This is a genomic window from Citreicella sp. C3M06 (assembly GCF_018860705.1).
GTDB lineage: Bacteria > Pseudomonadota > Alphaproteobacteria > Rhodobacterales > Rhodobacteraceae > Salipiger.
Genome location: NZ_JAHKQA010000053.1, coordinates 1 through 46,247, shown reverse-complemented (window position 1 = coordinate 46,247; position 46,247 = coordinate 1). Strand labels below are relative to the sequence as shown.

The window sequence follows — 46,247 nt, the reverse complement described above, 5'->3', positions numbered from 1 at the left end:
GGTCTATGTGACCGAATACGCGACCTTCGAAGACGTCGCAGCGGATTTGCCAAACTTCATCGACAACGTCTACAACTCCACCAGGCTGCATTCTGCGCTCGGCTACTTGAGCCCCAACCAGTTCGAAGAAAGAAACGCCGCGCCCCGGTCAAAACGAGCCGCCTGACTGGTCCAGCCCAAAGGGCGCACTCCACCACGGGGTCAATTTTGCATGCTTGTTCACAATGACCATTGATCCGCGCATAAACAGGCCCTCGACCCGGAATTCCGGGAACGACCTCAACCGGCTCCAGACGGCGCTGCAGGTCGTGGTCTGTTTGCTGATAGACGATCCGGTCTATGCGCCTCTTTTCGAACGGCTCGAAGAAGAGATCCGACAGGAAGAAGATGCCCTTGCCAACGGGGCGCAGGCGCGTGCGCTACTTGCTAGCACCAGAACGGGCCTCAAAACGAAATCGCCGCGCGGACAGATGCCACATCGGTCAGCGAACCACCTTGACCATAGCGTACTCCGTCAAGCGCGTGTCCCATGAGGATCACGACGGATCCACTGGTCAATACGGGCCTCCAGCATGCGATCTTCAAACACGTGGCGCAGCCCTACATGGTGTGACCATCGGTTTCTTTGAGGCCGTTTTCCTTCAAGAACTTGTTGACAGTTGCACTCAGGGAAGCGGAATTCGTGCGGTACCGATCAAAGCCTTCCGGGAATCCTCGAAGCGCATTGAGGGAAACGCCCAGCACCGGAATCTTTCGCTCTTGAGCTGACGATTCTCCCCGATGATCTCAATGAAGGGGGCGGCAGACCTGTGCCGCAGGAAAGGACCACTCGATCTTGATGCATACCGATTGTCAATGCTTTGGGTAAATGGACTTTACGCATTTGCTTGTTCGTTCAGAGGTAGAGCAGTCTCGGCATTGCGGTAGGCGGTTTCGGGGGCAGGTCGTGGGATCAAACCAATGTGATGTCGTCCAGCAAGCCAGCATTTGAACTAAGACCCTCGAACAAAATTGTGTTACCACCACCGAAATCAAGCATCAAATTGCCGTCGGCGACGCTCGACAGAGCATCAAGATGTGCTTCGTCTAGCGCTCCGCCCCAGAGTCCAGCGTCAATCTCCAGCCGGTCTGCATCGGTGCCAAAATCCGCGATCGTGTCGGCATTAATCTGCGCTGCGACGATGAAGACGTCCGCCCCTGCGCCGCCCGTCGCTGTGTCGTTGCCGCCGCCGAGGTGGATCGTGTCGTTGCCCCCAGCGCCAAAGATCAGATCGTCGCCAAACGTTACCTCATCGCTGTCAAACCAGACGTCATTGCCATTTCCGAGGAAAGCGCGATCCGTCCCATTTCCGCCGATCACGGTGTCGTTGCCATCGCCGCCAAACAGCGTATCTGCGTTGTCGCCGCCGAATAGCTGGTCGTTACCAAGTCGTCCCTGGATGCGATCAAAACCCCCGTCACCAAAGAACGTGTCGTCGCCATTGCCGCCTTCGATCGTGTCATTGCCGCCGCCAGCGCGCACTGTGTCGCTACCGTGAGCGCCACCTTGTGAGTTGTCGAAGAAGATATCGTTGCCATTGCCGAGGAATGCGAGGTCCCTCCCATTGCCGCCGAAGAGCGTGTCCGCCCCTAGGCCGCCGAAGAGGGTGTCGTAGCCATTGCCGCCGAAGAGCGTGTCATTGCCATAGTCGCCTGACAGCACATCCGCGCCGGCATTGCCCGACAGCTGGTCGGCCTGCGCTCCGCCGGCGATCCAGTCATCGCCTGCGCCGCCGCTCAGTGTGTCACTGCCCAGCCCGCCCAGCAGGATATCATCGCCGGCCTGACCGGCATAGAGGTCGTCTTGAGCGCCAAAGCTAACTCGGTTCGAATGGCTGTCGCCGGATGACAGGGTGGTGGAGTCGAAAGTCATCTCGTAGCTCACGTCGGAATGGCGCGAGCTTATGGTCAGATCTTTGAAGACAGCACCAAGACTGGGGAAGTTCTCGTCAAGATACTCGGCCACCCGGTCACGAAGAGACTCGTTCTTCTGTTCCATCTCCTCCAGCGTGTCGATATTGCGCATTTCGCCGTCGACGATCTCGAAATTGTCGAGCATCGGCAGGGTCTCGTCCATCAGATCCTGATTGAAATCATGCAACTCTTTGGCCTCGCCCGCGTTATCGAACAGATCCGCCAGATTGGCGTATCCGGCGTCGCGGATCTTGTCCTTGAGCAGGTTCATCAGGCCGGAGGCGCCGCTATCGGTGACCGTCTCGTAGTAGGATTCGAGTCCGCTGCCCTCGGTCTCTTCGGTCGCGGTTGGGTCCGTGTTAGCCCAGTCGCTGTCCTCATAAAGATCGGGAATATCTTCCCACTGATATTCGGGGGAATCAAACCGTGTAACGATGCTATCGACGGTGCCTTCGACTGTTTCTTCGATGAAGGCCCAGCCGCGTTCCAGCAGGCTGGGTTGATGGATGACGACGGTATCAATGTAGTCGGCCACCACTTCCTTGTCGATCAGCAGGTCCAGCTCATCCTTGGGCAAGCTTCCCAGATCGACTGGGTTCTCGGTCAGATCGGTGCAATGGGAAACGATTTCCGCTCCGCCGATCATCATGCCGACTTGTTCGGGTTCGAGCCACATCGCTTGCCAGCCACTCTCGACGCGGTCAAAATATGGAGAATTCAGATAACCGTCGTTCTCGATCCAATCGACATAAGCGTCGGGCGCGCTCAGGAAAATTTGTCTGATCGAGGCCATGTAATAATCATCGCCATACCAGTCGCCGTCCGGGCTGCCATCAACCCAATCGGAGTCCTCGTCGGGATCGCGTACCGAGCCGTATTTGGGGACTGTGGTTTCGAAACTGACCTCGTCGGTATACCCACCAAGCCGCAGGTAGTCGGAGTATTCGAGTATTGGGAAGTTTGGGCCCAGGATGGTGTCGGGCGTGATCATTTCGGGGTAAGGGGCTTCGCTGTAGTGATAGGTCAGCTGTATATAGATCCAGCTGCCCTCGTTATAATCGTCGCGACAGGTAGAGACCGTGTAGCCCATGAAAAACGCTCCTCCCGAAATAACCTTGGCCGTGCATAAGTAAAAGTCGACACCACCTAGGTGGTATGCCGTTCGACGCCATAATCGGTTGATTTCGTTTGCTGATCAAGCGTTTTGGAACCCGAGCGGCGCTTGCGTAGGCAGAACGCTCGAACGCGGACGGGTCGGGCCGCAACCTCGCATCAGCCCGATCCTGCGTCGCCTTTCTTCAGCGCGGTGGGCAGACCTGCTGTTTGGTGCTGTCTCTGTCAGGATCGCACTCACGCGACGTCGATGCTCCTTGCAGGTGCCGTCACGTTGGCGACCCCACAAGAGCAGGTGGGTAGCTCCCGCCGATGATCAGTCAGATTTTCGCACCACGTCCGTGCACGTCACCACAATCTGGGTCGCGACTTCGCGGCCTTGGCTGCGAACCAGAAGTAGCTCGCGGATTTCATCTGCGTCTGGACCGCAGAGGGCTGGCTCTACGTGGCAGTGCTGCTGGATTTCTTCGCGCTTCGCGTCGCGAGCAAAACGCCGCTTAAGACAAGCGCAAACCCAAATGCATGAAATAGCCTTAACTGCTCGTCTAGGACCAGCATGGACAGAAGGCTACCGAAGACCGGCATCAAGTGCAGGAACACCCCCGCACGACCCGCACCTATCAGGGCGATGCCGCGGTTGAAGAACAGGAGCGCCAGGAGCGACGCACACAGGGCCAAGTAGCCGATCCCGGCGAGCTGTACCGCCCCCTGCGGCACTGCCGCACCGCTTTGGATCCAGAAAGGCAGCAACAGAAAAGTCCCCAGCCCGAAGATCGCCACGAGAAAAGTCATCGGATGCAGGTCGGGACGGCTGCGGAGCGTCGAAAAGTATATCGCATTGGCGGCAACTCCGGCGAGGACAAGTCCGCCACCCCTACCTAACTCCAGAGCGCCGAGCCCGGCGGTGTCGCCCTCGGACAGGATCAGCAGGACCCCTGCGAGAGAGAGCACCACGCCTCCCGCGCGTGAAAGATCAATGCGGTCTCGGTAGATCGCTGCGCCGCAGACCAGGATCATGACCGGCATCGTCGATTGCAAGAGAAGCGCGTTGATCGTCGTCGTCGACTTCAGCCCGGCGTAGACCAATGTATTGTAGAGCGTAACCGACAGGAGCGCGTATGCCGTCAGCAGCGGGAGCGACCGTGCAATAGCCGCGCGTTCGCGCCATGCACGCGCGCCCCCGAGCAACAGCACCAGCACAAAAGCCGCCGCCCACCGCCAGAATGCCAACGCCACCGGGCTGAGCGTGCCCTCGCCGCCAAATGCCCGGCCAACGACGAAATTCCCCGCCCAGAAAAGACTGGCCAGCGACAGCAGAAGCGGCGCCGCTGACCAGAACCGCTCGATTAGCGGAATCCGCATCATTGCAGGACGGCCGTCGGGATGATCTCGACCAGAATGCGTGGATCAGCCATCTCCACGACACCGCAAGCCCGCGCCGGGGCTGCGTCACGGTTGACCCAGCCGTCCCAGACTGCATTCATGGCTTTGTAATCGTCCATGGACTTGAGCCAGATCGTCGCCGAAACGACGGCGCTGCGGTCGCCCCCGGCTTCGGCCAGCAACGCATCGATACGCGCCAAGGCCTGCCGGGTCTGCTCCGCCGCATCCGCAGACCAATCGTCTGCAACCTGCCCGCCCATGTAAAGCACGCCATTGGCCAGAACTGCCCGCGAACGACGCCCGTTGTTGTCGAAATGTTTCATGTTTTTCCTCTTATTGGCAGGGATTGCGCGGGTTCAGCCGCGCGGAACAATGTGCTGCGGATCGAAGGCCTCTACAGGCAGCTGTGGCCCGGAGAATGCCTCGACGTCCACAAGGCAGGATTGAGCCGAAGGCGCTTGCGAAAGGCTGGAGGCGCCCTTGTCCTGGCTCAGGACATTCGGGTTTCCCTGTCGCTCCAGTGGCGGGCCGCCATCACTTGGCATCGCCGGAGACGGATCGAACCATGCCCCTGTGGACAGCTGCACTACACCAGGCAGAAGCGCGTCACAGGTTTCCAAGGCCGCGAGGCAGGCGCCTCGATCGTTGAACACGCGCACGATGTCGCCAGAGGCCAGACCGCGAGCAGCTGCATCATCCGGATGCATCCGCATCGGCTCTCGGCCTGAGTGCTTTGCAGCGCGGGAAATGCCCGCGAAGTCGTACTGGCTGTGCAGCCGGGTCTTGGGCTGGTTCGAAATCAGATGCAGCGGATGACGCCCTGCCGCCTCCGCACCGAGCCATTCGTCGGGTGGCAGCCAAGCCGGGTGTGGCGGACAGTCGGCATAGCCATAGGTTGCGATCTGTTGCGAGAAGAGCTCGATGCGCCCCGATGGCGTTCCCAGAGCTGCAGCATCCGGATTTGCGCAAAACGCGGCCAGCAGGTCGCTTTCGCCATCATCATGCACGGGCAGGTCTTGCATACCGGCCTGCCAGAATGCTTCGAAGTCCGGCAGGCTGTATCCTGCGGCTGCAGCGGCATCGCGGCCTCCCTCATAAATGTGTCGCAGCCAGCTCTCGACATCGCGCCCGGCGGTAAAGGTATCTTCCGCGCTGAGGCGCTTCGACAGCGCGGAAAACACCTCGTAATCATCCCGGGCTTCACCTGCCGGCACTGCCACGGCGTGCGACGGTGTCACGAAATGATCGCGCGAGGAGAAGGCTATGTCGTTCCGTTCGAGCTGAGACGTGACCGGGAAGACGATGTCCGCATGCCGCGCAAGCGGGTTCCACCAACTGTCATGAACAATCACCGCCTCGGGTCGTTGCCAGGCTCTGCGCAGGCGATTGAGGTCCTGATGATGGTGAAACGGATTGCCTCCAGCCCAGTAGACGAGACGCAGGTCCGGATAGGTCCGGTTCTCGCCATTGAAGGGATAGGTTTCCCCCGGGTTTAGCAGCGCATCAGCGATGCGCGCCACCGGGATGTATTCCTCTACGCCATTCGACAGTTGCGGCAGCGACGGGAAGGAAAACGCCGCACGGCTATTGCCGATGCCGTTCACCGATCCGTAGCCGAAACCGAAGCCGCCGCCGGGCTGGCCGACCTGGCCAAGGATTGATGCCAGCGCCACTGCCATCCAATAGGGTTGTTCGCCTCCTTCGGCACGTTGCAGGGACCACGCCACCATGACGAAACACCGGGTTTCCGCCATCCGCTCGGCAAGCCCCCGGATCTCCTCCGCACCGATTCCGGTGATCTCCGCCGCCCAGTCAGGTGTCTTTGCGACGCCATCGCTGTGGCCGGTGATGTAGGCTTCGAGCGCCGCAAACCCCTCCGTGTGGCTTGCAAGGAAGCTGCGGTCGGCGCGATCCGTAGCAAGAAGATGCGACGCGAGCCCCAGCATCAGCGCCGTGTCGGTCCCGGGCCGGATCGGCATCCAGCTGCTGATGCCTGGATCGGTATCATCGCGTATCGGCGACACCGAGATGACCTTGCCACCGCGTGCAGAGAGCCGGGATAGGCTCCCCGGTAGAATATGGCGGGAAATGCCGCCTGAAGAGACCTGGGAATTTCGCGCCGGCAAGCCGCCGAAAGCAACCAGTATCTCGGTATGCTCGGCGATCCGGTCCCATGGCGTGTGGCCACTGACCAGGCCACTCTTGTCGCCGAGAATGTAGGGTACGATCGTGTCGGCTGCGGCGTAGCTGTAGTTCTGAACCGACCGTGTGTAACCGCCTATGGAATTGAGGAAGCGATGGATCTGGCTCTGGGCATGGTGGAACCGTCCGGCCGACGCCCAGCCGTAGGATCCCCCGTAGACAGAACTGTTTCCATGCGCGCTGCGTACGCGGTCGATTTCAGCCGCGGCAAGATCGAGCGCTTCGTCCCAAGGCAGCTCGACGAAGGGCTCGTAGCCGCGGCCAGCGCCCTCGGTGATGATCTTCCCCGCTTCACGTGCGGCCAGGAATGACTTCCGTATGGCTGGTCGCCGAATTCGGACTGGAGCATCGAGCGCCTCGATCATACCGGCGGCGAGCGGCGACGGCGCTGGATCCTCCGCGATCGGGTCCAACCTCAATAGGCGACCGTTTTCCATAACCCCGCGATAGGTGCCCCAATGCGTGGCAACCATAGGACAATCTGGCAGAACTAACATGCTGGGTCTTCTTGTTGGGGGTGCGATACGCCCGGCCTCAGGACGCGGCGGACCGGCACCAGTCGTCGATGAGCCGCCAAGCCACGGCGAAGTGTTCCTTCTGGAGTATGGCCAGCTCTTCTTGGTCCCGCGCCCTGAGGGCGTTCAGCATGGCTCGGTGTTCGTCCTCGCGCGTTGTCCAGATTTCCTGCGACAGGATCGCCAGGTAGCGCACGCGGTAGAGCCTGAGGTTCAGCGTCATGTGCATTTCTGCCAAGGTCTGGTTGCGGGCTGCGGAGACGATGGCGAAATGGAAATTCTGGTTGGCGCGGAAATATTCGCTGCGATTGCGCTCTACCTGAGCCTTCCGCATCTCTTCGATATGCCGCTCGATACGAAGGAAATCGGTCTCGCTTGCCATCCGGCAGGCCGTGGTGGCAGCCATCTTGTCGAGCTCGACATAGACCGACAGCATGTCGGTAATGTCCTCCAGACTGTTGTCCACCACCACTGCGCTGCGGTTCGGATAGAGTTTTACGAGCCGCTCCACCGACAGGATTTTGAGCGCGTCACGCATCGGCGTGCGTGACACATTCAGTGTATCGGCAATGAAGCGTTCGCGAACCGACTCTCCGGGCTTGAGAATGTCGTGGATGATCAGGTTGCGGATATAGCCCGCGATCTGCGCCGGAAGCGGCTGATCTGACGACATTTCGGGGACTTCAGCCGGATCTTTCAGGGCAGCTATAAAATTATCCATGATCAAATCTCCGTTGCCGCGTCCGCTGCGGCTATATCACCGAGCGTGACGGGCTTCACTGGCATACGCAGGCGCAGGTACCCAATTTCGGCAGGCTCGCGCCCGGACAGGTCCGCCATCACAGCTTGAACAGTGCCGCCGCAGAACCGGCCCTGGCAGGGCCCCATGCCCGCCCGACTGAAGCTCTTGAACTGGTTCGGGCCGGGGCATCCTTCGGCCACTGCGGCTGCCAGCGTGCCGCGTGTCACTTCCTCGCAGCGGCAGAGCTTCACTGAATTGTCCTGCGGCACCCGAACGGATACGGCGGGCCGGTAAAGCTTGTCCAGGAATGGCCTCGGAGCCAACGCCCGCTCCTTTTCCCGTGCATGCGGCATGGCACGGCGCGTGGCCTCTTCGCTGGATAGCAGTTTCAGATCCGAGGCGACGGCAAGCGCTGCGAGGCGCCCGGCCGGCCCGGCCGCCGCGGCACCGCCGATGCCGCCCGCATCGCCAGCCACCAAAAGCCAGGGAAGATCGGTGCGCCCGAACTCATCCAGCACCGGCGCCCACGCAAGCCGATCGGAGTCCCAAGTCTGTGCCGCCCGGGCGGACATGGACGCGTTCATGTTGGGCACGACACCCTGATGAAGAAAGGCGTGCGCCGTCTCGATCCGGTGGCTGCCGCGACGGTCACGCCAGCGCACCTCGGCGAGCGCGCCGTCAGGCCCGTCGCCGTCCAGCACAATGTCCTGAACACTGCGGTGATGTCGAACCCCGGCGGCACGCAGCCGCGCCAGCATCTTCGCACCTTTCCATAGCAGCCCCGGATTGCACAGCGCCGCTCCCAGATGTGGAAGCGCGCCGCGCATCGCGCCCGGCTCGGAAGCTTCCAGGACAGCACCGATCCGAACACCGGCCTGCAGGTACTGACATGCCACAAGCAGAAGCAGAGGCCCGTTGCCGATGAAGACCGCACCGTCGGCAACGGCCCCTTCGGTCTTGAGCAGGATCTGTGCCGCGCCGGCTGTCATGACCCCGGGCCTGGTCCAGCCCTGCACGGGCACCGGCCGCTCCATGGCCCCGCTGGCCAGAAGCACCCGCCGCGCGGTGATGCGTCCGCCACCGCCCGGGGCCGTCCAGCTTAGCCCGGTCTCGTCATACTGCCAGACCGTCGCGCGGAACTCGCGCCGGATTGGCGCGGCCATGAAAGGCTCGGCCAGATCACGCCCGGCAAGATAGTCGCTGCCCAGCACCTTGCCTCCGGCGGCGGTGCGCTCGGCCAAGACGTTACGGTAGATCTGGCCCCCGGGACCGGGTTGCTCGTCGAAGACGGCAACCGACAGACCGCACGTGGCCGCTTCGAGTGCCGCGCTCATGCCCGCAGGACCGGCGCCGATAATTGCGAGATCGCAAGATGGTGTCATCCCCGCCCCTCCACAATCTGCGCTGCACCGGTCTGGCGGCGTACCGTCATGCCGCCGCGCACGGTGGTAAGGCAGGTCTGCCGGTTGGGCTCACCGTCGATTTCCGCAAGGCAGTCGAAACAGACCCCCATCATGCAGAAAGGCGCGCGCGAGACGCCCCCTGCCGGCGTGCGACGCGCGGGGTAGGCATTGGCTCCCAGCAATGCGGCAGCAAGGTTGGCGCCCTCCGGAAGGCTTACCCGGCGGCCGTCGACGCTAATTTCGACCAGCTGGCGGGGGGGCTGCATCTCAATTGTTCTGAACATCGAAGCGCTCCGGTTGGAAGGAGGAAAATTCAGGCCCGTCAAAGCTTCCGGCCTGAATGTGTGTGATCAGCCCGTCGGTGTGAAAAGGACAGAGGGTGACACCACTATGGACACTGACCGCAAAGGCCCCATCGCGGGAGTGGTAAACCGGCACACCGTCCGGCGTCATGATCCGGAGCGCTCCCCAGCTGCGCACCACGCGTGCGTTTGCCAGCACAGGAAAGGCGGCCACGGCTTTCTTCACCGTATCGGTCAGCACCGGGAGTGTGGTCCCGTCGTCGTTGCCGACCTCCTCGGAGCTTTCACCGAAGAGGCAGCTGCCCTCTACCGTTTGCCGAATGAAGTTCGTGCCACAGCCCAGGAAGGGGGCTAACCGCTCGGTCACCAAGATCTGCCCCCGGACCGGGCGCACCGGCGCGCGCAGCCCCAGCATCGGCGCGAGCTGGGCATTTGCAAGGCCCGCAGCCAGTACGATCCGCCCTGCCATCAGGGTTCCTGCGGCAGTTTGCGCAGAGAACCCCGTGCCGTCGCGGTTGACCTTCTCGACCTTGCGGTGCGGCAGGTAGCGGCCGCCATGCGACTGCAGCGAGGCGATCAGCGCCCGCAGCAGATGGAGCGGGTTGGCGGTGCCGTCGTCCGGACAGTATGTTCCGCCCGCCACCGACGGGCCAATATCCGGCAGTCGTTCGGCCAGCGCGGCGCGGTCCAGCCTTTCATAACGGGACTGAATCGCGGCCCCCTCGTTGGAGCGGGCCAACACCGCTGCGCGGGTGTCGAGCTGCTCCTCCGAGAAGCAGATGTAGGCGGCCCCAGGCTGCCTGAACTGAAGGTCAATGCCGGTGTCGCTGCCAAGCCGATCAGCCAGGTCAGCCCAGTCATGTGCGGCTTGCCGGGTCAGGTTGGCGTAGGGGGGCGCTCCCGCCCCCTTGCCCTGGACCCAGACATTGCCGAAATTGCCGCGGGCGGCGCGAAGTGCGATGTCACCCTCGTCAAGCAACACCACGTCCTCGCCCACACGCGCCAGCCCCTCGGCAATGGCTGCGCCGACGATTCCGCCGCCGACGACCAGATAGTCGCTGATCATCCGATCACCACATCGGATAGGCGCGAGGCCTGAGGCTTGCTTGGAAGGCATTGACCATGGTCACCGTATCATAGACCGGCAGCCCCGTCGCCTCGGCGATCCAGTGAGAGAACGGCGCAAGGTTGGTGCATTCGAGAACCAGCGCGCCGATGTCCGGATTGGCGGCGACGAAGTCCTTCGCGGTGCCCACAACCTCGGATTTCAGCGTTTCGTAGGAAACCGAAGTGTCACCTTCCTTGATCCAGCGGACGAAGTTGCTGTCCTGGGGGATGCCCGCAACCGGCGTGGCGCGGTCAACCTCCACGGCATCCAGGTAGGGCCCGTTCAGGACATCACCGTTGTAGGTCATGATGCCTACGGTCTTGCCGGTCGGCAGCATGCGCTCGACCATGGGCACCTGAAGCAGCGACGAGGTCGCCACCGGCACGGAGCAGTAGTCTGCCAGTTCTTTCTGATAGATTGACAAGAAGCCGCAGGTCGTCGTGATCCCGTCGACCCCCGCTTCGATCAGCTCGTCGGCGGCGCGCTTGAAAGGGTCCAGCAGGCTTGCTTCGTGCAGCTCGGTCATCCGCGACGGCACGGCATCGTGCACGATCTTGTACTGCACCGGGAAGTTCCAGGTGGAGGCATTGCCGATATCGCCAACGTAACGCTGGAATGTGGAGTTCACCATCAGGATGCCAATGGAGACACCATAGTAGGTTCTGATTCTGGAAGTCGTCATGCCAGTCTTTCCAATTGTGAAGGGAGTTTCATTCTGCCGTACTGAGGCGACGTTCCTGCACCTTGGGCAGGTAAAGGGTGCCAAGGAAAACCGCGTAGCCGATGGCGCCGCGAAGCAGCTCGGGCTGGGTGTGCCAGAGCGCCGAGGCGGCTCCCCCGGCAAACAGCGCGAGCCGCCACCAAAGAGGGATCGGCCCGTGGCCAAAACCTACATACGCAAGAGAGATGAGCATGATCCCGGCCGAAACGGCGAAGGTGGCGGAGAGGGTCTCGAACAGAGTGCCGCTGAGCGTCAGCGCGGGCTCGAAGATGAAGCTGATGCCCACGATGAACCCGCCCACCGCCATTCGGAATGCATGGACACCGGTCAGAAGGGGGTTCGCCCTCGCGATTGCAGCCGCTGCGTAGGAGGCCGCCGCCACCGGCGGCGTCGCGTCAGCGAGCACCGCGAAATAGAGAATGAAGAGGTGAATCGCGAGCAGCGGCGCAGCTCCATGCTCGGCAATCAACGGAGCACCGATGGCTGCAGTCACGATATAAGCCGGTGTGGTCGGCACGCCCATGCCCAGGAAAAGGCAGCACACCGCGACAAGAAGCACCAGCACAAGCAGTGAATCCCCCGCCAGAGACTTGATGATCCCGGTGAATGCAAGCAGCAGTCCAGTGTTTGTGAGCGCCGCAGTGATGATCCCTGCCGCAGCCACGGCCACCGCAACAGTGGAGATCGTCGCGCCGGCTTCGGTCAGGGCCTCAAGCAACTTGCGCGGCCCCATCCGCGTATGGGATCGCAGCCAGGTCGTGGCGATAAGAGCCGCAGTCGCCCAGAAGCAGGCGAAATAGGGCGAGAAGCGTAGGGCCATCAATCCGATGAGTACCACGAGAGGTATCACGAAGTGGATGTCGCGCAGGATGTCCCGCACGGTTGCGATCTCATTCTTGGGCAGCGCCTCAATGCCAAGCTTGCGCGATTGGAAGTGAACCGAGACAAAGATCCCCAGATAATAGAGAGCGGCGCCGACGATCGAGGCCGACACGATCGACAGATAGGGAACCGACAGCATCTCAGCCATGACGAAGGCGGCAGCCCCCATCAGCGGCGGCATGATCAGCCCGCCGACGCTCGAGGCCGCCTCGATTCCGCCGGCCAGTGCCGGTGGAAACCCCATACGCTTCATTTCGGGAATGGTGACGTTGCCGGTCACCACCACATTTGCCACGGAGGATCCGCTGGTCATTCCAAAGAGGCCGGACTCGACCACGACGACCTTGGCTGGTCCGCCGGTATAGCGGCCCGCCAAGAAAGTTCCCAGGTTCATGAACAGCCGGCCCATACCGCTGGCCTGCAGAAACGCTCCGAAAACGAGGAAAGCAGCAACGATTGTCGCTGAAATGCCAGTCAGGCTGCCGTAGAGGCCAGAACCGTTCATCAGGTAGAGAATGTCGACGATCTCGCCAACGGACAGGTCTCGGTAGTACCAGAGGCCGCCCAGCTGGTCGCAGATTGCCATGTAGATGATAACGGCCAGCACCAGCGCCGAGAGCATGATGGAAAGAGCCCGACGTACCGCCTCGAGGATCAGGACGGTCATCAGGACACCAAGCCCGGTTTCCAGCGGGCTGAGGGCGTCCAAGAAAGCACTCCTAGAATAGACGTAGGAAGTGTTGAAGTAGATGTATGCGCTAGGCAGGAGGGCGAGGGCCGCTAGGGCCATGTCGTCAATGGTCGGCCTGTGATGCGGAGCGCCTTGATGTGAGGGATACAGCAGGAATACGGGCGGAACCGCAAGGAAGAGGTGCAAAGCGGCCAGCCTGAGAGGTTCTGGATAGCCCGCGAAGGTGAAGTAGAAATGGATGGCTGCCGAAATGGCGAGCCAGAGGCCGATGACGGCTTGGGAGATTCCGGTTAACTTGCGCATGGCAGACTCTTGGCTGTGGTTTGGGAAACGTCGCCGTATAGGTTCGGGCGGCGTTGGGACGCCGCCCGTCCTGAGGATCAGTCCATGTAGCCCAGCTCGCGGTAAGCCCGCTCCGCTCCGGGGTTCAGCGGCACGGGTTGGTTCTGCCAAGCCCGCTCCGCGTCGAATCCACCCAGAACCTGGTAGATGTTGCCGAAGCCTTCCTGGTTCTCGAGCAACGTCTTGGTCATCGCATAGACGGTGTCTTCCGGAACCTCGGTGGACACGAGGATCACTGCCTCTAGCGTGGTAACTGGCACTGCGCCGCTTTCCTCGGACTGAAGGCTTTCATAGCTGCCCGCTGCGATCGAGCCCTTGCCATAGCCGTATTCGGTGTTGAGGTAGTCCATCAGAGCTTCCGGGAAGGCCAGAAGCTTGGCGTCGCGACGGCCGGTCTCGACCTCCAGTGCGATGCCGGTCGGCACGCTGCCGGCGCCGAATAGCACGTCGATCTGGTCGTCTTGGAAGGCTGCCGTCAGCTGGCTATAGGTGCCTGTGATCACGGTGCCACCGCCATCGGCAATGGCATCCGCGGAATTATCGTAAAAGGCCAGCGACCGCTGCAGGGTCAGTTCCTCGGACGTCGCCCTTGGCGAGGTGCCGATGCGCGACTCGGGATCGGACAAGATTTCCTCGAGGCTGCGAGTTTCTTCGGCATCGACGATGACGTGGAATTCTGCAGGCGCCCAGGTCCCTCCCATCGAGGTCAGCTTCTCTTGCGGCTGATCATAAGGATCCATCCCCTTCATCGCCGCGGCAGCGAGGAAATCGATACCCATGCCCATCTGACTGATGCCGCCTTCGATCTTGGTCGGGTTGTCGCGACCACCGCCGGGGACCACGCGGATAGCAATATCCGGATTGTGCTCCATGATGATATTGGACAAGCCGGTGACGATGCTGAACCAGCTGCCGCCCGGAGAGCCGGAGGTCCATTCTAGGTTCTCCGCGCTGAGCGGCGATGCGGCCAGCGTGCCGGCGGCAAGCACCGGGGCGATAAGGCGTTTGAAAGTTCTGGACATGGATATCTCCTGTTGGGTCCGTAGGGGCGGCCGGCTTCTTGCGTGCCGGTCCTGAAAAGGAATTAGGCAGCCACGGTTTCGCCGAGCCCCGCTGAGGCCAGCGCCTGATCGAGATCACCGATCAGGTCGGCGACGGCTTCAAGCCCGATATGGAACCGGCACAGCGTGCCTGTCTCGGTCCAGCGCGTCGCCGTGCGGGCGCCGGACGGATCGCCGAGCAAGGTCAGACTCTCGAAACCACCCCAAGAGAACCCGAGGCCGAAATGGCGCAGCGCCTCGACGAACCGCACGGCCTGTGCGCGGTCGGTGATATCGAGCACGGCCGCAAACAGGCCGGTTGATCCGGTAAAGTCGCGTTTCCAGAGCGCGTGGCCGGAATGCGATGAGAGCCCGGGATGGATAACACGGCGGATACCCGGCCTGGATTCCATCCACGACGCGACTTCGAGCGCGCCGGTGCGGTGAAGCTCCAGCCGCGCGGGCAATGTCCTCAGTCCCCGAGCCGCAAGGAATACGTCGTCGGGCGATACGTGATAGCCCAGCCAGTTGGCCGCCTGACGCAGCGGCGTCAGGAGTTCGGTGTCGGCCACCGAAAGGGTACCGAGCATGGCGTCGGAATGGCCAACAATGTATTTCGTTGCCGCCTGTACAGAAATGTCGGCGCCAAGCGCTAGCGGGCGGCAGAAATACCCGGTGGCCCAGGTGTTGTCGCAAACTGTCATCACACCGCGAGCGCGGGCGGCCGCAGCAATCGCCGGAATGTCCTGCACCTCGAATGTCATGGAGCCGGGGCTCTCGAGGTAGATCAGCCGGGTTTCCGGCCGGATCAACTCCGAGATTTCCGCTCCGATGGTCGGATCGTAAAACTCTACCTCGACGTTGTTGCGCGCAATGTATTGCACGAAGCTGGTTCGGGCGGGCTCGTAAGCCGTATCCGCGATCAGCACGTGATCGCCAGGCTTTACGAATGCGACGAATGGCAGAACGCAAGCTGCAAGACCCGAAGGTACGGCAAGTGACGCCTCGGCGCCTTCCAGCACACTAACCGCCTCCTCGAAGGCGAAGACATCGCGGGTTCCGAACCGACCGTAGAACTCGGTACCTTTGTCAAACCTGGCCGCCTTGGCCCTGTCGAGATCGGCGACGGTATCAAACAGGAGAGTCGATGCACGCCGTATCGGCTGTGCGACGGTATTCCCGCTTCTGCCCGCCCCAAGCAAGGCGGTTGAAGGTGCCGCTCTTTCAGAGATCTGGCGTGTCATTGGCATTCCGATCAATACTTATGCATACCTTAAAGTTAGATTGCATACCAAAATTCGATTCAGAATGGAGAAAGGTCAATCTCGCGTTGGAAAACCTGGTGCGCTCGTTTTTTTTGCGAAAAATTCGCCTTGATGCCCATTTTCCAGAATAAATGCTCCTGATCTTTGACAGGTCGCAGCTTGTCATCTCTCCACGGATGAACGTCGATTGTGGATAGGACGGCTTCTGGGAGGGCTTCTCTGAGACGTCCACAGTTCGAAATCCCGCCTTCCAGATGAAGAGACAGATGACAGGGGCCCCAGCTTCAGCCTCTTGATGAAGGGGCCTTCATCAAGCTGAATGCCGCCCTGTTTCCCAATGGCAGCGCCTGAATTAAAGAGGGAGCCAAGGCATCGCCAGCGCTGTCACATGGCAGCCTGGGTGGTGTCCCGGGAAATGGTGTAGGAACTGGCGCCGCCGCGCCGCCTGCCCACACGGCGCGCCCGCGCCGGTGAGGTAGGCCCGAAAGCCAGGGCAGAGGCCCGCGATTCGTGCGCGGGATGACGCGGTGCCAGGGTGCGTGACCCCTGCCATCGGACCCTTGGGAAACGTCACACGGCCGGTTTTCATGATTGATTCGCATCATTTTCGATTAATAATGACAAATATATTGCACTTATGATCGAAATACGTCACGAATGCGCACAATACCTCGATGTCGGGCCCGATCCGCCATCAAGACGCTCGGACCTGGGGAGGATACATGAGCGATCTTTCACGCCAGCAAGCCATCGTGGCCCTGCTTGACGAGCAGGCGTTCGTGTCGGTCAACGACCTTGTGTCGATCATCGGCGTGTCGCCCGCCACCGTGCGCCGCGACATCGATAAGCTGGCCGAGGCTGGCCTTGGTCAGAAGGTGCACGGCGGCATCGCTGCGTCCGCCACCCCGGGCCAGCGCCGGACCGTCAACCTGCCGTTCTTCGAAAACCGCGACATCGCCGTGACGCAAAAACGCGCTATTGCCGAAACGGCCTCTGAACTGGTGCGCGACGGCTCTTCCATCATCGTGCACGCCGGGTCGACCTGCTTTCACCTGGCCTCGCGCATCGCCAACCGGAACCTGCGGGTGTTCACCAACTCGATCCCGCTGGCCAGCTACCTGGCGGAACACGGCACCTGTCAGCTGACCGTCGGCGCCGGAGACCTGCACCGCGAGCCGGGCATTCTGTATGACCCAGCGCTCAAGAGCTATGATTTTTTCGCCGATCAGTTCTTTGTCGGCGCCCTGGGGATCTCGGCCGCGGGGCTGCTGGAAAGCCACCCGCTGCTGGTACGCCTGTGCAACGAGATGTCGCGACAGGCCAACGAGACGATCGTGATGGTCGACAGCCGCAAGTTCGCCGTGCGCGCGCCCACCGTCGCCCTGCCTTTGTCGCGGGCGCATCGGCTTATCACCGACGACGGGCTGTCGGACGCCGATGCCCGGATGCTTGAGGACGAGGGCGTCGACGTCGTCATCGCCCCGACCGGCGAAGGAGGCCAACCATGACCACGCTTCTGGACATGCGCGACATTTCCAAGACCTTCGGCCCGGTTAAGGCCCTGTCGAAGGTTTCGCTGCGGGTAAACGCCGGTCAGGTCCACGCGCTGATGGGCGAAAACGGCGCGGGCAAATCCACGCTGATGAAGATCCTGTCGGGGGCCTACACCCCCGATGCGGGCGGCGAGATCCTGATCGACGGCGCGCCGCTTCAGACCGGCAACCCCAAGCTGTCGAAGGCGGCGGGCATCGCCGTCATCTATCAGGAACTGTCGCTGGCGCCCAACCTGACCGTCGCCGAGAACGTCTTTCTGGGCAACGAACGCGCGCGGCGCGGCATCGTCGACCGGGCTGCCATGCACCGCGAAACCGCGCCGATCCTCGAAAGGCTCGGGGTCGGCTTTACCCCGGGCACGAAGGTGGCGGGCCTGTCGCTTGGCGAACGTCAGCTGGTCGAGATTGCCCGCGCCCTTTCGACCAGGGCCCGCATCATCGTCATGGACGAGCCCACCACGTCGCTGTCGATGCGCGAGACCGAGAAGCTGTTCGAGGTGATCGCCGCGCTCAAGGCCGAGGGCATCGCGATCATCTACATCAGCCACCGCATGGACGAGATCTATCGCCTGTCCGATTTCTGTTCGGTGCTGCGCGACGGCAGCTATGTGGGCACGCTTGAGCGCGAGAACCTCAGCGCCGAGACGCTGGTGCGCATGATGGTCGGGCGCGACGTGTCCAGCTTTTACAAGAAAGCGCATTCCGACGGGGCGGCATCGGGCGAAATCGTGCTGCAAGTCGAAGGCATGAGCGATGGGAGGCTGGTAAAGGATTGCACCTTCGATGTGCGCCGGGGCGAGGTGCTGGGCATCGCCGGGCTGGTGGGCTCGGGGCGCACCGAACTGGCGCGGCTGATCTACGGCGCCGATCCCGCCACCGCCGGAAAGGTGCTGCTGGAAGGGCGCGACGTCACGCCCAAAAGCCCGCGCGCGGCGCTGGATGCGGGAATTGTCTACCTGACCGAAGACCGCAAGGGGCTTGGCCTTTTCCTTGACATGACCATCGATGACAACATCAACATCTGCGTGATGGAACGCGACGCGGGGCCGATGGGGCTGCGCCGCTTTGCCAGCGCGGCGAAACGCTCGGCCGGCGCCTTCAAGTCTCTGGCGATCAAGGCGCCCACGCCGCAGATCAGCGTCGGCAGCCTGTCGGGGGGCAACCAGCAGAAGGTTCTGCTTGCCCGTCTGCTGGAAGCGCAGCCCAAGGTCATCATCCTGGACGAGCCGACGCGCGGCGTCGACGTTGGCGCGAAATCCGAAATCTACCGCCTTATCGACAGCCTCGCGCAAGTGGGGCTTGCCATGGTGATGATCTCAAGCGAGCTGCCCGAGGTCATCGGCGTGTCGGACCGGGTGCTGGTGATGCGCGAAGGCACCATCGCCGGATGCCTCAGCCCCACCGCCGATGCCCCCGTCACCCAGGAAGCGATCATGCAGCTGTCCACCGGCAGCCATGCAACGACACAGGCCGCCTGACCGCAGGCAGGCCGCCGCACGCGCGGCAAGGAGGAGAGACCAATGAGCGACATCACCGAAGCGTCCGCCCCCGGCGGCGCGCAGCAGATCCGCAGCTTCGTCACCGCGCTTGGCATGTTGCCGGTGCTGATCCTGCTGGCGGTGGGCTTCCACCTGATGACCGGCAAGTTCCTAAGCGTGAACAACCTTTCGATCGTGATGCAGCAGGCGTCGATCAACATCGTGCTGGCGGCGGGCATGACCTTTGTCATCCTTACGGGGGGGATCGACCTGTCGGTCGGCGCGACCCTGGCGGCGGCGGCGATGGGGGCGGTCATCATGTCGCTGGTGCCGGGGCTTGGCTGGCTTGGCATCCTTGTGGGGCTGGGCATCGGGGCGGTGTTCGGGCTGGCGAACGGGGCGCTTATCGCCTTTCTCGCGCTGCCGCCCTTCATCGTGACGCTGGGCTCGCTTACGGCGGTGCGCGGCGTGGCGCGGCTGATGGGGCACGACACCACGGTGTTCAACGCCAACCTGCCCTTTGCGGTGCTTGGCAACGGGTCGGTCCTTGGCATCCCGATCCTTGCGCTGATCGCGCTTCTTGTGATCGTGCTGTCCTGGTTCATCCTGCGCCGCACGGTGCTTGGCACCTGGATCTATGCGGTGGGCGGCAACCAGGAGGCCGCGCGCCTGACCGGCATCAAGGTGTCGCTGGTGCTGCTGTTCGTCTACGGCATGTCCGGGCTGCTGTCCGGGCTTGGCGGGGTGATGTCCGCCGCGCGCCTTTACGCCGCCAACGGGCTGCAACTGGGCCAGGCCTACGAACTTGACGCCATCGCGGCGGTCATCCTTGGCGGCACCAGCTTTGTCGGCGGGGTTGGGTCGATCTGGGGCACGCTGATCGGGGCGCTGATCATCGCGGTGCTGTCCAACGGGCTGATCCTGACCGGAGTGTCGGACATCTGGCAATTCATCATCAAGGGCCTTGTGATTATCGCCGCCGTGGCGCTGGACCGCTACCGGCTCAAGGGCAACGCCCGCACCTGAACCATTCGACGCAGCAGACTTTCAAGGAGGAGAAGACATGCGTATCACCAAGGGACTTGCCACGCTTGCCCTGTCCACGGCCATCGGCCTTGGCGCTGGCGCTGCGATGGCGCAGGACAAGAAGCTGGAAAGCATCGGCATTTCGGTCGGCCTGCTGGGCAACCCGTTCTTCGTCGCCACCATCGAAGGGATCGAGGACCGCGCCCGCGACATCAACCCCGATGTCAAGATCACGTCCGTTTCGGCGGATTACGACCTGAACAAGCAGGTCAGCCAGATTGAAAACTTCATCGCGGCAGGCGTCGACATCATCATGTTGAACGCCGTCGATGACGAAGCCATCGCCCCCGCCGTGATGCGCGCCAAGCAGGCGGGCATCGTGGTCGCCGCCTTTGACGTTTCGGCCCCCGGGGCGGACGTGACGGTGATGACCGACAACATCGCCGCCGGTCGCAAGGCCTGCGAATACATCGTCGATCAGCTGGGCGGGACCGGCAACGTGGCGATCATCAAGGGGCCGTCGTCGTCCTCGCTTAACGATCGTTTCGACGGCTGCTCCGAGGTCTTCGCGGCGGCGGACGGCATCACCGTGCTGTCCGACGACCAGAACGGCCAGGGCTCGCGCGATGGCGGCCTGCAGGTGATGCAGGGCCTGCTGACCCGCTTCGATGACATCGACGCCGTCTTCGGTGCCAACGATCCGATGGCGCTTGGCGCGCAGCTTGCCGCAAAGCAGCTGGGCCGGGATGGCATCATCATCACCGGCGTCGACGGCGCCCCCGATACCGAAGACAGCCTTGCCACCGAAGGGTCGATGATGAAGGCCTCGGCCTCGCAGGACCCTTACACCATGGCGGGCCAGGCGCTTGACCTTGGCTACAAGCTGTTCAAGGGCGAGACGCTGGAAGAAACCACCGTGCTGATCGAACCCAAGCTGATCACCGCCGACAACCTCGATGACTACCAGGGCTGGACCGCCAAGCGCTAAGCCACTTCACCGCGCGGCGTTCCCGGCGCCGCGCGGTTCCCTGCCCCATCCCGACCGAAAGACCGCCATGCCTCTCGATGCCCTCAAAGCCCAGGTCCTGAAAGCGAACCTTGCCACCGTACGCCACGGGCTGGTGACGGCGACCTTCGGCAATGCCAGCGGCATTGACGGGGATTCGGGGCTGATCGCCATCAAGGCCAGCGGCGTGCCCTATGACCAGATGACCACCGAACACATGGTGCTGTGCGATCTGGACGGGCGGCCCCATGACAACCGCCTGAATCCTTCGTCCGATCTGGAAACCCATCTGGTGCTGTACCGGGCCTTTTCCGGCATCGGTGCGGTGATCCACACCCATTCGACCTTTGCCACCATCATGGCGCAGGTGCGCCGGCCGATCATCCCGCTTGGGACCACCCATGCCGACTATTTCCACGGCGACATCCCCGTCACGCGCCAGCTGACCCCCGCCGAGATCCGCAACCGCTATGTCGAGGCCACCGGCCACGTCATCGTCGAAGCCTTCCAAGGGCGCGACCCGCTTGAGGTGCCTGCCGTGCTGGTGGCTGGCCACGGCCCCTTTGTCTGGGGGCGCACCCCGGACGAGGCAGTGCTGAACGCCGTCATCCTTGAAGAGGTGGCCAAGATGGCCTGGCATGCCCAGGCGCTGGTGCCCGCGACCGAGCCCATCTCGCAGACGCTGCTTGATCGTCATTACAAGCGCAAGCACGGCGCCGAAGCCACCTACGGGCAGAAACCATGACCTATGTGGCAGGCGCCGATTTCGGCACGCTCAGCGTGCGCGTCACCATCATGGACACAGCCCGGGGCGTCGCCGTCGCCTCGGTGGCCGAAGGCTACCCGCTGCACCGCGATCCCGCCGACCCGCTGGTCGCCCGGCAATCCCACGCCGACCATATGGATGCGCTGACCCGCGCCATGCGCGGCGCCATCGCCAAGGCCGGGATAGACGGGCACGCCATCGCCGCCTTTGCCGCGGACACCACCGGATCCAGCGTCATCGTCGTGGACGACCGGTTGCAGCCCCTGTGCGATTACTACCTGTGGGCCGATCATTCGGCGCATCGCGAAGCCGCCGAGATCACGGCCCTTGCCCGCGCCGAAGGGCTTGAGGCGCTGGATTGGTGCGGGGGCACCTATTCGCATGAATGGGGCTATGCCAAGCTGCTGCATTTCCTGCGCCACGACCCGGACAAGCGGGGCCGCGTCGGCACCGCGATTGAACATTGCGACATGCTGGTCGCAACGCTTTGCGGCGTGCGCGATCCGGGCCAGCTGCGCCGGTCGGTCTGCGCCATGGGCCACAAGTGGATGTGGAGCCCGAAATGGGGCGGCTACCCGCCGCAGGATTTCCTGACCCGCGTCGATCCGCTGCTGGACGGCATCAACGCAAAGCTCGACAGCCCCGTCGGCGCCGCGCCCGACGTCGCCGGTCACCTGTGCGAGGAATGGGCCGAAAAGCTTGGCCTCAGGCCCGGCATTCCCCTGCCCTTCGGTGCCTTCGATGCGCATTGGGATGCGCTTGGCAGCGGCGGGCGCCCTGGCGACGTGGTGAACGTTGTGGGCACCTCGACCTGCTTCATCGCCATTGCGCCCGCGGGGATCCGGCCCGTGCCCGGCATCTGCGGCGCCGTGCCCGGGTCGGTCACACCCGGCACCACCGGCGTCGAAGCCGGTCAATCCGCCACCGGCGATCTGTTCGACGCCATCGCCCGCCGCGCGGGCAGCGACGTGGCGACGCTGATGCAGGGGCTTGATGTCTACCGCCCGGGCCAGACCGGCCTGCTGCGCCTGACATGGGACAACGGCGACCGCACGGTTCTGGTGCGGTCGGACCTTGGGGGCGTGACGTTTGGATGGGATCTTGGCCACACCGCCGCGGACGAGCTGCACGCCGCCATCGAGGGCATGGCCATGCACACCCGTCTTATCCACGAGCGCATCGCCGAAACCGGCATGACCATCGCCCATGTGATCAACGGCGGCGGCATCCCGCAGAAGAACGACGTGCTGAACCAGATCTATGCGGATGTGCTGGGCAAGCCGGTGCTGGTGCCGCAAAGCTCGCCCACGGGGGTGGGCGCCTGCATCGTGGCCTCGGTCGCGGCGGGGCTTTTTGCCGACATCGCAAGCGCGCAGGACCGGCTTGCCCCTGCTGTACGGCGCTTTGATCCCGACCCAGCGCGCCAAGCCGTCTACCAAGAGCTATACGGCCTGTTTCGCAGCCTCTACATGGGTTTCGGCAAGGGCGAACCGCTTGACCTTGGCGCCGTTCTGCCCCGGCTGCGCGCCTTCCGGCTTGCTCAGACCTGAAGCGGCCCGGGTTTGCCGCGAACCGCGGGCAACGCCTAGCGCCAGCGCCGCGCCTCGGTCAGGGCGGCGGCGATCTCGCGATCAAGCGCGGGCGGCACCGCGAATTGCTCGGCAAGGCGGGGCCATTGGGACAGGGCGGCGTCGACCTCGTCGATGATCCGCGCGGCGCTGCGCGGGTGCAGCCCTGCCCCCCTTGCCACCAGGGCAAGCGCCGCCGCGCCGGGGCGCCTTCCTTCCCCGGCCACGGCAAGCGAATGTTCACCGCCCGGCCCCTGGGACCAGGACACATCATATGCGGGGGCCAGGCGCCAGGCGCCCGCCCTGTCCATGAGAAAGCCGTGATTGCGCACGTGGTCATCCCGATTGAGCGCGCGCACATTGAACACCATGCGCCGGAACATCTGCTCTACCGCGCGCACATCCCGGCAGACGATGCGCGCCAGCTTCATCAGGTCGGCGTAATCGACCGCCCCATATGTCATGCCGCAATCCAGCATCCCCGCGACCGTCGCAAGATGCAGCCGGCCATCGCCCGGCCTGTCGAAACGGTCGGTCACGAAAAAGCTTTCGCTGGCGCCGGTCAGCCGGGTCATGGGGCTTGTGTCGATGCCCGCAAGGCGCATCGCCGCGCCATAGGCCAGCTCTGCCTCGATGCTGCCGACCGGATCGCCCGCCGCGCGCGCCTTGATCAGAACATGGCGCCATCCGTCGCCAAGGGGCAGCCGGTGACTGCGCAAACACTGCCCGTTCATCTGCGCGACGAATTTCGGCCGCGCCCCCTGGCTGCCACCAGAAATCCGGCGCAGGCGGGTCAGGTCGTCAGCGGTCGCATCCTCTTCGACGCGGGGGATGATGGACTCGAACCAGCCCAGGTCGATTTCGCCGGGGCCGTCCCCGCCGGTTTCGGGCACATAGGTAAGTGCGCCTGACCCGTGGCATCCGACGAATGCCAGCCGTTCCAGGTCGCCGATCCCGGCGCGACCGATCCCGCGCGCGGCCATCTCGCGGTCCAGAAGCAGCCGGCCCCAGCCGTCGGGCAGGCTGTCTTCGAACAGGCCGGGCAAGGTAGCACCGCGGGCGCGGTCAGGCCGCAGCAGCCCGCCGTAACCGCTGCCCAGCGGCAGGATCGGCAACGGCGCCGCGGCGAAATCCCTGCCCCATTCCAGCACCGTGACCCGATCGCGCGGATCGCGTCCCAGCTGCCCGACCCGGATGGCATCGCCGCCGAAATCCAGCCCGACCTCCAGCCGGCGGATCATGGCTTGGGCCTTGCGCTGGCGCGCTGGCGTTTGGGCAGGGAGTCAAGTTCGTCAAGCGTCTGCGCCGGGGGCATCGGGAACAGGTCGGCAAACCCTTCAAGCGCCCCAAGCGCCTCGGCGATGCGCAGCACGGTTTCAAGGCTGGCCGCCCCGCCCGCTTCGAAACGGCGAAGCGTCGCGATCGACACCCCTGACCGTTGGCTCAGCTCGTCTTGGGTCAGGTTCGACGCCAGCCGCCGTGCCCGCGCCGCCTCCGCGATTCCGGCCCGCAGATCCTCGGCGGATTTGAGAGCATCAAGATAGGCCATGTGTCCCCGTGCATCAAATGATCATATACGATACCATATATGGCATGATTGCCAGTTTGACCATCATATATGATATCCAAATCACCCCGGGTTCCGGTGGGCGATTCCCGCAACGTGGCACTGGCTTTCCTCGCCACTCTTTCAATAGCGCGGGGGGATGAGATTCGCCCGATCCGCCCCCGTCTTGCGTTACGAGCCGCCCGCAACCCGTTGCGCCGCCATATCACCCGCGCTGACCCGCCCTTAATCTGTGGATAAGACGTGCATGGTTTTTCGACGCAAAAACAGCCGCTTACTTCCTGCCCTTGATGTATCACAGAAAGTTTCACCGCCCATCTGGCCCGGCGCACCGCCCTGCCCCGCAAATTCCACAGGCGATTTTCCTTGAGATCCATCCCCCAACCCGGCATACCTGTAACGCGTAAACAGCAAAAATGCGTCCAGCGCGTTCCTTGGCACAGTCGGCAGCATATGATCGACGGGTGGAACGCAAGCGGGGCGCGCAGGCGGCAGACAGATTCAGGCGGACATGGCATGAGCTATCCGATCCTTCATGACAAGCTCAAGGCGGATGCCGGGCGGCTCTCCGAGGCGCTTGAACACATGTCCAAACTGTTCCTTGCCCCGCGCGAGGAAAAAAGCCTGCGCAGTTTCACCACCGCCGAGGTCGCCGAGCTGCTGCGTGTGTCCGATGGTTACCTGCGCAAGGCGCATTTCGACGGGCGCATCCCCGAGGTCGAACAGGGCGCGGGCGGCAAACGCCTGTATAGCGCCGATGACATCCGCGAAATCCGCCACGCGCTGTCGCAGACCGCCAAGGACCCGTTCCAGTTCCTGCCCGGGCGGCGCGACGGCGATAAGCTGCAGATCTGGTCCACGGTCAACTTCAAGGGCGGCTCGTCCAAGACCACCACGACGGTCACGCTGGGCATGCGGCTTGCGCTGCGCGGCTATCGGGTGTGCCTTGTGGATGCGGACCCGCAGGCCTCGCTCACCACGTTCTTCGGCTACCAGCCCGAACTGGATTTCCGCGAGGGCGGCACGCTTTACGACGCGATCCGCTACAATGACGGCGACACGACGCGTGTGCCGATCACCGATGTGCTGCGCAAGACCTATTTCCCCGGCCTTGATCTGGTGCCCGGCGGCATCATCCTGTCCGAATACGAAACCGAAACGCCCACCGCGCTCAGCCGGGGCGAACAGCCGGTGTTCTTCAACCGCATCCGCGACAGCCTGAGGCAGGTCGAAGACGATTATGACATCATCCTAATCGATTGCCCGCCGCAACTGGGCTATCTGACCATGTCGGCGGTCTGCGCGTCGTCTTCCCTGCTGATGACCATCATCCCCGAACGGGTCGATCTGGCATCGGCCAGCCAGTTCCTGACCATGGCCTCGGGCGTGCTTGAGGTGCTGCACGCCAATGGCGGCGTCGGGGCCTATGACAATTTCGCCTATCTTCTCACGCGCTTTGACACCGCCATCAGCACGCAGCAGGACCTGTCCGAATGGATCCGCAAGCTGCTGGGCGACAGCGTGATCGAAACGCCCTTCGTGAAATCCTCGGCCGTGTCCGAGGCGGGGCTGGCGCAGAAAACCATCTTCGAGGTCGACCTTGGCGCAAGCCGCAACCGCAAGACCTACGAACGCGCGATTAACTCTGTCATCGGGTTTTCCAACGATATCGAACGGATGATCCAGACCGCATGGGGGAGGGACAGCAAGCCATGAAACGAGACCTTCTGGCCAAGAGCCTTGCGCAAATGGGCAGCCGCGACACCCCCGAGGCCCCTGCCCCGGGCGCCGCCCCCAAGTCGTTGCGCAGCATGTCCGACGTGCTGTCGCAAGTGTCCGCGCAGGCCCCGCAAGACATCGATCCGGCCGAAATCGCCGATTCGCAGATCGCCGACCGCTTCGACGTGGCGCAGGGGCTGGACGATCTTGTCGCCTCGATCCAGGCGTCGGGGCAACAACTGCCCGCGCTGCTGCGGTTTCGCCGCGGTGCCGGGCCGCGCTACGAAGTGGTCTATGGCCGCCGCCGCATCGCCGCCTGCCGCCAGCTTGGCATCAAGGTGCGCGCCTATATCCGCGAGATGGACCACCGCGAGGCGCTGGTCAGTCAGGCGCTGGAAAACTCGGCGCGGCTGGAACGCAGCTTCATCGAACAGGCGATCTTTGCCGTGCGGCTCGAGGAACAGGGCTTCAGCCGGGCCGACATCGGCGATGTGCTGGCGGTGGACAAGGGCACGCTGAGCAAGCTGATCGGCGTGGCGCGCGATGTGCCCGATGCGGTGATCTATGCCATCGGCGCGGCCCATGATGCGGGCCGCCGCCCCTGGCTGGAATTACGGCGGCTGCTGAAACTGGATGCCGCCCCGGACGAGGCCGCGCTGCTGGCGATGGTGCCGCAGGCAGACAGCCCCACCGACCGGCTGACCGGGCTGATCCGCGCCCTGTCGACGAAGGCCACGCCGCGCGCCACACCCCCTGCCCCGGTGCCGCCAGCCCCCGCGCCCGTGCGCAGCACCGCGCGCGGCAACCGGCTGACGATCGAGGTGTCGGGCAACAGCGACACCGCCTTCATCGGTTTCGTCGAGGCGCGTCTCGCCGCGCTGTATCACGACTGGAAATCCGGCAAGGGCTAGGCCCGCGCCCCGCAACACCCGCCGGTTGGCCATGGCCAACCCAATACACACCCAGCCGCAAGGAGGCAGACAACGCGCAAAAAGAAACCCCCCGAAGGCGGTGAGGCACTCCGAAGGGTTCCGATTTACTAGCACTTCATTGGTACCCCCAATCACGAATCACTGCAACACCGATTTCGGTGAACGATCTTTTTTTGCCGTCTGACATTAGATGACCCACCAGAATTCCGTGGCGCATGGCGCCGGGGCGCAGGAAACCTGTGCCCAACCCGCCCCGCTCACCGGCGCGAGCTATGGAGCGATTTGCGATCAGCCAAGGTTCGCACCGATTTCCCGCCGTGATCTGATGGTCGCAGTGAACACCGTTGCGCGAGACCTGGGGCTGCGCGCCGCCTCGGTGGTCGTAATCGATGCGCTGCTCAGCTGCCTGCCCTGCCGCGACCCCAAGACCCGCACCGATCGGCCGATCACGCCGGACATGCTGCTGACGATCTATGCGGCGAATGACACGCTGTGCTTTCGCGCGCGCGGCATCACCGACCGTCAGTTGCGGCGTCACCTTGCCAAGCTGGAAGACATCGGCATGATCCAGCGCCGCGACAGCGCCAATGGCAAACGCTTTCCCGTGCACCGGGCGGGCAAGATCGTCGGTGCCTTTGGCATCGACCTGTCTCCGCTTCTGGCGCAGGCGGCAACGTTGGTGGATCGCGCGCGCAAACGCCGCGAACAGGACGCGGAGCTGCGCGGTTTGCGGGCCATCATCGGGCGGCTGCGGCAGGATTGCCTTGCGCTTCCGTTGGACGAGGCGCAGCGCGACTGGGTCGAACAGACCCGCGCGCTGGTGCGCCGTGCGAGCATCACCCCGAGCGCCGCGCGTGACCTTTTGCGCCGGATACAGACTCTGATCGCCACCCGGACCAAGGCCAACCCCGCCCCGGAACCAGAACAGACGCCCGCCACAGACGGACAAAACGTCCGGCACAAAGAGCGTAATATTCCAGATACTAAAAAACCTTGCGACGGCGAGGATCGGCTCGACTGGTCCGAAATGCCAACGCTCGCCAGCTTCTACCCCGACCCACCAAGGACGCGGCATGCGTTGCACCAGATCATCTTTGGCTTTGGAAAGATGCTGGGAATAGAGGATGCGCTCATCACCGCCGGCATGGCCCGGCTTGGGGGTTCGCAAGTGCTGCGCTGTCTGGACCGCATCGCGGAGGATATCGAACGGATCAAACACCCATCGGGTTATTTCAACCGGATCGTTATGTCTGACGCAAGAATATGAAGTTGGCCATGGCCAACTGCGCGCGGTCCCAGTTGGGCTGCGTTCTGCCCTGTGCCCCCGTGATGCAGGTGGCAGCCGGCCCGCTGTGCGCCGATGCGGCCAAGCATCGGCACCTCGGCACGGCAACGGGGCCCGGCATGCGGGCAGCGCGGGTGAAAGGCGCAACCCGCCGGTGGGTCAAGCGGCGACGGCATTTACCCCTTGGTGGGCTGGAACGCGGCGCGCCCGGTGCCCAAAGTCGGGACCGAGGCCAACAGAGCGCGGGTGTAGGGGTGCTGTGGGCTGGCATAAAGCGTCTCGGCGCGGCCCATTTTCGACCACGCGGCCAGGTACATGATCGCCACGCGGTCGCAGACATGGCGCACCACCCCCAGATCGTGGCTGATGAAGATCGCCGTCAAGCCAAACCGCTTGCGCAGATCCATGAACAGGTTGAGCACCTGCGCCTGGATCGACACGTCCAGCGCGGTGGTGGATTCATCCGCGATGATCACCGAGGGGCGGTACAACAACGCCGTGGCGATGGCGACGCGCTCGCGCACGCCCCCCGACAGCTGATGCGGATAGGCGCGCAGGCGCTCGGCAGGCGCGGGGATGCCCATGGTTTCCAGCGCCTGCCGGGCGCGATCCCATGCAGCGGATTTCGAAACGCGGTCATGCACGCGCACCGCCATCGCCATCTGGTCGCCCACCCGCAGCACCGGGTTCAGCGTCATCATCGGCTCCTGAAACACCATGGCCACATGCTTGCCCCGCATCCGGGGCAGCGCGTCCGGCGAGAGGCTGCGCAGGTCGGTGCCATCGACCAGAACCTGACCTTCGGTGATCTGCCCCGGCGCATCGATCAGCCCGAGGATGGAAAAGCCGGTGACGCTTTTGCGCGATCCGTTTTCGCCCGCCAGTCCCATGATGCGCCCGGGCTGAACGCTGAAGTTGACGTCATTGACCGCGGTCACTGGGCCCTTGCGGGTGTCGAACCGGGTGGTCAGGCTCCGGACATCCAGCGCGGCGCTCATCGTTGGTTCCTTGGGTCGAGCACGTGACGGACCTGGTCCCCGACAAGGTTGATGGTGACGACGGTGATCATGAGGAACACTCCGGGATAGATCGACAAACACGTCCGGTCGGTGTGGCCGCCAGCAAACCTATAGCGACGCGGCGATCCAAGTCTGCCTCATCCTCAAGGTCCTCCTCGGACTGCCGCTCCGCCAAACGACAGGGTTCGTGGCAAGCCTTTTGGACCTTTCCGGGCTGGGGTGGTCCGTGCCTGACGTTAGCACCCTGTTGCGCCGCCAGAGGACCCTGGACGTCACCATCCCGTATCGCGGCTCCAAGGACGAGGAGTGGTACGACGATGACTGAGTTCCCGCATCTCTATCCGGGAGCCGGCAAGATCGCCGCGCTCAGCGCCGAGGAGCGCATTCATAGGATTCGCGCCGACCGCTGGATCTCCTATCCCAGGGTTAAGGCCGCCTTGGAGAAGCTGGAAACGCTGATGTCGTTTCCCGAGCGCGCCCGCATGCCGAACCTGCTCATTGTCGGCGACAGCGGCATGGGCAAGACGATGATCATCGAGAAGTTCACCAGCGATCACGCATCGAGCTTCGACGAGACCAGCGGACGGCTGCATATGCCGGTTGTCGCCGTGCAGATGGTGTCTGGGCCTGATGAATCGCACTTCTACCGCCGGATCCTGGCGGCGATCGGTGCCCCGGAGCCGCCGCGGGCGACACTGTCTGTGCTGGAAAGCCTGGCCTTGCGTCTGCTCGCCGAATTGCGTCCGGGGATGCTGGTCATCGACGAGATTCACAGCCTGAAGGCGGGGACGATCCGCGAACAGGCACGATTCCTGAACATGCTGCGCTTTCTGGGCAACGAGCTGCGCATCCCGCTGGTCTGTGTTGGTACAGCGCAGGCTCGCAACGCGCTGCGCACCGATGATCAACTGGTGCGCCGGTTCGAGGCCTTCGCATTGCCGCCCTGGCGGGAAGGTGAGGATCTGAACGGGCTGATGAGCACGCTCACGCGCACGCTGCCGCTTCGGCGCGAAAGCCAGATCGCCGATCTTGCGGTGACGCGCATGATCAAGGTGACTGGCGGCATCACCTCGGGCATCTTTTCGATCTTGTCGCAGCTGGCGATCGCCGCCATCGAAAGTGGCGAGGAACGCATCCTCTCGCGCGATATTCTGGGCGGCGACCGGTTGCAGGCGGTTCTGGGAGAGCCGGTGTGACGGGGTGCGGGCGCCTGCCGGTCGTATTCGCCCCAGAGGCCGACGAGCGGCTGTCCTCCTGGATCGCACGTATGGCCCCGTTCTACGCCATGACGGTTTCGGAATTCGTCGCCACGCTTGGCCTGAAGGGGCACGACGTGTTCGACCTGGAATGGCGTCTTTCGGAAGGGCAGGGGGCTCTGATCGCGGCTCGGACCGGCCTTTCGCCCGAAGCGGTGCAGGCCATGACTTTCCGGGAGTTGGGGTCTGCGGCGCGCTTGATGATCGCGCGGAAGAACCGGTCTCCGTGCCCGCACCGTCCCGAAGACCTGCATCGCAAAGCCGCCGCGCTGCCGTGGCGATTTCGCTGCCCGGTGCATGGTGTGGAGTTTCGGGATGCCACCGGCGAGACCCTGTCAGACCAGTTCGGTACGGACTGCTTCAAGAAGCTTGAAGGGCCTGCCGAGGTCGGTGCCGCGCATCTCGATGCTTGGGCGCGCGGCGCGGGGCAGGGAGACCTGGAAGCGCCCGAAGTGCTTCGGGTTCTGACGGTGCGGCATCGCCGGGCCTCGCCTCCGAACGTGTGCGAGCTGCCACGAATGTCTCTGAAAGACCGCCGGGACTATCATGATTTTTTGACTACGCCGCTCATCCGACAGGCGCTCACGGTCGTAGTTCCCGAATACGATCAGGTGGCGCCAGTGCTTGCTAAGCCGGTGCGACCCGGTCTCCACGCTCTGGCGCAGGGCTCGCTCTTGCAATGTTTCGCGCTGGCGGTCGGCGCCGGGCGGATCATTGAAGATCCGGTCAAATGGGCGATCTCAGTCATGCTCATGAGCGATGCGGAGGGGCGGGGACGGGTCGGGCAGGCGATTGACGCATGGCCTCTCTCGTTGAGGCGAAGTATCTCGGCCCGGTTCTGGCGCGCTGAGCGTGACGAGAGAGCACGGCAGTCTGCAGAAAAAGCCGCGAGACAACGCCGGTCTCACAAACTCCGACTCATCCAGTCTCATAAATACCGGTACAGAATCTCATGAACCCCGACTCGTTTTTCAAGGAAGTGCTTGAATCTCACGAATTCCGGACATCCGACACCCGCAAACCCGTTGCTTTTCGGGACAGGGCGGCAAGCGGCCACGCCATGTCCGATAAGGCAAACTTATTAGACATAAGGGAAAAGCACAAGATGCGGCGGTTTTGGCGGAATATATAGGCAAAAAACACCGTTTGAGGTCGGTGCAGATCGGTCCGGGAGGGCTGGACCGCGTCGACGCAAGGTCTGATCGACCTACCGGAGGAGGAACAGCAGCAGGATGCGGGGATGGCGTGCGACGGACAGGATGACCTCCAGGGTCACAAATGCGCGCGCTGAAACCATTGAAGATTTTGCGTTTTTTTTGTCGGGCTCGGGGCTGAGCCATCTGCACCTTGTGTTGGAGCGCGGGGAGGTGCCGTACGCCCTGCTGCGCGACAGGCTGGCGCTGCGGGCCGCGGCGGTTTGCGTTGCGTTTCCGGGCGTCCGGAGCGGATAGCGGAGCTGCGCGACGCAATCCACCATCTGCGCCCGGGGGATCTGCCGGGACCGGCGGGGGAAACCTGCCTGGCCTGGCGCCGCGCTGCAGAACGGGCCCTTTCGGTCAAGGCGCTGGCCCGTGCCCTGCCAAGCCTCGACCCCGGCCAGATCGCCACCTGGCGCGACGCGGGACGCGGAATGCCGGTAACCCGCGCGGCGATGGATCTGGAAAGGGTGCTGCCCGATGCCCTTCGCGCGAATGCGACGGCGTTGGTGCTTGCCGATGCTGCCCTCGCGCAGGCCCTTGGCTGGCCTTATCTGGTCCCGCTGCTGGCCACGGGCCTGAAACGCGCAGATCTACGTCGGCAGGGCGACGACCTGCGCCTGGCCTGTCATCGCGCGCTGATTGGATTGGTCTCTGAGGCAGTTCGGCTTTCCTCCGACCTCACCCGCCGGGCGGCGCATCTGAAGGCAGTCACCCCGAAGCTGCGGGCCAAGGCGGCGGGCGTCGCCGTCGAGATGTTCCTGACCCGCGATGCCGTGGCGCCCACGGCCCTTCCGTTGCCCGATCGCGCCGCGCGACGGCTCTGCGACCGGCTGGTCGATCTCGCTGCGGTGCGCGAACTCACGGGCCGCGATACCTTCCGGCTCTACGGGGTCTGAGCGATGGTGAAGGATTGTCGCGACCCTGAACTTGACCGCGAGTTGTCCGACCTGCCGCCGGAGCTGCGCTGGCGCGAATGGATGCGCCGGATCGAGGCGGTGCTGTTTGCCTCTTCCTCGCCGGTGCCGCGCGGGGATCTGGCGCGTGTGGTGGGGCAGGGGGCCTCGGTCGATCTGCTGGTTGAAGGCCTGTCAGCCGAGCTGGAGGGGCGGGCTATCTACGCCGCCGCGATCCGCGCTGCGGCGGATGTCGGCGACCAGTTTCTGGATCTGAATGAATTTGACGTCGCGGTGCTGGCCTCCATCGCCTACCACCAGCCAATCACGCGCGACGGGCTGAGGTGTTTGATCCCACGGTTTGATGGTGTGATCCTTTCTCAAGGTTGGAAGCAAGCATTACGGGGCAAGTTCGTCATGGTAGCGCCACGACCACGCACGCTGTCAGGTCAGCGGCAACCTCTGCCGCACCAGGGTCGTCCAATAGGAACTCCCCCAAGCGATCACCTCGTCGTTGAAATCATATCTCGGGTGATGAAGGCCTGCGGATGGGCCGTTGCCGACATTGATCATCGCGCCGGGGACCTCGTTGAGCATGAAGGAGAAATCCTCACCACCCAGCGTTTGCGGCATGTCGAGGTGGACGTTTTCGATGCCGGCCACCTCTTGCGCCGCCATCGCGGCCAGTTCGGTTTCCCGCTCATGGTTGACCGTCACCGGGTAATGCCGGGTGTATTCGAGCGTGCCGACAGCCCCGTAGGCGGCCGCGATATTGCCCACCATCGTCTCAAGGCGCATCTCGATCATGTCGCGCACCTCTTCGCGCAATGTGCGCACCGTGCCGGTCATGGTGAGGTCTTGCGGAATGACGTTGAACGCATTCCCGGCCTGAATGGTACAGAGCGAAATCACCGCGCTGTCGATCGGGTCCATGTTGCGCGAGGTCAGAGTCTGCACCGCCTGCAACAGGGCGCCCGCGATGGGCAGCGGATCGATGGTCTGTTCGGGCCGCGCCGCGTGTCCACCGCGCCCGGTGATGGTGATTTTCAACTCGTCGACCGAGCCCATGATCGGCCCGGAATTGATGGTGAACTGTCCGACAGGCAGGTTCGGACGGTTGTGCATGGCGTAGACTTCGTCACAGGGCCAGCGGGTAAAGAGACCATCCTCGATCATCGCCCGTGCCCCTGCGCCCCCCTCTTCGGCGGGCTGGAAAATGACGATCACAGTGCCGTCGAAGGCCCGGCTTTCTGCCAGATGCCGCGCCGCGCCCAATAGCATCGTCGTATGACCGTCATGGCCGCAGGCATGCATTTTGCCCGGGGTTTGCGAGGCATAGGGTGCGCCGGTTTCCTCGATGATCGGCAAGGCATCCATATCGGCCCGCAGCCCGATCATCCGGCCCGAGCCATTGCCCTGGCCCTGGATCACACCAACGACGCCGGTCTGTCCAACGCCCTCGTGAACCTCGTCCACACCCGCCGCGCGCAGCGCCTCGGCCACCTTCTGCGCGGTGCGTGTCACGTCATAGAGAAGCTCAGGGTTCATGTGCAGATCACGGCGGAATTCCGTCAGCTCCGCGACCTCCTTGGCGACCCAGTTTTCGACAGCCATGGCCTCAGGCCTCCTTTTTCATGCGGTAGCGGAAATCACAGTGACTCGCGCCCTTCATGATCGTCTGTGTCCGGGTCATTTCGATCTCTGGGTTGTAGCCGATACAGAAATCACCATCCCGGTTGCAGGACAGCAGATGGCCGATATCGCCCAGCCCCATTTCCTGATACATCTCCGCATAGCGGCATTTCACGACGTTGAAATCCATCTTCTCTTCGGACATCTCGATGGTCTCGATCCGGAGCGCATCCTCACGGGTCCAGTTCGGCTGGATTGCGGCGAAATCCGTCAGGTCGGGCGCATGCCCCAGATCGTCGGCCAGCATTTGCCCCTGCTCGATCGCGGATTTCGAACAGGCCGCGCCGATCACCGCCTCTGCCTCTTCGCGGCCAGAACGCTCGGTGATCACATCGAGCACATGCTTGAGGATCATCGCCTCGACCTTGCGGCGTAGCAGGATCGGGATGTCGTTCAGGTCCATGCCTTTGGCCTCTGCCATGGGTGTCTGTGTCAAGATCTGATCTCCTTGTGGTCCTGACGTTTGAGCCAGGCCAGATAGGTTGGGGCCACGCGTCGCACGAGGCCGTGCATCGCAAATGGCGTGGGCTCGCTCACCGGCAGAGCCAGTTCATCCTCGGGTTGGCCGGTGGCGGCGCGGGCCAGTTCGCGCCCCAGCGAGGTGCCAAGGGCCACGCCGCGCCCGTTACACCCGATCCAAGCCCATCCATCGGGGCCCAGTTTATGAATGCGCGGGAAGCGGTCCCAATTCATGCCGATATAGCCAGACCAGACATGGGTCATCTCCGGCACCCCCAATTCGGGGAAGGCTTCGGCAAGATTTTCCGCGGCTTTCCGGCGTACGCGGTTGGCCACGTTCACAGACCCGATCACCGCCCCGCCTGTGATCAGCCGGTTTCGCGCGTCATAGCGGAAGAACCGCAGATCACCGCGCGTGTCGGATACGGCCTGACGCCCCGGCAGGATTTTCTGACGCAGGTTGTCGCCCACGGGCTCGGTGGCCATTTGCCAGCTCAGCACCGGCACCACAGAGCGCGCGATGCGGGGGGCGAGCCGCGGCACCAGCTCGCCCGTATAGGCGTTGCTTGCCATGATCAGGGCGCGGGCTTTCAAAGTGCCCTTGGGGGTCTTGATCACCCATTGGCTGCCGACCCGTTCAAACGATGTGGCGAGGCTTTCTTCGTGGATCACCGCGCCCAGATGTTCGGCCACGCGAGCCATTTCTCGCGCAAGGGCCAGCGGGTTGATATGGCCCCCCGTCGGGTTGAACATGCCACCATGCCAGAAATCCGTACCCAGAAGGTCGGCACAGTCTTTCGCGTCCCTGATCTCGGCAGGGAAGCCATGGCGTTGCCATGCATCCACCCGTTTTTGCGATAGCTTTACGCGTCCGGGGCTGTGCGCGGGCTGAAACCAGCCGCTTTGCTCCGCTTCAGCCTGCATGTCGAAATCGCGCACCAGATCGAACAGCACATCGCCCGAGTTGCCGATGAGCCGGACCATGCGCTTGCCCACCTCACCATAGCGCGAGACCCAGACATCAGGCTCGGCCGAGGTCAGGATCGGAATGACCTGACCGTTGTTGCGCCCCGATGCGCCCCAGCCCACCGCCTTGCCCTCGAGCACGGTGACCGCATGACCACGTTTGCGCGCCTCGATGGCCGCTGACAGGCCGGTAAACCCCGCGCCGATCACCGCGACGTCGGTCTCTTCGACGCCTTGCAAGGACGCGGACAGCTGTCGGCCCATCGCCGTGGCGGCCCAGAGCGATTTCGGGAATTCAACCGCCATCATGCAGCCCCTTCCATCGTCAGGCCCGCCACGTCCTGCGGCAACCAGAACCAGCACAGCGATTCCTCCTCGGGCGACAGGACAGGTGCGGCCTCAAGGCCTTGCTCCTTGGCGCTTTGGGCCAGGCGTCGGGCGTCTTCGAGGCAGGTTTCAAAGTCGGGCACCGCGTCTTTGGTCGCGACAGATCCCTGCCAAAGCGCAGAGAGCGCCGATGGGCAGCTGTCCTCAAACCAGGGCGTCGCGCGCCAGATGCCTTCGACCGCATCAAGCTGATAATAGGCCAGCATGTCCAGACCATGTTCCGAGACAAAGCGGACGGCACGGGCGATCTTGTCCACATCGTCTTCTTCGAAGAACCAGTTCACGCCAAACCGCGCCCAGCCCGGACGGAAGATCGAGTGGCCCTGCCGGACGGCCGCCTCATGGCGGGCGCTGGTCGGCTGGTCGATGTCAAGCAAGGCATGCCCATACGGCCCGGCGCAAGAACAGCCGCCACGGGCCTGAATGCCGAACAGGTCATTGAGCAACGCCACGACATAGTTGTGATGCAACACCTTGCCTTTGACGCGCAGGTTGAAAGAAAAGATCCCAAGGCGCGGCACGTTCGAGGGCCCCAGAAGCTCCATGCCCGGAATGGCGCGAAGGGCGCCTTCCATCCGGCGTGTCAGCACGGTCTCGCGGGCTTCGACGCGGGCTTCGTCCATGTCTCGTTTGAGCTGCATCACCATGCCGGCGCGAATGTCGTCGATGATCGCGGGCGTGCCCCCCTCTTCGCGGTGCTCGGGGTCGGAAATATAGCTGTGCCCCGTCGCCGTCACGTAACTTACAGTGCCGCCGCCTGTCCGCGTTGGTCGCGCTGTGTTAAACAGGCTGCGCTCGGCGATCAGCACGCCGGACGCCCCCGGCCCACCGGGAAACTTGTGCGGCGAGATCACCGCCGCGTCGATCCGATCGCCCGCGTCTTCGGCGCTCGCGGCCAGATCGACGGGCATATAGGGCGCCGCCGCCGCGTAATCGGCGACGCAATAGGCGCCATGCGAATGCAGCAGGCGCGCGATGCTGCGCAGATCAGTACGCACACCGGTCACGTTGGACGCAGCCGAAAACGCCCCGATCTTGAGCGGCGCATCGGCATGGATCGCGAGTTCGCGCGCCAGCGCCTCGACGCAAATCGTGCCAGCCTCGGTCAGCGGCACGCGCACGAGTGTCGCGCCGCTTTCGCGCCACGGCAAGTCATTGGAGTGGTGTTCATAGGGCCCGACAAAGACCACAGCCTGCGCAAGACCTTTCATCGCAAAGGCCCGCACCAGCTTGTCGACCGCCCCGGTCGCCCCGGATCCGGTAAAGATCACCGCGTGGTCCGCATCGGCATTCACCGCCTTGCGCACCGCCTCACGGGCCATTTCCCGCAGTTGCGTGGTGCGCCGCCCGACGAAAGAGGTCTCGGTATGGGTATTGCCGTAATAGGGCAACACATGGGTGCGGATCGCATCTTCGATGAACCCGAGCGCGCGGCCCGAGGCGACGTAATCGGCATAGATCAGCGCGCGGGGACCGAAGGGGCCGGCAATCGCCGTCCCCTCGCCGATCAGGGCGCTGCGGATATCCTTGAAGTCCATAGAGTGTCCTCAGGCGGCATCCGGTTGCAGCGAAGGGGGCGTCCAGTCGCGGCCGGGAATGGATGACAGAAGGTTCTGCGTATAGGGGTGCTGCGGGTTGGCAAAGACCTCGGCGGTCAGCCCACTCTCGACGATTTCACCTTTTTGCATGACGATGATCCTGTCGCACAGTTGCGCCGCGACCCGCAGATCGTGGGTCACGAACAGCAGCGACAGGTTGAGCCGGTCGCGCAGGTCCACGAGCAGTTTGAGCACCTGCGCCTGCACCGAAACATCCAGCGCCGAGACCGGTTCATCGGCGACGATCACCTTGGGCTCCATCGCAAGGGCACGCGCGATGCCGATCCGCTGGCGCTGTCCGCCAGAAAACTCATGCGGAAACCGGTTGGCGGCAGCGGGGGAAAGCTCCACCAGTTCCAGCAGCTTCTTGGCCTGCTCGCGGGCTTTCTGGGGATTGGCCCCATGCACGATCGGGCCCTGGGCAATCAGGTCGACCACCCGTTTGCGCGGATTGAGCGAAGCCATCGGGTCTTGGAACACCATCTGGATATGCTGGCGCAGCGCGCGCAGTTCTTTGGGCGAGGCGGCCAGCAGATCCGTCCCGTCCAGCTCGACCGAGCCCTGATCGCATTCCAACAGCCGCGTCACGATCCGCGACACCGTGGTCTTGCCCGACCCGCTTTCGCCGACCACGCCGAGGGTCTCGCCCTGGCGCAGCTCGAAGCTGAGATCCTTGACCGCCGTGACTGCTTTGCGCTTGCCCGAAAGCAAGCCGCCCCGCGCAGCAAAGGTCTTTTTCAGTCCGGTGCCCTTGAGCACCACGGGCGCAGTCGAGGCGGCCTTGACCGGCGGTGGCGTCAGCGCGGGCACCGCCCCGATCAACGCCTTGGTGTATGGGTGCTGCGGATGGTTCAGAACCGCGTCGGTGGTGCCGCTTTCGACCAGCTCTCCGCGACAGAGCACGGCGACCTTGTCGGCGATCTCCGCCACCACGCCGAAATCATGGGTGATGAACAGAACCCCGGCGCCCTCTTCGTCCTGCAGCTCGCGAATAAGCTTGAGGATCTGCAATTGCGTGGTGACATCAAGCGCCGTGGTCGGCTCGTCCGCGATGATCAATTTCGGGGACAGCACCAGGGACATCGCGATCATCACCCGTTGCCGCTGCCCGCCAGAGACCTGATGCGGATAGGCGTTGTAGGCCGAGGGGGGATCGGGGATGTGAACCCGTTCGAGCATCTCGATGGCGCGGGCCTTTCGCTCGGTCTTGGTCATCTTCGCGTGCAGGCGCAACACCTCGTCGATCTGCCAACCGACCGTTTTCTGCGGGTTGAGCGCGGTCATCGGTTCCTGAAAGATCATCGAGATATCAGCCCCGCGCAACGCGCGCATCTGTGCCTCGGATTTCCCACGCAGCTCTTCGCCCATGAACCGGATCGCGCCGCCAGTGACGCGCACATGTGGTTCGGGCAAAAGCCCCATGATCGCCCCGGCGCACAGCGATTTTCCCGATCCGCTTTCCCCCACCAGACAGACGATTTCACCCGCCTTTATGGTCAGATCCAGCGCTTCGAGCGCATGGGGGCGGTCGGCGCCCTTCGGCAGAGAAATCTGCAGCTTGCGAAGTTCGAGAACGGATCGAGCTGTGGTTGTCATTTCTTTTGCCTCGGATTGAGCGCGTCGTTCAGCCCCTCACCCAGCAGCGAGAAAGAGAGTACGGTAAAGATGATCGCGATGCCGGGGATCACGGCGCAATAAGGGGCAGAGCGCAGCACCGCGCGGCCCTGCCCGATCATGTTGCCCCAACTGGCATAGTTCGGATCCCCCAATGCCAGAAAGGCCAGCGCGCTTTCCATCAGGATGGACAGGGCCATAATGACCGAGGCATAGACCACGATCGGCGGCAGGGCGTTCGGCAGGATCTCGCGGAAGATGATCGAGGTGTTCGACACCCCGAGATTGCGCGCCGCATCGACGAATTCGCGCCCCCTCAGCGACATGAACTCGGCGCGCACCATGCGGGCCGGTGCGGTCCAGCTGACGATCCCGATCGCCAGCGTGATCCACTCGATCTTCGAGCCCATGATGGCGACGAGCGCCAGCAGCAGGACAAAGTTCGGGATGGTCTGGAACGCCTCGGTGATGCGCATCAGAAGATCATCGACCCAGCCGCCGAAATAGCCGGCCAAGGCACCGATCACGACGCCGATGACAATGGCGACCAGCGTGGCGACAACGCCGATCAGAAGCGAGATGCGCGCGCCGTAGAACACGCCGGACATCACATCGCGCCCCAGCTGATCGGTGCCCAGCGGTGTCTGCCAATTGACAAAAGGCGGGGTCAGCGGCTCACCGGCGCGGCGCAGCGGGTCGCCCGGGTCGATGACGCCCGCCGACAGCGCCATGAGCACCACGACGGCAAAGAGAACCAACCCCAGAACCGCGGCACGGTTGCGTTTGTAGCGACGCCAGAACATCACATGGCGCGGGGGCTCTGGCGGGGCGATTTGAGCATCGGCGAGGGTCATGCGAGTTCGATCCGGCTGTCGAGACGTGCGTAAAGCAGGTCGGTGAGGAAATTGACGACGACGACGATGATCGCGCAGAGGAAAATGATGCCCATCAGCGTGTTCATGTCGCGCTGCACGACGGATTGGTAGGCAAGCTGCCCCAGTCCCGGCAGGGTGAAGATGGTTTCGACCACGATGGAACCGCCCAGCACGGTAGAGAATTGCAACCCCAGCAACGTGATCACCGGCAACAGCGCGTTGCGCATGATGTGGTGGATCATCAGACGGCCTTCCCGGGCGCCCTTGGCGCGGGCAGTGCGGACATAGTCGAGATCGGCGACTTCCATCACCGAGGCGCGCATCAGGCGCAGGTAAAAGGCCAGATAGATCAGCGACAGCGCAGCCGTCGGCATGATCAGGTGGCGTGCCACATCCCAGACGTGATCCCAGCCGGTGTAAAAGGCAGCGATGGTCTTGATTCCGCCCACCGGCAGCCAGCCAAGCTTGACGGAAAACACCAGCATCAGCATGAGAGACAGGAAAAACGACGGCGTCGCATAGAACACGAGGCCAAGGATGGAGATCAGGTTGTCGGTCACTGAATAGGCCCGGCGCGCGGCAATCGCCCCCAGCGTGATGCCCGCCGTGAAGGCGATGCTCAGCGAGGCCGCCATCAGCAGAAGGGTGGTGCCGAGCCGGTCCATCAGGACGGTCGAAACCGGTTGTTCATAGACGAAAGACCAGCCGAAATCGAACGTGGCCAGCTTGGTCATGTAGCGCCAGAGCTGAACCCAGATCGGTTGATCCAGCCCGTATTCCGCCCGCAGCCGCGCGATGAAGGCAGCATCGGCGCCCCCCATGTCGCCGACAAGCGCATCGACCGTGTCTCCGGGCGCAAGCTTGAGCAGAAGGAAGGTGCCGATCATGATCAGGACGACCACGGGAATGGCCTGAAGCAGACGCCGAAGCGCGTAGATCAGGATTGGGGGCATACGCAATGTCATTATTCCTGGATCCTTCGGGATCGTAAGCAAGGAGCAGCGAAGCGGCGGGCACGCAAGAAGACGCGCCCGCCAGCAGTCAAGTCACTGCTCGAGCCAGAGGTCGTACCAGCTCGAAGAGTTCCACCGCGGCGTGTTGTGATGATTGTGAAGCTTCGTGGAGGTCACCGAGATGAACGGGTGTTCGATCGCGAAGATCACCGGCAGCTCTTCCATCGCCTTGACCTGGATCTCGTGATACATCGCGGCGCGCTTCTCGACGTCGAGTTCCGAGGCCGCGGCGTCGATCATCGCGTCGATCTCATCGCTCTTCCAGCCGAACTGGTTGGTCCAGGGCGTGCCTTCCGGTTGACCGGAACGCAGCCAGACCATGGTGGAAACCGCCGGGTCCGAGCGGAACTGGTGCCAGCCGTTTGCGGTGTCGAAATCATGGTCACGATAGACACCGTTCAGGAAGCCGGGCGCGTCGTTGGTCAGGATCTGGACATCGATGTCGATCTCCTTCATCGCCTGAGAAAAATACTCTGCCCAAAGCTGGGTGTATTCCCCCCAGGGCGCCGGACGGTGACGCAACTGGAAACGATAGCCATCGTCCTTGACGGGATAGCCCGCCTCGTCCAGCAGCGTCTTGGCCAGCTCCGGATCGTAGTCATAGGTTGGCACGTCGTCCGTGTAGTTGAGGCCGCCCGCGCTCGGAACAGGGCCACGGCCCGGCTCGGCAAAGCCATGCATGATCGTGTTGATCGCATAGTCGATATCGAGGCCATGGTACATCGCCTGACGCACCTGCAGATCGGCCATGATCGGGTTGCGGTGGTTGAATTCCACCGTCGAGTGGGCAACGTTGTTCTCGTATCCCTTGGTGCCGACGTCGAACCGCTCATCCTTGCTGAAGCGTTCGACGTCCGCCATCGACACCCCGATAAAGCCCGATTCATGCACCTCGCCCGCCTCGAGTGCGGCAGCGGCAGCGGATTTGTCCTTGATGAATCGCCAGACGATACGGTCGAGATAGGGGAACCCTTCGCGCCAGTAATCCTCGTTCTTTTCGGCCAGAACGTATTGGCCGCGCTCGTATTCGACGAACTTGAACGGACCGGTGCCGACCGGCGCGGTATTGTATTCGCTCTTGAGGATGTCCGTGCCCTCGTAGAGGTGCTTCGGCACCGGGTGACCCAGATCGGGCATGGCGGCCACGAACAGCTCGATCGGCATCGGCTTGGAATAGTTGAACACGGCCGTGAGCGGATCCGGGCAATCGACGCTTTCCAGATTTGCCTGAAGCGCGGAAGAGTAGTTCAGAAGCTTTTTCCAGAGTTCGATGGCAGAAAAGGCCACGTCATCGCATGTGAACGGCTCGCCATCGTGCCAGTTCACCCCGTCGCGCAGCTTCAGCGTGATGGTCTTGCCGTCGTCCGAGCCAGTCCATTCGGTCGCCAGAACCGGCTCATAGCCGTCATAGCTCTTGTCGATCAGCGGCTCCATGATCTTGCCGGTGATGTTGTAAACCCCCGTCGACGCACGCAGCCCCGGGTTCAGAATGCGTTGTTCGGAAATCATGTGGATGATGGCGGTGCCGCCCTTTTGCACCTCTTCCTGCGCACTGGCCATGAAGGCCGCAGAGCTAAGGGCCCCGGTCAAGGCGAGCGCAAGCCCCGCCCGTTTCTTCATCAATGTCATCTGTCCTGGCTCCCCTGGTCGGTTAAGCGGCCCTGAACGGGCTCATATGGTGGTGTCGCCACCTTACCTGACGGCAGCATTCCGCATCAGTCAACATTGAAAACCAAGTTTCAACACAAGCTTCGAAAATTAATCTACACAATGGCTAAAAATTGGTGCTAGCTACCTCTTATGATTGAAGCCACTGGGACAAGACATATGGCGAAATCCGTTTGGATCACCGGCGCAGGCTCCGGAATCGGCGCCGCCATGGCGCAGCGTTTTGCAAAGGCTGGCTATCGTGTGGCCCTTACCGCACGTGGACGCGAGAGCCTTGAAGCCGTGGTTGCCAGCCTTCCCGACCCGAAGACCGCCCTGATCGTGCCGGGGGATGTGACGGATCGTGACGGCATGGCGAAAATTGCCCGGACGGTCGCGGACTGGGCTGGCGGGCTGCACGTGTTGTGCAACAACGCCGGGCTCAACATCCCCAAGCGCAGCTGGGCCGATCTCGACTGGGACAGCTGGGACCGGGTGATCGACGTCAATGTCACCGGCGCAATCAACGTGATCGCCGCCTGCCTGCCGATCATGCGCGAACAACGGGACGGGGTGATGATTCACACCTCAAGCTGGGCCGGACGCTTTCATTCGTCGGTGAGCGGCGCGGTCTACGGCGCTTCGAAACACGCGCTGTCAGACCTGTCGCTCAGCCTCAACGACGAAGAGGGCAAGAACGGCATCCGGTCGACCGCACTCTGCCCCGCCGAAGTTGCAACGCCCCTGCTCGCCAAGCGTCCCGGCTTTGATGCCGCGAAAATGGCCGCAATGATCCAGCCGGAAGACATGGCGAAAACCGCGCTTTTCGTGGCCGAAATGCAGCCCGGCATCTGCCTTCCCGAAATCGTTCTGAGCCCCGTTCGAACGTAACCCCATATCAAGAAAAACCCTTTGGAGACCAAAATGACCCATCCCGTCAAAGGCATCGACCATTGCTTTGCCCTCGTGGACGATCTCGATGCCGCCGCCGCGCAATTCGCGGCCCTGGGCTTCACCCTCTCGCCGCGCGGCATCCATTCCGCCGCCAAGGGCACCGCCAATTACACCATCATGTTTCCACAGGACTACTTCGAGCTTCTCGGCATCCTCCAGCCGACCGAGGCGAACGCCCCCCGCCGCGCGTTGCTGGCCAGCGCAGGTCAGGGCCTTCATGCCATCGCCTGCCGGATCGACGATGCCGAGCAGGCCGCCGAGGCGCTCGCCGAACTTGGCATCGCGACACAGGGCTTGGGGAGCTTTTCGCGCCCGGTCCCTCTGCCGGGCGGCTCCGAGGGCATCGCGGCCTTTTCCACGGTCAGCTTCAGCCCTGACCAAGTGCCGCTCGGCATGGTCTTCATGTGTCAGCACAAGACCCGCGACACGGTCTGGATACCGGACCTTCTCGAACATGCGAACACCGCCTGCGGCCTCGATGCGATCCTTGCAATCTCCGATACCCCCGAGGAGGACGCGCTGCGCCTCGCCCGGCTCTGGTCCGATGGCACGGTCAGTACCGAAGATGGGTTGGTCAAGATCACCACCGGGCCGAACTCCGCGCCGCTGATCCTGTCCACACCGGCACGTATGGCTGCGCTTTTCCCTGGCATCGATCTTTCGGGAACCGCGAAGGGCGCCTTTACGGCGATGCGCGTCAAGGTACGTGATCTTGACGCGGCGGAGCACTGCCTGAAGACTGCGAAGGTCAGCTTTTGCAAAACCGCCTCCGGACTCGCCGTCGGACCGGAGTTTTCAGCAGGTGTTCTGTTGGAGTTTGTTCGCACATGACAGAAATGCGCCGTCGCAAAACAGGATCGAAGCCGATCGAGAGCATCACCTTCGACGAGACGGACCGACGGATTCTCGAAATCCTGCAGGAGGACAGCGACACGCCGATTCAGGCAATTTCCCAGACCGTGGGCCTGTCGGCCAACCCGTGCTGGCGACGTATCAAGCGGATGGAAGAAGCAGGGGTGATCAAGAAGCGCGTTGCCCTCGTCGATCAGGCACGGGCCAATGTGCCTCTGACCGTCTTTATCGGAGTCAGCACCTCGCGTCACGAGATCAACTGGCTCAACCGGTTTCGCGAACTGATCGATGAAATCCCCGAGGTGGTCGAGGCTTATCGCCTGACCGGCACGGTGGATTATATCCTCAAGGTGGTGGTTCCCGACATGGGCGCCTATGATGCTGTCTACAAACAGATGATCCAGAAACTCGAGTTCAATCAGGTCAATTCCATGATCTCGATGGAAGAGCTGAAATTCACGACAGCCATCCCGACAGCTTATCTGTAATCTCCTCGCTCGGGGATGTTGCATTGCCCCGAGCTGAGGCCTGTGGTGGAGTCAACCGGTCGCCGCAACAGCTTCGATCATATCCTGATCGAGCATTCGGGCGAGTGTTTCTGCCAGCGGTCGCCAACCCAGCGTTTTGCGCGACCGGGTATTCAATACACAGGCAACAGTGTTTATTTCGTGAAAGCTGTGCTGGCGGCATTGTCAAGTTGTTGAAACCGACTTGCCGTTGTAGCGCGATGCCATGTTGAATCCGTCTGATCTCACCCGCCTCAAGAGGTTCCGTTTCCCGCGCTCGGTCATCGGCTACGCGGTTTGGGCGTACCATCGGTTTGCTCTCAGTCTTCGTGACGTTGAAGATCTGCTGGCGGCGCGGGGCATCACGGTTTCCTATGAATCTGTCCGGGACTGGGTAGCGCGTTTCGGTGTCCAATTTGCTGCGAAGGGCTGACGAGATCGGCCACGGGCGGCCGACAAATGGCATCTCGACGAGGTTGTGGTGCCGATCAAGGGTCGTAAACACTGGCTCTGGCGGGCGGTCGATGCCAGCGGTGACGTACTTGACATCCTGGTTCAATCCCGCCGGAACAAGGCGGCTGCGATGCGCTTTTTCAGGAAATTGTTCAAAGTTTGGGGCCAACCGCGCGTGATCATCACGGACAAACTACGTTCCTACGGCGCAGCAAAGGCCGACTTGGCCCCTGGGATCGAGCATCGCCAACACAAAGGGTTGAACAATCGCGCCTAGGGTTCGCATAGGGTCAGGATGCATT

At 63.1% G+C, this 46,247-nt stretch carries 38 protein-coding genes and 5 pseudogenes; 20 read left to right on the top strand and 23 right to left on the bottom strand.

Features of this window, described 5'->3' with window-relative positions:
- Nucleotides 1–7: 7 nt before the first annotated feature.
- Nucleotides 8–166, top strand: a complete 159-nt coding sequence (locus KO516_RS12675; protein ID WP_371742082.1) for an IS3 family transposase — start codon at nucleotides 8–10, stop codon at nucleotides 164–166.
- 786 nt (nucleotides 167–952) lie between these two features.
- Here the strand turns inward: KO516_RS12675 and KO516_RS12670 are convergent.
- Nucleotides 953–3,043 (bottom strand): calcium-binding protein, encoded by a 2,091-nt coding sequence (locus tag KO516_RS12670; RefSeq protein ID WP_216004156.1) that lies wholly within the window; start codon nucleotides 3,041–3,043, stop codon nucleotides 953–955.
- Nucleotides 3,044–3,424: 381 nt separating this feature from the next.
- Between KO516_RS12670 and KO516_RS24765 the strand changes: the two are divergent.
- Nucleotides 3,425–3,547: pseudogene (locus tag KO516_RS24765) on the top strand (IS3 family transposase); the annotation flags it as partial.
- Here KO516_RS24765 and KO516_RS12665 read toward each other — a convergent pair.
- The 11 genes from KO516_RS12665 to metC all read right to left on the bottom strand — a co-directional run bounded on the left by KO516_RS12665 (nucleotide 3,508) and on the right by metC (nucleotide 15,641).
- Complete coding sequence (locus KO516_RS12665; RefSeq protein ID WP_252737583.1) at nucleotides 3,508–4,428, bottom strand: DMT family transporter; 921 nt, start codon at nucleotides 4,426–4,428, stop codon at nucleotides 3,508–3,510. The pseudogene KO516_RS24765 and the gene KO516_RS12665 sit on opposite strands and share 40 nt — an antisense overlap.
- Entirely contained in the window at nucleotides 4,428–4,772 is a 345-nt protein-coding gene (locus tag KO516_RS12660) for a RidA family protein (protein WP_216004154.1), read from the bottom strand. The genes KO516_RS12665 and KO516_RS12660 overlap by 1 nt, the downstream gene beginning before the upstream one ends.
- Before the next feature lie 33 nt (nucleotides 4,773–4,805).
- Entirely contained in the window at nucleotides 4,806–7,124 is a 2,319-nt protein-coding gene (locus KO516_RS12655) for a molybdopterin-dependent oxidoreductase (protein ID WP_216004153.1), read from the bottom strand.
- A 61-nt stretch (nucleotides 7,125–7,185) separates the two neighbouring features.
- Nucleotides 7,186–7,887 carry a GntR family transcriptional regulator gene (locus tag KO516_RS12650; RefSeq protein WP_216004152.1) on the bottom strand — a complete coding sequence of 234 codons (702 nt, stop codon included), beginning with the start codon at nucleotides 7,885–7,887 and terminating at the stop codon, nucleotides 7,186–7,188.
- Between the two features lie 2 nt (nucleotides 7,888–7,889).
- Nucleotides 7,890–9,290, bottom strand: a complete 1,401-nt coding sequence (locus KO516_RS24635; RefSeq protein WP_216004151.1) for an FAD-dependent oxidoreductase — start codon at nucleotides 9,288–9,290, stop codon at nucleotides 7,890–7,892.
- Nucleotides 9,287–9,595 (bottom strand): (2Fe-2S)-binding protein, encoded by a 309-nt coding sequence (locus tag KO516_RS12640; protein ID WP_216004150.1) that lies wholly within the window; start codon nucleotides 9,593–9,595, stop codon nucleotides 9,287–9,289. The genes KO516_RS24635 and KO516_RS12640 overlap by 4 nt, the downstream gene beginning before the upstream one ends.
- The gene (locus KO516_RS12635; RefSeq protein WP_216004149.1) at nucleotides 9,579–10,679 is read right to left on the bottom strand and encodes an FAD-binding oxidoreductase; all 1,101 of its coding nucleotides are present in this window, start codon (nucleotides 10,677–10,679) and stop codon (nucleotides 9,579–9,581) included. Before KO516_RS12635 ends, KO516_RS12640 begins: the two co-directional genes overlap by 17 nt.
- Before the next feature lie 4 nt (nucleotides 10,680–10,683).
- The gene (locus KO516_RS12630; protein WP_216004148.1) at nucleotides 10,684–11,403 is read right to left on the bottom strand and encodes an aspartate/glutamate racemase family protein; all 720 of its coding nucleotides are present in this window, start codon (nucleotides 11,401–11,403) and stop codon (nucleotides 10,684–10,686) included.
- A 28-nt stretch (nucleotides 11,404–11,431) separates the two neighbouring features.
- The gene (locus tag KO516_RS12625; RefSeq protein WP_216004147.1) at nucleotides 11,432–13,318 is read right to left on the bottom strand and encodes a TRAP transporter fused permease subunit; all 1,887 of its coding nucleotides are present in this window, start codon (nucleotides 13,316–13,318) and stop codon (nucleotides 11,432–11,434) included.
- A 77-nt stretch (nucleotides 13,319–13,395) separates the two neighbouring features.
- Nucleotides 13,396–14,379, bottom strand: coding sequence for a TAXI family TRAP transporter solute-binding subunit (locus KO516_RS12620; protein WP_216004146.1), 984 nt, complete (start codon nucleotides 14,377–14,379; stop codon nucleotides 13,396–13,398).
- 62 nt (nucleotides 14,380–14,441) lie between these two features.
- Nucleotides 14,442–15,641 carry a cystathionine beta-lyase gene (metC, locus tag KO516_RS12615; RefSeq protein ID WP_216004145.1) on the bottom strand — a complete coding sequence of 400 codons (1,200 nt, stop codon included), beginning with the start codon at nucleotides 15,639–15,641 and terminating at the stop codon, nucleotides 14,442–14,444.
- A 743-nt stretch (nucleotides 15,642–16,384) separates the two neighbouring features.
- Here metC and KO516_RS12610 point away from each other — a divergent pair.
- The 6 genes from KO516_RS12610 (at nucleotide 16,385) to KO516_RS12585 (ending at nucleotide 23,041) form a co-directional block, all read left to right on the top strand.
- On the top strand, nucleotides 16,385–17,170 hold the full coding sequence (locus tag KO516_RS12610; protein WP_216004144.1) for a DeoR/GlpR family DNA-binding transcription regulator: 786 nt from the start codon (nucleotides 16,385–16,387) through the stop codon (nucleotides 17,168–17,170).
- Nucleotides 17,167–18,693: a sugar ABC transporter ATP-binding protein gene (locus tag KO516_RS12605; protein WP_216004143.1), complete on the top strand. Its 1,527-nt coding sequence runs from the start codon at nucleotides 17,167–17,169 to the stop codon at nucleotides 18,691–18,693. Before KO516_RS12610 ends, KO516_RS12605 begins: the two co-directional genes overlap by 4 nt.
- A gap of 42 nt (nucleotides 18,694–18,735) precedes the next feature.
- Nucleotides 18,736–19,719: a ribose ABC transporter permease gene (locus KO516_RS12600; RefSeq protein WP_216004142.1), complete on the top strand. Its 984-nt coding sequence runs from the start codon at nucleotides 18,736–18,738 to the stop codon at nucleotides 19,717–19,719.
- 37 nt (nucleotides 19,720–19,756) lie between these two features.
- Entirely contained in the window at nucleotides 19,757–20,707 is a 951-nt protein-coding gene (locus KO516_RS12595; RefSeq protein WP_216004141.1) for an ABC transporter substrate-binding protein, read from the top strand.
- A 67-nt stretch (nucleotides 20,708–20,774) separates the two neighbouring features.
- The gene (araD, locus tag KO516_RS12590; RefSeq protein WP_216004140.1) at nucleotides 20,775–21,470 is read left to right on the top strand and encodes an L-ribulose-5-phosphate 4-epimerase AraD; all 696 of its coding nucleotides are present in this window, start codon (nucleotides 20,775–20,777) and stop codon (nucleotides 21,468–21,470) included.
- Nucleotides 21,467–23,041 (top strand): ribulokinase, encoded by a 1,575-nt coding sequence (locus KO516_RS12585; RefSeq protein ID WP_216004139.1) that lies wholly within the window; start codon nucleotides 21,467–21,469, stop codon nucleotides 23,039–23,041. Before araD ends, KO516_RS12585 begins: the two co-directional genes overlap by 4 nt.
- 35 nt (nucleotides 23,042–23,076) lie before the next feature.
- Here the strand turns inward: KO516_RS12585 and KO516_RS12580 are convergent, their stop codons facing one another.
- Both KO516_RS12580 and KO516_RS12575 read right to left on the bottom strand, forming a co-directional pair.
- Nucleotides 23,077–24,300 (bottom strand): type II toxin-antitoxin system HipA family toxin, encoded by a 1,224-nt coding sequence (locus tag KO516_RS12580; protein ID WP_216004138.1) that lies wholly within the window; start codon nucleotides 24,298–24,300, stop codon nucleotides 23,077–23,079.
- Nucleotides 24,297–24,608 carry a helix-turn-helix transcriptional regulator gene (locus KO516_RS12575; protein ID WP_216004137.1) on the bottom strand — a complete coding sequence of 104 codons (312 nt, stop codon included), beginning with the start codon at nucleotides 24,606–24,608 and terminating at the stop codon, nucleotides 24,297–24,299. The genes KO516_RS12580 and KO516_RS12575 overlap by 4 nt, the downstream gene beginning before the upstream one ends.
- A gap of 534 nt (nucleotides 24,609–25,142) precedes the next feature.
- Here KO516_RS12575 and repA point away from each other — a divergent pair.
- The 3 genes from repA (at nucleotide 25,143) to KO516_RS12560 (ending at nucleotide 28,544) form a co-directional block, all read left to right on the top strand.
- A complete protein-coding gene (repA, locus tag KO516_RS12570; RefSeq protein ID WP_216004136.1) occupies nucleotides 25,143–26,342 on the top strand; it encodes a plasmid partitioning protein RepA in 1,200 nt (399 codons plus the stop codon).
- The gene (repB, locus tag KO516_RS12565) at nucleotides 26,339–27,256 is read left to right on the top strand and encodes a plasmid partitioning protein RepB (protein ID WP_216004135.1); all 918 of its coding nucleotides are present in this window, start codon (nucleotides 26,339–26,341) and stop codon (nucleotides 27,254–27,256) included. Before repA ends, repB begins: the two co-directional genes overlap by 4 nt.
- 211 nt (nucleotides 27,257–27,467) lie before the next feature.
- Nucleotides 27,468–28,544: a helix-turn-helix domain-containing protein gene (locus tag KO516_RS12560; protein ID WP_252737580.1), complete on the top strand. Its 1,077-nt coding sequence runs from the start codon at nucleotides 27,468–27,470 to the stop codon at nucleotides 28,542–28,544.
- 194 nt (nucleotides 28,545–28,738) lie between these two features.
- On the opposite strand, the gene KO516_RS12555 is transcribed toward KO516_RS12560, so the two are convergent.
- Nucleotides 28,739–29,560: an ABC transporter ATP-binding protein gene (locus KO516_RS12555; protein WP_216004134.1), complete on the bottom strand. Its 822-nt coding sequence runs from the start codon at nucleotides 29,558–29,560 to the stop codon at nucleotides 28,739–28,741.
- A 103-nt stretch (nucleotides 29,561–29,663) separates the two neighbouring features.
- Here KO516_RS12555 and KO516_RS12550 point away from each other — a divergent pair.
- The 5 genes and pseudogenes from KO516_RS12550 to KO516_RS24240 form a co-directional block, all read left to right on the top strand.
- Nucleotides 29,664–29,876: pseudogene (locus KO516_RS12550) on the top strand (transposase); the annotation flags it as partial.
- Nucleotides 29,877–29,898: 22 nt separating this feature from the next.
- The gene (locus tag KO516_RS12545; protein ID WP_216004133.1) at nucleotides 29,899–30,777 is read left to right on the top strand and encodes a TniB family NTP-binding protein; all 879 of its coding nucleotides are present in this window, start codon (nucleotides 29,899–29,901) and stop codon (nucleotides 30,775–30,777) included.
- Between the two features lie 71 nt (nucleotides 30,778–30,848).
- Entirely contained in the window at nucleotides 30,849–31,793 is a 945-nt protein-coding gene (locus KO516_RS12540) for a TniQ family protein (RefSeq protein ID WP_252737579.1), read from the top strand.
- A 303-nt stretch (nucleotides 31,794–32,096) separates the two neighbouring features.
- A pseudogene (locus KO516_RS12535) lies at nucleotides 32,097–32,932 on the top strand (DUF1403 family protein).
- 3 nt (nucleotides 32,933–32,935) lie between these two features.
- Nucleotides 32,936–33,274 (top strand): annotated as a pseudogene (locus KO516_RS24240) (SMC-Scp complex subunit ScpB); the annotation flags it as partial.
- 99 nt (nucleotides 33,275–33,373) lie between these two features.
- On the opposite strand, the gene KO516_RS12530 reads toward KO516_RS24240, so the two are convergent.
- From KO516_RS12530 to KO516_RS12495, 8 genes are all read right to left on the bottom strand, one after another.
- Complete coding sequence (locus KO516_RS12530) at nucleotides 33,374–34,543, bottom strand: M20 aminoacylase family protein (protein WP_216004131.1); 1,170 nt, start codon at nucleotides 34,541–34,543, stop codon at nucleotides 33,374–33,376.
- A 4-nt stretch (nucleotides 34,544–34,547) separates the two neighbouring features.
- Nucleotides 34,548–35,057: an L-2-amino-thiazoline-4-carboxylic acid hydrolase gene (locus KO516_RS12525; RefSeq protein WP_252737578.1), complete on the bottom strand. Its 510-nt coding sequence runs from the start codon at nucleotides 35,055–35,057 to the stop codon at nucleotides 34,548–34,550.
- Entirely contained in the window at nucleotides 35,054–36,355 is a 1,302-nt protein-coding gene (locus KO516_RS12520; RefSeq protein ID WP_216004130.1) for an FAD-binding oxidoreductase, read from the bottom strand. Before KO516_RS12520 ends, KO516_RS12525 begins: the two co-directional genes overlap by 4 nt.
- Nucleotides 36,352–37,971, bottom strand: coding sequence for an aminotransferase class V-fold PLP-dependent enzyme (locus KO516_RS12515; RefSeq protein ID WP_216004129.1), 1,620 nt, complete (start codon nucleotides 37,969–37,971; stop codon nucleotides 36,352–36,354). The genes KO516_RS12520 and KO516_RS12515 overlap by 4 nt, the downstream gene beginning before the upstream one ends.
- A gap of 9 nt (nucleotides 37,972–37,980) precedes the next feature.
- Entirely contained in the window at nucleotides 37,981–39,627 is a 1,647-nt protein-coding gene (locus tag KO516_RS12510; RefSeq protein WP_216004128.1) for an ABC transporter ATP-binding protein, read from the bottom strand.
- The gene (locus tag KO516_RS12505; RefSeq protein WP_252737577.1) at nucleotides 39,624–40,499 is read right to left on the bottom strand and encodes an ABC transporter permease; all 876 of its coding nucleotides are present in this window, start codon (nucleotides 40,497–40,499) and stop codon (nucleotides 39,624–39,626) included. The genes KO516_RS12510 and KO516_RS12505 overlap by 4 nt, the downstream gene beginning before the upstream one ends.
- Entirely contained in the window at nucleotides 40,496–41,473 is a 978-nt protein-coding gene (locus KO516_RS12500; protein WP_252737581.1) for an ABC transporter permease, read from the bottom strand. Before KO516_RS12500 ends, KO516_RS12505 begins: the two co-directional genes overlap by 4 nt.
- Before the next feature lie 93 nt (nucleotides 41,474–41,566).
- Nucleotides 41,567–43,162, bottom strand: coding sequence for an ABC transporter substrate-binding protein (locus KO516_RS12495; RefSeq protein WP_216004126.1), 1,596 nt, complete (start codon nucleotides 43,160–43,162; stop codon nucleotides 41,567–41,569).
- Between the two features lie 198 nt (nucleotides 43,163–43,360).
- On the opposite strand from KO516_RS12495, the gene KO516_RS12490 reads away from it, so the two are divergent.
- The 4 genes and pseudogenes from KO516_RS12490 to KO516_RS12475 form a co-directional block, all read left to right on the top strand.
- Nucleotides 43,361–44,071 carry an SDR family oxidoreductase gene (locus KO516_RS12490; RefSeq protein ID WP_216004125.1) on the top strand — a complete coding sequence of 237 codons (711 nt, stop codon included), beginning with the start codon at nucleotides 43,361–43,363 and terminating at the stop codon, nucleotides 44,069–44,071.
- Between the two features lie 33 nt (nucleotides 44,072–44,104).
- Nucleotides 44,105–44,965 carry a VOC family protein gene (locus KO516_RS12485; protein ID WP_216004124.1) on the top strand — a complete coding sequence of 287 codons (861 nt, stop codon included), beginning with the start codon at nucleotides 44,105–44,107 and terminating at the stop codon, nucleotides 44,963–44,965.
- Nucleotides 44,962–45,474 (top strand): Lrp/AsnC family transcriptional regulator, encoded by a 513-nt coding sequence (locus KO516_RS12480; protein WP_216004123.1) that lies wholly within the window; start codon nucleotides 44,962–44,964, stop codon nucleotides 45,472–45,474. The genes KO516_RS12485 and KO516_RS12480 overlap by 4 nt, the downstream gene beginning before the upstream one ends.
- Before the next feature lie 244 nt (nucleotides 45,475–45,718).
- A pseudogene (locus KO516_RS12475) lies at nucleotides 45,719–46,219 on the top strand (IS6 family transposase); the annotation flags it as partial.
- Nucleotides 46,220–46,247 lie beyond the last annotated feature (28 nt).

What these genes read in the sequence shown, in the direction of transcription:
- KO516_RS12555 (WP_216004134.1), bottom strand. Translation starts at nt 29,560, where the DNA reads ATGAGCGCCGCGCTGGATGTCCGGAGCCTGACCACCCGGTTCGACACC.
- KO516_RS12515 (WP_216004129.1), bottom strand. Translation starts at nt 37,971, where the DNA reads ATGGACTTCAAGGATATCCGCAGCGCCCTGATCGGCGAGGGGACGGCG.
- KO516_RS12665 (WP_252737583.1), bottom strand. Translation starts at nt 4,428, where the DNA reads ATGCGGATTCCGCTAATCGAGCGGTTCTGGTCAGCGGCGCCGCTTCTG.
- KO516_RS12635 (WP_216004149.1), bottom strand. Translation starts at nt 10,679, where the DNA reads ATGATCAGCGACTATCTGGTCGTCGGCGGCGGAATCGTCGGCGCAGCC.
- KO516_RS12600 (WP_216004142.1), top strand. Translation starts at nt 18,736, where the DNA reads ATGAGCGACATCACCGAAGCGTCCGCCCCCGGCGGCGCGCAGCAGATC.
- KO516_RS12660 (WP_216004154.1), bottom strand. Translation starts at nt 4,772, where the DNA reads ATGAAACATTTCGACAACAACGGGCGTCGTTCGCGGGCAGTTCTGGCC.
- repA (WP_216004136.1), top strand. Translation starts at nt 25,143, where the DNA reads ATGAGCTATCCGATCCTTCATGACAAGCTCAAGGCGGATGCCGGGCGG.
- KO516_RS12595 (WP_216004141.1), top strand. Translation starts at nt 19,757, where the DNA reads ATGCGTATCACCAAGGGACTTGCCACGCTTGCCCTGTCCACGGCCATC.
- KO516_RS12490 (WP_216004125.1), top strand. Translation starts at nt 43,361, where the DNA reads ATGGCGAAATCCGTTTGGATCACCGGCGCAGGCTCCGGAATCGGCGCC.
- araD (WP_216004140.1), top strand. Translation starts at nt 20,775, where the DNA reads ATGCCTCTCGATGCCCTCAAAGCCCAGGTCCTGAAAGCGAACCTTGCC.
- KO516_RS12545 (WP_216004133.1), top strand. Translation starts at nt 29,899, where the DNA reads ATGACTGAGTTCCCGCATCTCTATCCGGGAGCCGGCAAGATCGCCGCG.
- KO516_RS12485 (WP_216004124.1), top strand. Translation starts at nt 44,105, where the DNA reads ATGACCCATCCCGTCAAAGGCATCGACCATTGCTTTGCCCTCGTGGAC.
- KO516_RS12610 (WP_216004144.1), top strand. Translation starts at nt 16,385, where the DNA reads ATGAGCGATCTTTCACGCCAGCAAGCCATCGTGGCCCTGCTTGACGAG.
- KO516_RS24635 (WP_216004151.1), bottom strand. Translation starts at nt 9,290, where the DNA reads ATGACACCATCTTGCGATCTCGCAATTATCGGCGCCGGTCCTGCGGGC.
- KO516_RS12505 (WP_252737577.1), bottom strand. Translation starts at nt 40,499, where the DNA reads ATGACCCTCGCCGATGCTCAAATCGCCCCGCCAGAGCCCCCGCGCCAT.
- KO516_RS12580 (WP_216004138.1), bottom strand. Translation starts at nt 24,300, where the DNA reads ATGATCCGCCGGCTGGAGGTCGGGCTGGATTTCGGCGGCGATGCCATC.
- KO516_RS12495 (WP_216004126.1), bottom strand. Translation starts at nt 43,162, where the DNA reads ATGACATTGATGAAGAAACGGGCGGGGCTTGCGCTCGCCTTGACCGGG.
- KO516_RS12530 (WP_216004131.1), bottom strand. Translation starts at nt 34,543, where the DNA reads ATGGCTGTCGAAAACTGGGTCGCCAAGGAGGTCGCGGAGCTGACGGAA.
- KO516_RS12560 (WP_252737580.1), top strand. Translation starts at nt 27,468, where the DNA reads ATGACCCACCAGAATTCCGTGGCGCATGGCGCCGGGGCGCAGGAAACC.
- KO516_RS12620 (WP_216004146.1), bottom strand. Translation starts at nt 14,379, where the DNA reads ATGTCCAGAACTTTCAAACGCCTTATCGCCCCGGTGCTTGCCGCCGGC.
- KO516_RS12670 (WP_216004156.1), bottom strand. Translation starts at nt 3,043, where the DNA reads ATGGGCTACACGGTCTCTACCTGTCGCGACGATTATAACGAGGGCAGC.
- KO516_RS12510 (WP_216004128.1), bottom strand. Translation starts at nt 39,627, where the DNA reads ATGACAACCACAGCTCGATCCGTTCTCGAACTTCGCAAGCTGCAGATT.
- KO516_RS12650 (WP_216004152.1), bottom strand. Translation starts at nt 7,887, where the DNA reads ATGGATAATTTTATAGCTGCCCTGAAAGATCCGGCTGAAGTCCCCGAA.
- KO516_RS12585 (WP_216004139.1), top strand. Translation starts at nt 21,467, where the DNA reads ATGACCTATGTGGCAGGCGCCGATTTCGGCACGCTCAGCGTGCGCGTC.
- KO516_RS12630 (WP_216004148.1), bottom strand. Translation starts at nt 11,403, where the DNA reads ATGACGACTTCCAGAATCAGAACCTACTATGGTGTCTCCATTGGCATC.
- KO516_RS12480 (WP_216004123.1), top strand. Translation starts at nt 44,962, where the DNA reads ATGACAGAAATGCGCCGTCGCAAAACAGGATCGAAGCCGATCGAGAGC.
- KO516_RS12575 (WP_216004137.1), bottom strand. Translation starts at nt 24,608, where the DNA reads ATGGCCTATCTTGATGCTCTCAAATCCGCCGAGGATCTGCGGGCCGGA.
- KO516_RS12605 (WP_216004143.1), top strand. Translation starts at nt 17,167, where the DNA reads ATGACCACGCTTCTGGACATGCGCGACATTTCCAAGACCTTCGGCCCG.
- KO516_RS12640 (WP_216004150.1), bottom strand. Translation starts at nt 9,595, where the DNA reads ATGTTCAGAACAATTGAGATGCAGCCCCCCCGCCAGCTGGTCGAAATT.
- KO516_RS12520 (WP_216004130.1), bottom strand. Translation starts at nt 36,355, where the DNA reads ATGATGGCGGTTGAATTCCCGAAATCGCTCTGGGCCGCCACGGCGATG.
- metC (WP_216004145.1), bottom strand. Translation starts at nt 15,641, where the DNA reads ATGACACGCCAGATCTCTGAAAGAGCGGCACCTTCAACCGCCTTGCTT.
- KO516_RS12500 (WP_252737581.1), bottom strand. Translation starts at nt 41,473, where the DNA reads ATGCCCCCAATCCTGATCTACGCGCTTCGGCGTCTGCTTCAGGCCATT.
- repB (WP_216004135.1), top strand. Translation starts at nt 26,339, where the DNA reads ATGAAACGAGACCTTCTGGCCAAGAGCCTTGCGCAAATGGGCAGCCGC.
- KO516_RS12625 (WP_216004147.1), bottom strand. Translation starts at nt 13,318, where the DNA reads ATGCGCAAGTTAACCGGAATCTCCCAAGCCGTCATCGGCCTCTGGCTC.
- KO516_RS12540 (WP_252737579.1), top strand. Translation starts at nt 30,849, where the DNA reads ATGGCCCCGTTCTACGCCATGACGGTTTCGGAATTCGTCGCCACGCTT.
- KO516_RS12655 (WP_216004153.1), bottom strand. Translation starts at nt 7,124, where the DNA reads ATGGTTGCCACGCATTGGGGCACCTATCGCGGGGTTATGGAAAACGGT.